The organism is Afipia broomeae ATCC 49717 (assembly GCF_000314675.2).
Taxonomy (GTDB): Bacteria; Pseudomonadota; Alphaproteobacteria; order Rhizobiales; family Xanthobacteraceae; genus Afipia; species Afipia broomeae.
On the sequence record NZ_KB375284.1, the window covers coordinates 454,827 to 509,677 of the forward strand.

General features: G+C 62.2%; 58 protein-coding genes and 1 tRNA gene (2 of these 59 cut by a window edge). 23 read left to right on the plus strand and 36 right to left on the minus strand.

Annotated elements, in window-relative coordinates:
• The 3 genes from HMPREF9695_RS21635 to HMPREF9695_RS21645 all read right to left on the minus strand — a co-directional run.
• On the minus strand, nucleotides 1–383 hold the beginning of the coding sequence (locus HMPREF9695_RS21635; RefSeq protein ID WP_006023042.1) for an acyl-CoA synthetase. 1,138 nt of this gene lie to the left of the window's left edge; 383 of the gene's 1,521 nt are visible here — the first part of the coding sequence; its start codon is at nucleotides 381–383; its stop codon lies beyond the left edge, outside the window.
• Nucleotides 384–448: 65 nt separating this feature from the next.
• A complete protein-coding gene (locus HMPREF9695_RS21640) occupies nucleotides 449–1,639 on the minus strand; it encodes an ABC transporter substrate-binding protein (RefSeq protein WP_006023043.1) in 1,191 nt (396 codons plus the stop codon).
• Nucleotides 1,640–1,709: 70 nt separating this feature from the next.
• Nucleotides 1,710–2,684: an NAD(P)H-dependent flavin oxidoreductase gene (locus HMPREF9695_RS21645; RefSeq protein ID WP_006023044.1), complete on the minus strand. Its 975-nt coding sequence runs from the start codon at nucleotides 2,682–2,684 to the stop codon at nucleotides 1,710–1,712.
• A gap of 94 nt (nucleotides 2,685–2,778) precedes the next feature.
• On the opposite strand from HMPREF9695_RS21645, the gene HMPREF9695_RS21650 reads away from it, so the two are divergent.
• Nucleotides 2,779–3,678 (plus strand): LysR family transcriptional regulator, encoded by a 900-nt coding sequence (locus HMPREF9695_RS21650; RefSeq protein ID WP_006023045.1) that lies wholly within the window; start codon nucleotides 2,779–2,781, stop codon nucleotides 3,676–3,678.
• A 29-nt stretch (nucleotides 3,679–3,707) separates the two neighbouring features.
• Here HMPREF9695_RS21650 and HMPREF9695_RS21655 read toward each other — a convergent pair whose 3' ends face one another.
• The 7 genes from HMPREF9695_RS21655 to HMPREF9695_RS21685 form a co-directional block, all read right to left on the minus strand.
• Nucleotides 3,708–4,505: an ABC transporter ATP-binding protein gene (locus HMPREF9695_RS21655; RefSeq protein WP_006023046.1), complete on the minus strand. Its 798-nt coding sequence runs from the start codon at nucleotides 4,503–4,505 to the stop codon at nucleotides 3,708–3,710.
• The gene (locus tag HMPREF9695_RS21660) at nucleotides 4,505–5,347 is read right to left on the minus strand and encodes an alpha/beta fold hydrolase (protein ID WP_006023047.1); all 843 of its coding nucleotides are present in this window, start codon (nucleotides 5,345–5,347) and stop codon (nucleotides 4,505–4,507) included. Before HMPREF9695_RS21660 ends, HMPREF9695_RS21655 begins: the two co-directional genes overlap by 1 nt.
• A 46-nt stretch (nucleotides 5,348–5,393) precedes the next feature.
• Nucleotides 5,394–6,173, minus strand: coding sequence for an ABC transporter permease (locus tag HMPREF9695_RS21665; protein ID WP_006023048.1), 780 nt, complete (start codon nucleotides 6,171–6,173; stop codon nucleotides 5,394–5,396).
• A 2-nt stretch (nucleotides 6,174–6,175) separates the two neighbouring features.
• Nucleotides 6,176–6,568 (minus strand): pyrimidine utilization protein C, encoded by a 393-nt coding sequence (gene rutC / locus HMPREF9695_RS21670; RefSeq protein WP_006023049.1) that lies wholly within the window; start codon nucleotides 6,566–6,568, stop codon nucleotides 6,176–6,178.
• Between the two features lie 53 nt (nucleotides 6,569–6,621).
• Complete coding sequence (locus HMPREF9695_RS21675; protein ID WP_006023050.1) at nucleotides 6,622–7,329, minus strand: isochorismatase family protein; 708 nt, start codon at nucleotides 7,327–7,329, stop codon at nucleotides 6,622–6,624.
• Nucleotides 7,330–7,349: 20 nt separating this feature from the next.
• The gene (locus tag HMPREF9695_RS21680; protein ID WP_006023051.1) at nucleotides 7,350–8,396 is read right to left on the minus strand and encodes an ABC transporter substrate-binding protein; all 1,047 of its coding nucleotides are present in this window, start codon (nucleotides 8,394–8,396) and stop codon (nucleotides 7,350–7,352) included.
• Between the two features lie 198 nt (nucleotides 8,397–8,594).
• A complete protein-coding gene (locus HMPREF9695_RS21685) occupies nucleotides 8,595–9,506 on the minus strand; it encodes a LysR family transcriptional regulator (protein WP_006023052.1) in 912 nt (303 codons plus the stop codon).
• 159 nt (nucleotides 9,507–9,665) lie between these two features.
• Here HMPREF9695_RS21685 and HMPREF9695_RS21690 point away from each other — a divergent pair, with 159 nt between their 5' ends.
• Nucleotides 9,666–10,796 carry a zinc-binding dehydrogenase gene (locus HMPREF9695_RS21690; protein ID WP_006023053.1) on the plus strand — a complete coding sequence of 377 codons (1,131 nt, stop codon included), beginning with the start codon at nucleotides 9,666–9,668 and terminating at the stop codon, nucleotides 10,794–10,796.
• A 108-nt stretch (nucleotides 10,797–10,904) separates the two neighbouring features.
• Here HMPREF9695_RS21690 and HMPREF9695_RS21695 read toward each other — a convergent pair whose 3' ends face one another.
• Both HMPREF9695_RS21695 and HMPREF9695_RS21700 read right to left on the minus strand, forming a co-directional pair.
• Complete coding sequence (locus tag HMPREF9695_RS21695) at nucleotides 10,905–11,633, minus strand: outer membrane protein (RefSeq protein ID WP_006023054.1); 729 nt, start codon at nucleotides 11,631–11,633, stop codon at nucleotides 10,905–10,907.
• 234 nt (nucleotides 11,634–11,867) lie between these two features.
• Complete coding sequence (locus tag HMPREF9695_RS21700) at nucleotides 11,868–12,122, minus strand: hypothetical protein (protein WP_006023055.1); 255 nt, start codon at nucleotides 12,120–12,122, stop codon at nucleotides 11,868–11,870.
• A 223-nt stretch (nucleotides 12,123–12,345) separates the two neighbouring features.
• Between HMPREF9695_RS21700 and HMPREF9695_RS21705 the strand changes: the two genes are divergently transcribed.
• On the plus strand, nucleotides 12,346–13,368 hold the full coding sequence (locus HMPREF9695_RS21705; RefSeq protein WP_006023056.1) for a YheT family hydrolase: 1,023 nt from the start codon (nucleotides 12,346–12,348) through the stop codon (nucleotides 13,366–13,368).
• Nucleotides 13,369–13,409: 41 nt separating this feature from the next.
• Here the strand turns inward: HMPREF9695_RS21705 and HMPREF9695_RS21710 are convergent, their stop codons facing one another.
• From HMPREF9695_RS21710 to HMPREF9695_RS21735, 6 genes are all read right to left on the minus strand, one after another.
• A complete protein-coding gene (locus HMPREF9695_RS21710; RefSeq protein ID WP_006023057.1) occupies nucleotides 13,410–14,441 on the minus strand; it encodes a sensor domain-containing diguanylate cyclase in 1,032 nt (343 codons plus the stop codon).
• A gap of 485 nt (nucleotides 14,442–14,926) precedes the next feature.
• A tRNA-Ser gene (locus HMPREF9695_RS21715) sits at nucleotides 14,927–15,016 on the minus strand.
• Between the two features lie 89 nt (nucleotides 15,017–15,105).
• Nucleotides 15,106–16,602, minus strand: coding sequence for an alpha,alpha-trehalose-phosphate synthase (UDP-forming) (locus HMPREF9695_RS21720; RefSeq protein WP_006023058.1), 1,497 nt, complete (start codon nucleotides 16,600–16,602; stop codon nucleotides 15,106–15,108).
• A 268-nt stretch (nucleotides 16,603–16,870) separates the two neighbouring features.
• Nucleotides 16,871–18,709 carry a glycoside hydrolase family 15 protein gene (locus HMPREF9695_RS21725; protein WP_006023059.1) on the minus strand — a complete coding sequence of 613 codons (1,839 nt, stop codon included), beginning with the start codon at nucleotides 18,707–18,709 and terminating at the stop codon, nucleotides 16,871–16,873.
• Nucleotides 18,706–19,470 (minus strand): trehalose-phosphatase, encoded by a 765-nt coding sequence (gene otsB / locus HMPREF9695_RS21730; RefSeq protein ID WP_245258812.1) that lies wholly within the window; start codon nucleotides 19,468–19,470, stop codon nucleotides 18,706–18,708. Before otsB ends, HMPREF9695_RS21725 begins: the two co-directional genes overlap by 4 nt.
• 47 nt (nucleotides 19,471–19,517) lie before the next feature.
• Nucleotides 19,518–21,020, minus strand: coding sequence for an MFS transporter (locus HMPREF9695_RS21735; RefSeq protein WP_006023061.1), 1,503 nt, complete (start codon nucleotides 21,018–21,020; stop codon nucleotides 19,518–19,520).
• Nucleotides 21,021–22,401: 1,381 nt separating this feature from the next.
• On the opposite strand from HMPREF9695_RS21735, the gene HMPREF9695_RS21740 reads away from it, so the two are divergent.
• The 3 genes from HMPREF9695_RS21740 (at nucleotide 22,402) to HMPREF9695_RS21750 (ending at nucleotide 26,145) form a co-directional block, all read left to right on the plus strand.
• The gene (locus HMPREF9695_RS21740; RefSeq protein ID WP_006023062.1) at nucleotides 22,402–22,887 is read left to right on the plus strand and encodes a (2Fe-2S)-binding protein; all 486 of its coding nucleotides are present in this window, start codon (nucleotides 22,402–22,404) and stop codon (nucleotides 22,885–22,887) included.
• A gap of 85 nt (nucleotides 22,888–22,972) precedes the next feature.
• Nucleotides 22,973–25,327: a xanthine dehydrogenase family protein molybdopterin-binding subunit gene (locus tag HMPREF9695_RS21745; protein WP_006023063.1), complete on the plus strand. Its 2,355-nt coding sequence runs from the start codon at nucleotides 22,973–22,975 to the stop codon at nucleotides 25,325–25,327.
• Between the two features lie 17 nt (nucleotides 25,328–25,344).
• On the plus strand, nucleotides 25,345–26,145 hold the full coding sequence (locus HMPREF9695_RS21750) for an FAD binding domain-containing protein (protein ID WP_006023064.1): 801 nt from the start codon (nucleotides 25,345–25,347) through the stop codon (nucleotides 26,143–26,145).
• Nucleotides 26,146–26,209: 64 nt separating this feature from the next.
• On the opposite strand, the gene HMPREF9695_RS21755 is transcribed toward HMPREF9695_RS21750, so the two are convergent.
• Nucleotides 26,210–26,626: a DUF1236 domain-containing protein gene (locus HMPREF9695_RS21755; RefSeq protein WP_006023065.1), complete on the minus strand. Its 417-nt coding sequence runs from the start codon at nucleotides 26,624–26,626 to the stop codon at nucleotides 26,210–26,212.
• A gap of 251 nt (nucleotides 26,627–26,877) precedes the next feature.
• On the opposite strand from HMPREF9695_RS21755, the gene HMPREF9695_RS21760 reads away from it, so the two are divergent.
• The gene (locus HMPREF9695_RS21760; protein ID WP_041713299.1) at nucleotides 26,878–28,887 is read left to right on the plus strand and encodes a DEAD/DEAH box helicase; all 2,010 of its coding nucleotides are present in this window, start codon (nucleotides 26,878–26,880) and stop codon (nucleotides 28,885–28,887) included.
• A gap of 92 nt (nucleotides 28,888–28,979) precedes the next feature.
• On the opposite strand, the gene HMPREF9695_RS21765 is transcribed toward HMPREF9695_RS21760, so the two are convergent.
• Together HMPREF9695_RS21765 and HMPREF9695_RS25995 are read right to left on the minus strand one after the other, a co-directional pair.
• On the minus strand, nucleotides 28,980–29,918 hold the full coding sequence (locus HMPREF9695_RS21765) for an NmrA family NAD(P)-binding protein (RefSeq protein ID WP_006023067.1): 939 nt from the start codon (nucleotides 29,916–29,918) through the stop codon (nucleotides 28,980–28,982).
• Between the two features lie 47 nt (nucleotides 29,919–29,965).
• Nucleotides 29,966–30,202, minus strand: a complete 237-nt coding sequence (locus HMPREF9695_RS25995; RefSeq protein WP_006023068.1) for a DUF2798 domain-containing protein — start codon at nucleotides 30,200–30,202, stop codon at nucleotides 29,966–29,968.
• A 111-nt stretch (nucleotides 30,203–30,313) separates the two neighbouring features.
• On the opposite strand from HMPREF9695_RS25995, the gene HMPREF9695_RS21770 reads away from it, so the two are divergent.
• Nucleotides 30,314–30,826, plus strand: a complete 513-nt coding sequence (locus tag HMPREF9695_RS21770) for a TetR family transcriptional regulator (protein ID WP_041713032.1) — start codon at nucleotides 30,314–30,316, stop codon at nucleotides 30,824–30,826.
• A gap of 21 nt (nucleotides 30,827–30,847) precedes the next feature.
• On the opposite strand, the gene chrA is transcribed toward HMPREF9695_RS21770, so the two are convergent.
• From chrA to HMPREF9695_RS21785, 3 genes are all read right to left on the minus strand, one after another.
• On the minus strand, nucleotides 30,848–32,251 hold the full coding sequence (gene chrA, locus HMPREF9695_RS21775; RefSeq protein ID WP_006023070.1) for a chromate efflux transporter: 1,404 nt from the start codon (nucleotides 32,249–32,251) through the stop codon (nucleotides 30,848–30,850).
• Nucleotides 32,248–33,072 (minus strand): chromate resistance protein ChrB domain-containing protein, encoded by an 825-nt coding sequence (locus HMPREF9695_RS21780; RefSeq protein WP_006023071.1) that lies wholly within the window; start codon nucleotides 33,070–33,072, stop codon nucleotides 32,248–32,250. Before HMPREF9695_RS21780 ends, chrA begins: the two co-directional genes overlap by 4 nt.
• A gap of 441 nt (nucleotides 33,073–33,513) precedes the next feature.
• Nucleotides 33,514–34,266 (minus strand): dCTP deaminase domain-containing protein, encoded by a 753-nt coding sequence (locus HMPREF9695_RS21785; RefSeq protein WP_006023072.1) that lies wholly within the window; start codon nucleotides 34,264–34,266, stop codon nucleotides 33,514–33,516.
• Between the two features lie 96 nt (nucleotides 34,267–34,362).
• Here HMPREF9695_RS21785 and acpS point away from each other — a divergent pair, with 96 nt between their 5' ends.
• Nucleotides 34,363–34,782: a holo-ACP synthase gene (gene acpS / locus HMPREF9695_RS21790; protein WP_006023073.1), complete on the plus strand. Its 420-nt coding sequence runs from the start codon at nucleotides 34,363–34,365 to the stop codon at nucleotides 34,780–34,782.
• On the opposite strand, the gene HMPREF9695_RS21795 is transcribed toward acpS, so the two are convergent.
• Genes HMPREF9695_RS21795 through HMPREF9695_RS21820 form a run of 6 tightly spaced genes read right to left on the minus strand, consistent with a single transcriptional unit; the run spans nucleotide 34,749 to nucleotide 39,158 of the window.
• Complete coding sequence (locus tag HMPREF9695_RS21795) at nucleotides 34,749–35,645, minus strand: nucleoside triphosphate pyrophosphohydrolase family protein (RefSeq protein WP_006023074.1); 897 nt, start codon at nucleotides 35,643–35,645, stop codon at nucleotides 34,749–34,751. The genes acpS and HMPREF9695_RS21795 overlap by 34 nt on opposite strands.
• Before the next feature lie 14 nt (nucleotides 35,646–35,659).
• Nucleotides 35,660–36,769, minus strand: coding sequence for a nucleotide kinase domain-containing protein (locus tag HMPREF9695_RS21800; protein WP_006023075.1), 1,110 nt, complete (start codon nucleotides 36,767–36,769; stop codon nucleotides 35,660–35,662).
• Nucleotides 36,766–37,620: a thymidylate synthase family protein gene (locus tag HMPREF9695_RS21805; protein WP_006023076.1), complete on the minus strand. Its 855-nt coding sequence runs from the start codon at nucleotides 37,618–37,620 to the stop codon at nucleotides 36,766–36,768. Before HMPREF9695_RS21805 ends, HMPREF9695_RS21800 begins: the two co-directional genes overlap by 4 nt.
• Entirely contained in the window at nucleotides 37,613–38,494 is an 882-nt protein-coding gene (locus HMPREF9695_RS21810) for an ImmA/IrrE family metallo-endopeptidase (RefSeq protein WP_051055039.1), read from the minus strand. The genes HMPREF9695_RS21805 and HMPREF9695_RS21810 overlap by 8 nt, the downstream gene beginning before the upstream one ends.
• A gap of 2 nt (nucleotides 38,495–38,496) precedes the next feature.
• The gene (locus HMPREF9695_RS21815; protein ID WP_006023078.1) at nucleotides 38,497–38,859 is read right to left on the minus strand and encodes a helix-turn-helix domain-containing protein; all 363 of its coding nucleotides are present in this window, start codon (nucleotides 38,857–38,859) and stop codon (nucleotides 38,497–38,499) included.
• Nucleotides 38,856–39,158, minus strand: a complete 303-nt coding sequence (locus HMPREF9695_RS21820; RefSeq protein ID WP_006023079.1) for a hypothetical protein — start codon at nucleotides 39,156–39,158, stop codon at nucleotides 38,856–38,858. Before HMPREF9695_RS21820 ends, HMPREF9695_RS21815 begins: the two co-directional genes overlap by 4 nt.
• 203 nt (nucleotides 39,159–39,361) lie before the next feature.
• Here HMPREF9695_RS21820 and HMPREF9695_RS21830 point away from each other — a divergent pair, with 203 nt between their 5' ends.
• Together HMPREF9695_RS21830 and HMPREF9695_RS21835 are read left to right on the plus strand one after the other, a co-directional pair.
• A complete protein-coding gene (locus tag HMPREF9695_RS21830) occupies nucleotides 39,362–39,967 on the plus strand; it encodes a DUF6088 family protein (RefSeq protein WP_006023080.1) in 606 nt (201 codons plus the stop codon).
• Between the two features lie 3 nt (nucleotides 39,968–39,970).
• On the plus strand, nucleotides 39,971–41,008 hold the full coding sequence (locus HMPREF9695_RS21835; protein WP_006023081.1) for a nucleotidyl transferase AbiEii/AbiGii toxin family protein: 1,038 nt from the start codon (nucleotides 39,971–39,973) through the stop codon (nucleotides 41,006–41,008).
• Nucleotides 41,009–41,036: 28 nt separating this feature from the next.
• Here the strand turns inward: HMPREF9695_RS21835 and HMPREF9695_RS21840 are convergent, their stop codons facing one another.
• Genes HMPREF9695_RS21840 through HMPREF9695_RS21855 form a run of 4 tightly spaced genes read right to left on the minus strand, consistent with a single transcriptional unit; the run spans nucleotide 41,037 to nucleotide 43,570 of the window.
• On the minus strand, nucleotides 41,037–42,371 hold the full coding sequence (locus HMPREF9695_RS21840; RefSeq protein ID WP_006023082.1) for a ThiF family adenylyltransferase: 1,335 nt from the start codon (nucleotides 42,369–42,371) through the stop codon (nucleotides 41,037–41,039).
• Nucleotides 42,371–42,832 (minus strand): Mov34/MPN/PAD-1 family protein, encoded by a 462-nt coding sequence (locus HMPREF9695_RS21845; protein ID WP_006023084.1) that lies wholly within the window; start codon nucleotides 42,830–42,832, stop codon nucleotides 42,371–42,373. Before HMPREF9695_RS21845 ends, HMPREF9695_RS21840 begins: the two co-directional genes overlap by 1 nt.
• Nucleotides 42,829–43,269 carry a hypothetical protein gene (locus tag HMPREF9695_RS21850; protein ID WP_006023085.1) on the minus strand — a complete coding sequence of 147 codons (441 nt, stop codon included), beginning with the start codon at nucleotides 43,267–43,269 and terminating at the stop codon, nucleotides 42,829–42,831. Before HMPREF9695_RS21850 ends, HMPREF9695_RS21845 begins: the two co-directional genes overlap by 4 nt.
• Nucleotides 43,250–43,570, minus strand: coding sequence for a hypothetical protein (locus tag HMPREF9695_RS21855; protein ID WP_006023086.1), 321 nt, complete (start codon nucleotides 43,568–43,570; stop codon nucleotides 43,250–43,252). Before HMPREF9695_RS21855 ends, HMPREF9695_RS21850 begins: the two co-directional genes overlap by 20 nt.
• Before the next feature lie 147 nt (nucleotides 43,571–43,717).
• Between HMPREF9695_RS21855 and HMPREF9695_RS25330 the strand changes: the two genes are divergently transcribed.
• The 10 genes from HMPREF9695_RS25330 (at nucleotide 43,718) to qatD (ending at nucleotide 52,720) form a co-directional block, all read left to right on the plus strand.
• A complete protein-coding gene (locus HMPREF9695_RS25330; protein ID WP_006023087.1) occupies nucleotides 43,718–44,041 on the plus strand; it encodes a helix-turn-helix domain-containing protein in 324 nt (107 codons plus the stop codon).
• Nucleotides 44,038–44,571 (plus strand): ImmA/IrrE family metallo-endopeptidase, encoded by a 534-nt coding sequence (locus tag HMPREF9695_RS21865; RefSeq protein ID WP_006023088.1) that lies wholly within the window; start codon nucleotides 44,038–44,040, stop codon nucleotides 44,569–44,571. Before HMPREF9695_RS25330 ends, HMPREF9695_RS21865 begins: the two co-directional genes overlap by 4 nt.
• Before the next feature lie 23 nt (nucleotides 44,572–44,594).
• Entirely contained in the window at nucleotides 44,595–44,906 is a 312-nt protein-coding gene (locus HMPREF9695_RS21870; RefSeq protein ID WP_245258803.1) for a hypothetical protein, read from the plus strand.
• A 143-nt stretch (nucleotides 44,907–45,049) separates the two neighbouring features.
• The gene (locus tag HMPREF9695_RS21875) at nucleotides 45,050–45,277 is read left to right on the plus strand and encodes a hypothetical protein (RefSeq protein ID WP_006023090.1); all 228 of its coding nucleotides are present in this window, start codon (nucleotides 45,050–45,052) and stop codon (nucleotides 45,275–45,277) included.
• 408 nt (nucleotides 45,278–45,685) lie between these two features.
• Nucleotides 45,686–46,267 (plus strand): helix-turn-helix domain-containing protein, encoded by a 582-nt coding sequence (locus HMPREF9695_RS26000; protein WP_006023091.1) that lies wholly within the window; start codon nucleotides 45,686–45,688, stop codon nucleotides 46,265–46,267.
• Nucleotides 46,260–47,105, plus strand: a complete 846-nt coding sequence (locus HMPREF9695_RS21895; protein ID WP_006023092.1) for a Fic/DOC family protein — start codon at nucleotides 46,260–46,262, stop codon at nucleotides 47,103–47,105. The genes HMPREF9695_RS26000 and HMPREF9695_RS21895 overlap by 8 nt, the downstream gene beginning before the upstream one ends.
• A 474-nt stretch (nucleotides 47,106–47,579) precedes the next feature.
• The gene (gene qatA, locus HMPREF9695_RS21900) at nucleotides 47,580–49,574 is read left to right on the plus strand and encodes a Qat anti-phage system ATPase QatA (RefSeq protein ID WP_006023093.1); all 1,995 of its coding nucleotides are present in this window, start codon (nucleotides 47,580–47,582) and stop codon (nucleotides 49,572–49,574) included.
• Nucleotides 49,561–50,583 carry a Qat anti-phage system associated protein QatB gene (gene qatB / locus HMPREF9695_RS25335; protein ID WP_006023094.1) on the plus strand — a complete coding sequence of 341 codons (1,023 nt, stop codon included), beginning with the start codon at nucleotides 49,561–49,563 and terminating at the stop codon, nucleotides 50,581–50,583. Before qatA ends, qatB begins: the two co-directional genes overlap by 14 nt.
• A complete protein-coding gene (gene qatC, locus HMPREF9695_RS21910; protein WP_006023095.1) occupies nucleotides 50,583–51,986 on the plus strand; it encodes a Qat anti-phage system QueC-like protein QatC in 1,404 nt (467 codons plus the stop codon). Before qatB ends, qatC begins: the two co-directional genes overlap by 1 nt.
• Nucleotides 51,983–52,720 carry a Qat anti-phage system TatD family nuclease QatD gene (gene qatD / locus HMPREF9695_RS21915; RefSeq protein WP_006023096.1) on the plus strand — a complete coding sequence of 246 codons (738 nt, stop codon included), beginning with the start codon at nucleotides 51,983–51,985 and terminating at the stop codon, nucleotides 52,718–52,720. The genes qatC and qatD overlap by 4 nt, the downstream gene beginning before the upstream one ends.
• Nucleotides 52,721–52,811: 91 nt before the next feature.
• Here qatD and HMPREF9695_RS21920 read toward each other — a convergent pair whose 3' ends face one another.
• Entirely contained in the window at nucleotides 52,812–53,081 is a 270-nt protein-coding gene (locus tag HMPREF9695_RS21920; protein ID WP_006023097.1) for a hypothetical protein, read from the minus strand.
• Between the two features lie 438 nt (nucleotides 53,082–53,519).
• Nucleotides 53,520–53,909: a hypothetical protein gene (locus HMPREF9695_RS21925; protein ID WP_157224009.1), complete on the minus strand. Its 390-nt coding sequence runs from the start codon at nucleotides 53,907–53,909 to the stop codon at nucleotides 53,520–53,522.
• Between the two features lie 76 nt (nucleotides 53,910–53,985).
• On the opposite strand from HMPREF9695_RS21925, the gene HMPREF9695_RS21930 reads away from it, so the two are divergent.
• Both HMPREF9695_RS21930 and HMPREF9695_RS21935 read left to right on the plus strand, forming a co-directional pair.
• On the plus strand, nucleotides 53,986–54,264 hold the full coding sequence (locus tag HMPREF9695_RS21930) for a metal/formaldehyde-sensitive transcriptional repressor (RefSeq protein WP_006023099.1): 279 nt from the start codon (nucleotides 53,986–53,988) through the stop codon (nucleotides 54,262–54,264).
• Nucleotides 54,265–54,269: 5 nt separating this feature from the next.
• Nucleotides 54,270–54,851: the 5' portion of a HoxN/HupN/NixA family nickel/cobalt transporter gene (locus HMPREF9695_RS21935; RefSeq protein WP_006023100.1), read on the plus strand. It continues 480 nt past the right edge of the window; only the first 582 of its 1,062 coding nucleotides appear in the window; the start codon lies at nucleotides 54,270–54,272; the stop codon falls past the right edge of the window.

Below are 54,851 nucleotides of genomic sequence, written 5' to 3' on the forward strand. Positions count from 1 at the left end.
TCGGGCACGCGCGCCAGTTCAGGCGACACACCGAAAGCATCGGCAATCTCCGGCGGCGTTTTCACGACCAGCAGCGGCAAGCGCTTCGGCAGACCGTCCTTGATCTGCGGCAACAGGTCCGCGTGGCACACGAGGCTGTGCGCGCCGCTGTCGGCCAGAATATAGGCGACCTCTTCCGCCTTCAGGTGCCAGTTGATCGGCACCACCGGCGAACTTAGCATCGCCGCAGCCGCCGACGCTTCGAAAAGCGCGAAATCATTTCGCAGCATCAGCCCGACAGGCGCACCGTCACGCAGGCCGATCGCCTTGAAGCCGGTGGCGGCCCGCGCGATGCGCTCTTGGATTTCAGGAGTGCTGATCTGACGGTCGCCGCTGATAATCATGGTGTCGTTCCGGCTGAAGAAAGAGAACAGGCGCGCCGCGGCATCGCAGCGCGCCCTCGTTACGTTTACTGATCGTCGAGAACCTTGCCGAATCCAACCCAGCTCTTGCCGTCGAAGCGGCGCAGCAACAGTTGCTGGAACGGCAGGTAATCGTCGGGCCCGGTGTTGACCGTGATGCCCGGCAACAGCAGCGGCAGCTCGACGTTCTTGAGCGAAGCAGCCTGGCGCTTGATGTTCTCGGCACTGAAGTCGTCCTTGCAGGCCTTGAGCACGGCAACCATCAACTGGGCGTAATGGTAGCCGGCGGAATAGTTCGAGTTGTTCAGGTCGGCATTCGGCATGTACTGCTTCATGAACGCGAAGAACTCTTTCACGCCGGGATCGTTCGCCCATTGCACATCGTTGACGTCCTTCTGGTTGCTGGACGAGATCATGCCGACGGCATTCTCCAGTCCGGCCGGTGCGAGGAACGAAATCGAGGCCGCCGATGTCGGCAGGAACGTCATGTCCGGCTTCCAGCCGAGTTCGGCAATGCCTTTGATCAATTGCGACGTGAACTTGCCGAGCACCACGCCGAACAGGACGTCGGCGCCGGATGCCTTCAAGGTGGCAAGCTGCGAGTTGATGGTCGGCGCAGTCACCTCATAGCTCGCCTCGGCCACGATCATGGTCGCGGCCTTGTCACCGAGCGCGCGCTTGAATCCGCTGACATAGTCGCGGCCGAAGTCGTCGTTCTGCGCGAGAATGGCGATCTTCGCATTCGGTTTTGTCGCCAGGATATGCTTGGCGTAGATCACGCCCTCGGAGGCATAGGCCGCCATGCCCGGCATGGTGTAGGGGAAGCCCTTCGGATCGGCCCACTTGGTCGCGCCGCTGAGAACGAACAACTGCGGAATTTTCTTGCCGTTGAGATAACGATGCACCGCATTGTTGGTCGCGGTGCCGAGCGAGGCGAACATCACCTGCACCTCGTCCTGCTCGACCAGCTTGCGGGTGTGCTCGACGGTCTTCGGCGGCGAGTAGGCGTCGTCCATGCTGATGAACTTGATCTTGCGGCCGTTGATGCCACCTTCGGCATTGATCTTCTCGAAATACGCTTCCTGCACCCGGCCGATCATACCGAAGCCCGACAGCGGGCCGCTGTAAGGCAAGGTCTGCCCGATGCGGATTTCACCTTTGGTATCCGCATGTGCCTGCGCGATTCCGCACGCGGCAAGCGTCAGCATGGCCGTCGCAAGACGTGATAAGGCCTTCATGGTGTCTCCTCCCTGATTTGTTTGTTTTCTTGTGGTGGGCCGCGCTTATACGCGCGTGCCCCATTTTCCGTCAGGCGCTTGCGCGCATCAGGAAATCTCCTCGCGCTTCGGCGAATTCAGTCTTCAGCCGCTCGACCAGTTCCGCGACCGGCGGAATATCGGAAATCTGGCCGATGCCCTGTCCCGAGCCCCAGATGTCACGCCAGGCCTTGACCTTCATGTTCCCGCCGGAGCCGAAGTTCATCTTGGTCTTGTCGGCAACCGGCAGATTGTCTGGATCGAGGCCGGCAGCAGCGATCGAAGGGCCGAGGTAGTTGCCGTGAACGCCGGTGAACAGGTTGGTGTAGACCGTGTCGTGCGCGGCGTAGTCGGTCAGCGCCTTCTTGTAGGCGGGATCGGCGTTGGCCTCGACGGTCGCGATGAAGCGCGTGCCCATGTAGGCCATGTCCGCGCCGAGCGCGAGCGCCGACGCGATACCCCAGCCGTCGGAGATCGCGCCGGAGAGCAGGATGGTGCCCTTGAACCACTGCTTCACTTCCCGCACCAGCGCGAAGGGTGACAGCGTTCCGGCATGCCCGCCCGCGCCTGCGCAGACTAGGATGAGGCCATCGACGCCCTGCTCCGCGGCTTTGCGCGCGTGCTTGACATTGATGACATCGTGAAACACCACGCCGCCATAGGAATGCGCGGCATCGACGATTTCGGACGGCGGACGCAGCGACGTGATGATGACCGGAACCTTGTGCTTCACACAGGTTTCCATGTCCTTCATCAGACGGTCGTTGGAGGCGTGGCAGATCTGGTTGACCGCGTATGGTGCGACCTTCTTTTGCGGGTTCAGCGCCTGATATTCGCCGAGTTCGTCCTCGATCTGGGTCAGCCATTCGCCGAGCTTCTCGACCGGCCGCGCATTCAGCGCCGGGAACGAGCCGACGATGCCGGCCTTGCACTGCGCGATCACCAGCTCAGGACCCGACACGATAAAGAGCGGCGAGCCGAGAACCGGCAGTTCAAGCGTACCATTGAGCGAGGCGGGAAGCGGCATCGGATTTGTCCTGTTTGAATGTGAGCAACGATAACATCTTGACCGGCGCCCCCAATGTCCAATATTGAACAGTCGCAGCTTCAGGATTGAACAGATGGACTGGGATCTTTGCCGGACCTTCATCGCCGTTGCCGAATCCGGCAGCTATCTCGGCGCGGCCCGGCGGCTGCGCTCGAGCCATCCCACGGTCGGCCGCGAGATCGCGGCCCTCGAAGCGCAGCTCGGGACCAAACTGTTCGTCCGCTCCAATGACGGGCTGACGCTGACAGCGCAGGGCCGCCGCTTCCGTGAGCACACCGCGGCGATGGAAGCCGCTGCACTGCGGGCGGAAGCAGCGGTCTCGGCCACCGGCGCAAAAGCACGCGGCCTCGTCAAGTTCTCGATCGGCCCGACGCTGGCGGCCTACTGGCTGATGCCGCACATGGCGTCCTTCATCGAGACCCACCCCGACGTTCAGATCGAATTCGTCACCCACCCGTTCCCCGTCAGCGTCCGCAAGCGCGAGGCCGATATCGTGCTGCGCATTTATCAGAGCGGCGACGAGAACCTGGTCGGCCGCAAGATCGCGCGGCTGGGCGTCGGCTTCTATGCCTCGCGCGACTACGCCGCGCGCCATTCCCTGCCCCAGCATCGCGACGACTGGAAGCGTCACAATATCGTCGGCTTCGCGGACCGTGCCTCAAACGCCGAACTCGGACGCTGGAGCGATCATGTCGCGCGGGAAGCGACCGTGGTGATGCGCTGCTCATCGCAGGCCGACATGCTGGCGGCGGTCCGCGCCGGCGTCGGGATTTGTGCGATGTCCTGCATCGTCGCCGATGCCCACGATGACCTGATCCGCGTCGCGCCGGACAAGCTCGCCGGGATTTCCGACATCTGGCTGCTGGCGCATCCGGACCTGATCGATCTGCCGGCTGTTCGTGCAGTGATTGATTTCGTCACCCAGCGTTCGCGGGCGGATCGTGTGCGGCTCAGCGGCGCGGCAAAGGCATGAGGCGGCCTGGGCATGAAATCCTGCCCAGCTTACACCTCGCGCCTGATCTCGAGCTCCGACCAGATCCGGTTGAAGTACTCGTTGTAGAGCGGGTTGGTGCGAATGGTCACCGGGTCGCGCTCGGCGGCAGACAATTCGATGGTATGCAGGCTGCGCACCGTCGCGGGCCGGTTGGTCATCACAACGATGCGGTCGGCCATGGTGATCGCTTCCCCAATGTCATGCGTCACCAGAATCACGCTCTTGCCGCGCTCGCGGATAATCCGCTGTACCTCGCCTTGCAGCAGCAGCCGGGTCTGAAAATCCAGCGCTGAAAACGGCTCGTCCAGCAGGATCACGTCGGGATCGAACGCCAGCGTTCGCATGAAAGCCACGCGCTGGCGCATGCCACCGGACAACGTCGCGGGCTTGGCTTTCTCGAAACCGCCGAGGCCATAGGATGTGATCAGCCGATGCGCGATTTCCTCGGCCTCGGCGCGCGCCACACCGCGCACTTCCAGACCCAGCGTCACATTGTCCAGCACGCTGCGCCAGGGCAGCAGCATGTCCTTTTGCAGCATGTAGCCGACGTGGCCCTTGGCGCCCGCAACCTGCACGCCGTTGACCGACACGCTGCCCATGGTCGGCGAAATCAGCCCCGCGATAATATTGAACAGGGTGGTCTTGCCGCAGCCCGACGGTCCGACGATGGCGAGCACCTCGCGCTTGCGCAGACCGAAGGAGATGTTGCCCAGCGCGCGAACCGGATTCGCGCTCTCGGCGTTGAAGACCATGCCCACCTCATGGGCGGTCAGGACGTCTCCGGTGGCAGCGGCTGCATCAGCCATCAGGCGATCTCCGGATAGGTCAATTCTGGCGCCTGCCATTTGCGCCCGGCAATTACCGCGTCGAGATACGACAGCACGACGGCGTTGAATTGATCCGGCAGCACCACCGAGACGGCGTGGCCGCCGGTCTCGAAATAGAAGGTGTCGGCCTTGGGCATCAACTTCGCCATCCGCTCCGAATAAAACAGCGGGGTCAGATGATCGTCCTTGGAACAGGTGATCAGGCAGGGGCACGTGATCTTCCGCAGTTCCTCGCCCGGCGAATACGAACAGATCGCCTCGATGCGGCTCAGCATGATGTCCGTCGGCGCCAGCGCCGCAGCCGCCGCGGGCTCCTCCGCTTCAAGGCGCGCGATGTTTGCACTGACCCACCACGGCGGATTGAGAAACAGCGGCGTGGTCTTGACGTAATGCAGCGGACCGCTTGTCTGCAAAACGCGCTTGCGGACCTCGAAGCACCGCCTGAAGTAAGCGTCGGAGGTTGCCCATCCCGCATACAGAACCGCGCTCTTGATACGCGACGGAAAGCGCAGCGCCATGTCGTGCGCCATCGCCGCGCCGGTCGAATGGCCGACGATATGCGCGGCTTCGATTTTCAGTTCGTCCATCAGCGCGACCATGTCGTCGGTCATTTGCGGGACTGAATAAGTGATGCGGTCCTGACGCGAGCCGCCGGTCCCGCGATGATCGTGCAGCACGACCTGATGTTTCGCGGCGATGGCCTCGATGTTCGGCTTGAAATAGCTTCCTGCGCCGCCGATGCCGGCGACCAGCAGGACGGGCTCGCCCTTGCCGATCACCTCGTAAGCGATCTCGGTTCCGTTCACCTGAGCTACCGGCATCAAACTCTCCGTTGTTCTTGCACGTGTCTTGTCGTTGGGAGCGGCATCAGTAGCTGAGCCACCGTTCGAGCAGCGTGACGCTGTAGTCGAGCACCAGCGCCAGCAGCATCAGCGCGAACAGGCCCACCCAGACCGCGTTGAGGTCGTAGAGCGTCCCGGCGTAATAGACGAGATAACCGAGCCCCTGCTTGGCGGCGATGTATTCGCCGACCACCGCGCCGATCAGGGCGAATCCGACATTCAGCCGCAGGCCCGAGATGATCCAGGGCATGGTGGCCGGCGCCACGATCTTCCGAAAGGTCTGCCACCGGGTCGCACCGAGCGACCGCATCAGGCGGATCAGATCCTGATCGACCTCCTGCGCACCGCTATAGGCGGTCATCAGCGACACGATGAATGTGATAATCGCGGCGATGGCGATCTTGGATTCAATCCCGATGCCGAACCAGACGATGATCAGCGGCGCCAGCGCGATCTTGGGCAGGCCGTTGGCTGCCACGATGAACGGCCGCAGCATGAGTGCCAACCGCGGAGTCAGCCACAGTCCGAGACCCGCGACACTGCCGAAAAAGCAACCGATCACGAATCCAATCAGGGATTCGAGACCGGTGACGAGGGTGGACTGCACCAGCGTTCCGTCCGCCAGAAGCGTGACGAACTTCTTCGCGATGCCGCTCGGCTGGCCATAGAGATAGACCGGCAGCCATTCGGCCCGGATGGCGATCTCCCACAAACCAAGGAAGCCGACCGTCAGCGCGATCTGTCCGAGCAGGATCAGCAGCCACGGCGAAATGAGAAGGCCGCGCTGTTGTGCCTGTTCCGCCATGCTCAGCGGGCCTTGGGCAGATGCGCGATGGACGCGATTTCCACGAGGAATTCGGGTTTGACGAGATCCGCGCGAATGCAGTAGCGCGCCGGGAATTCGCTCGGAAAGAACTCCTTATAGACCGCGTTCATGGCGGCGTAATCGCCGAGGTCCTTGAGGAAGATCGAATTCATGGTGACGTCGGCCATCGTGCCGCCGGCGGCCTCGACGATGCTCTTGATCGACTCCAGAACCGCACGGGTCTGCGCCGTTGCGTCGCCGACACCCACGGTCTTGCCGCTGCCATCCATGGCCAGCACGCCGGAGACATAGAGGATGTTGTCCGCAACCACACCCGGCGAATAAGGCGCCATCGGCGGCGGCGAGCCGGCGGGAATAACTGGCTTACGGGGCATATCGGGCTCCTTGGGTTCCTGGCGAATCGTTATGATTGATGGGACAGAAAACGTCAGCGGTTGGTCAAGCTTCGCAGCTCGCTGACCGTGGTGGTCCAGCCGAAAAAAGTTTCGACGTTGTAGACCGTGGCCTCCTGCAGGGAGACCGGACCGGCCTGGAGCGTTGCGTCCTTCACCATGACCGGGAAGTACTCCAGGAAGTACGCATCGCGGATGGTGGATTCCACGCAGACGTTTGTGGCGACGCCCACCACCACCAGATTGCGAATCCGCCGCGCCCGCAGCATGCCGTCGAGCTGGGTGCCGGAGAAACCGCTGTAACGCGGCTTCGGCAGAACGATCTCGCCGGGCAGCGGCTTGATCTTTTCAACCAGCTCGTAGTCCCAGGTCCCGCGCGTGATGAGCTTGCCGTCGAGTTCCGGCCGCGCACGCATCGTTTTCAGCGCGTTCGACTTCCACCAGTTCGGAGAGTCCGGTGTACCGGCCTCCTGTTTTTCCGCATCCCAGCCGTTCTGGAAAAAGACAATCGTAAAGCCGAGCTTGCGCGAGATTTCGATGGTCTCCGCCACGGCAGCGATCACCGGCTTGGCGCCTGTCACATCGAACCCGGCAAGGTCGAGATAGCCGCCTGGCGACGCGTAGGCGTTCTGCATGTCGACAACGATGAGCGCGGTCTCATCAGGCGAGAGAGGGAATTCGTCCGGCTTGGCGCCCAGCACAAGGCTGTTGTCGTGACGCGGCAACGTCTGAGGCAGAGTCATGGTTATGTTCGCTTTTGAGGTCAGCTTTTCAGGCCAAAGTCGGACGCCGCCTTGGTGGCGAACGTCGTATCGACCATGTCTTCGTAGGGAAGTGTCTTCTTGAGCGTGCCCGCGCCGCTTTCGTGCTTCATGATCGCATCCCAGTCTTCCCTGGTGATGACCGGGTTGCGTGGCACCACGTTTTTGGTGGTCATGAAGTTCTTCGCGCCGAGCTTCACGACTTCCGGCGCAACGGTCGGAAATTCCTGCCGGCTGACCTCCTCGAAAGCGTTCGGGTCGGAGTGCAGCAGCTTCATCGCCTCCGCGAGCGCATTGGAGAACTTCTGAACCGTTTCGCCGTTGCTCTTGAGATACGGCTCGGTGACGAAGACGGACGAGAAGGCGATCGGCCCGAGAATGTCAGCGAATGAGTAGACCACCTCCAGCCCGAACTGGGTGACGCCGATGCTGGCGTCCCAGTCGAATGCGATCGCCAGATCGGCGCGGCCGTCCTTGACGGCGGCGGCCTGTGCACCGGGCGGCAGTTCGAGGAAATTCACGCCTGCTTCCTTCGGATCGAACCCGCCGACGCTGCGCATCAGATAAGTCGGTGTGGAGATTGTGTTGGACGGGAAGCGCAGGGTCGCAATGGTCTTGCCCTTCAGATCAGCCAGCGAATTGATCTTGAGGCCGGGCTTCGCGATCGCGAAGAGTGAAATACCGCCCGCGACCTTGGCGATGCATTTCATCTTGCCGCCTTCGAGGGTCGAGTTGACCGACATGCCGGTGCCGGTCAGCGCGAACTGCGCCCGGTTGGCGAGCAGCACGGAAACAGGCACCGCAATACCGCCCGCGGTGGAAAGCTCAACGTCCAGGCCCTGTTTTGCGAACATCTCTTTGCGCATCGCGACATAGAGCGGGGTATAGAGGGCGATATGGATGGCCTCGGACACAACCACCTTGGTCCGGCCCTGCGCGATGCCCGGCATCGGAAATGCCGCAGCCATGCCGAGCGCACCGGTTCCTATCAGCAAGCTCCGGCGGGTCGGCGTCGCAAGCGATGTCGCTTCAGGTTTAGGCGAAGTCATGTTCCATGGTCTCCTTGTGGGATGGCCGCGCCGGCAACCGCGACGGGAAGATGAAGCCTCTCCGGAGATGGATTTTCCAGTTCATCGCGACAGAACCGTATCTTCTGCTCCGAAAGCTCGCTTATGCAGGCTAGGGAGCATTTATCGTTGTTAAAAGTCGAGAATCTGTCATGCGATCCTGCAAAAAAGGCAACACCCCTATTTCCGGGTTTTCGCCTTTGACGCCCTGATCGTCGTGGTCAGAAGCTTGAGAAATTCCTGCGCCGCGCGAGAGAGCGGCCTGTCCCGGTGCACGCTGATGCTGGATCGCGCGGATGCGAGTTCAGTGTCCGCCACAGGGATCGCGCGAAGCTGGCCTGATCCGAGTTGCGTAATCACCGCCATCGCCGGCTTGAAAGCAATGAACTGGCCGGTCACGGCCATCGTATTGGTCAGTTCCAGCGAATTCGTCGTGACCAGCACCCGTGGATTCAGCTTGTGTTTTGCGACGGTCCGCTCAAACGACTGCCGGATACCGAAGCTATGATCGGGGAGCGCCAGAGGCTCCTTGCAGATTTCGTCCAGACTGAGGCTCTTGCGATTTGCATACTTGTGATCACGCGCGACCAGACAGGAAACCGGTTCCGGAAACTCCGCGATGGTTTCGATCTCGGCGCGCGGTGACGCATTGAAGGTGATGCCGATGTCGGCCTCGTCTTCCAGCAAGGCCTCGGTGATCCGATCGGTCGATGCGGTTTGAACCTTGAACGCAACAGCCGGATAACGGCGCTGGAAGTCGGCGAGGATATTGGGCAGCAAGCCGGTGACGAAACCTTCGATCACCCAGAGGCTGACGTCGCCACGGCGCAGGCCGCGAAGATCATCGATCCCAGCACGTGCCCGGTCGAGGTCGCGGAAGATGCGATGACTTTGCCGGGCCAGAACTTCGCCGGCCGCGGTGAGCCGCACACCGCTTTTGGAACGTTCGAAAAGCACCGCATCGAGCTCATGCTCGAGCTGCGCGATCTGCCTGCTGACCGCTGACGGCGCGACATGAAGCCGGTCCGCTGCCTTGCGGATCGAACCAAGCTTTGCAACTGCGTTGAAGTATTTCAGCGTCAGAAAACGCATCGCGCCCCCGCAAGACGCGGCCGGAAAGCGCTCATGTAGCTGCGGCCGCCAAACATTTTATATTTGAATCCCCTCATTGCCTGCGGGCTTCAATCCAGCGCAAAGTGCAGCCGTAACTGAAGCTTTTCAACAAGAACGTAATTGTCACGGGAGATCAACATGGGTTTCGAGGGACTTGAGCTTCGCTCTTTGATCAAGAAGAGCGGTGAACTCGAACTGTCGCTGGTCAAGGTCAAGATTCCGGAGCCGGCGGCCGACGAAGTCATCGTCCGGGTCGAAGGCTCGCCGATCAACCCTTCCGACCTTGGCCTCCTTGTCGGTACCGCGGACATGACGACGGCCAAATCATCCGGTGCCGGCGATAGTGTCGTCGTGACTGCATCCGTCCCCGAACCGCTGATGAAAGCCATGGCGGGGCGGCTCGATGAATCGATGCCCGTCGGCAACGAAGGCGCCGGTGTCGTCGTCGCGGCTGGAAGCTCCAGCAGGGCGCAGGCGATGATGGGCAAGATGGTCGCAATGATCGGCGGCGCGATGTATGCGCAATACCGCTGCATCAAGGCCGCCGACTGCATGGTGCTTCCCGACGGAACGACAGCAGCAGAAGGCGCGTCGAGTTTCGTCAATCCGCTGACGGCGCTCGGCATGACCGAGACCATGCGGCGGGAAGGACACAAGGCGCTCGTGCATACCGCTGCGGCGTCAAATCTCGGCCAGATGCTCAACAAGATTTGCCTCGCGGACGGTATCGGCCTTGTCAACATCGTGCGCAGCGCCGAACAGGAAGAGATTCTCCGCAAGCTCGGCGCGACTCACGTTTGCAATTCCACCGCCGCGACTTTCATGGACGATCTGACCCAGGCGCTGGTGGAAACCGGCGCGACGCTCGCATTCGATGCGATCGGCGGCGGCAAGCTGGCGGGCCAGATCCTGAGCTGCATGGAAGTTGCCGCCAACAAGACCGCGAAAGTGTACAGCCGCTACGGATCGACCGTGCACAAGCAGGTCTATATTTACGGCGGCCTCGACATGCGCCCGACCGAGATCAACCGGAATTTCGGAATGACCTGGGGCATCGGCGGCTGGCTGCTGTTTCCGTTCCTGCAAAAAATCGGACCAGCCGAAGCGCAGAAGCTGCGCGAACGCGTTGCCGCCGAACTCAAGACCACATTTGCCAGTCACTACACGCAAGTCGTGTCGCTTCAGGAAGCGCTGCAGCTCTCGAATATTGCAGCTTATGCGAAGCGGGCGACGGGCGAGAAGTTTCTCATCAATCCGAACAAGGCCTGATCGCTCCGGCCTCCAGGCAGCGGATGCGTTCGATACCTTTCGACGTCCAACAAAAAAGGCCCCGGGAAACCGGGGCCTTAAGTTGTCTGGAGAAATTATTGGTATCTCTTAGTACTTCGCGACGACCGGGCCACCCCAGTTGAAGCGGTAGTTCAGACCAACCTTCACAGTGTGAATGTCGTCCGTGTAGGAGAGGGCGCGAGCACCAGCGTTGGTGTAGGCAACGTTGGTGGTGTCGAAGTTGTAGTACTGGTACTCAACCTTCGCCGACCAGGCCGGAGCGAACATGTATTCGAGACCGCCGCCGACGGTGTAGCCGGTGGATTTGCGATCGGTCACAGCCGGCAGGAAGCCAGCGGTCGCGGCGAGGCCGTTGTCGTCACGGAATGCGACACCGCCCTTGGCGTAGATCAGGCCCGGACCCCAGGTGTAGCCGAGGCGGCCGGTGACCGAAGCGAGCCAGTCGGAACGGTCACGGAACGAGTTCACGCCGCTGGTGAAAGTACGGTCGCTGTTCGAGAGGCCGGAAATCTGGCCTTCGATACCAACCAGCCAGTTCGGAGCGAACTGGTAGTCAGCGCCGATCTGACCGCCGCCGAGGAAGGCTGCGTCGCGGTTGCTGCCGACGAGGGTCGGGTCGGTGGTGGTGAAGCCGTTGTCGCCGCCGAAAGCAGCGCCGATGTGCACACCAGCGTAGAAGCCGGTCCAGTTGTAGATCGGCGCAGGCGCGTAAACAGGCGCCTTGGTGTAGGTGCGCGGACCCATGTCAGCGGCGAATGAAGCAGTTGAAGCAAGCAAAGCAGCCGAAAAAGCTGCCAGTGCGAAACGATGACCCATCTCTCTTCTCCCCATGTTGAGTTGGGCGAACCCTATTGGCCCCCCAGTTAATGAGAAATGTACAGAGGGCCGGATCGGTTCCGGCACAGGGAGCCCGCCGTTGCTTTGTCTTTCGACGTGACAAAAAAGACACGGCGGGGGCCGATTCCGAAAGGAAAGGTTAAGCATAACGGGGAGCACGGCGCGTCCTGGGGAGTTTCCGGGACGATCATCCAGCCCGCAACCCAGCCGCCTTCAGCATCCCCGGCAGATGCTCTTCAGCCGGCGAGACAGCATTTCGTCCTCCGCCTTCATTTCCTGTAACGAATCCACCGGCTTTGGTTTCGCCTCAGCTTCCGCCCTTTTGGCGGCGAGCGCCCTGGCCTGACGGTCGTAGCAGGCTTCCCGGTCCGGCTTCGAATCGATGAAGCGGCATTGCTCCACCTTTGCGAAGCCCGGGGAAATTCCGGCCAGCACAAACACAGTGATTGAGATCTGGAAAAGTTTCATCGGGTGCTCGCCATGGCCGATACCGAATTCTTTATGACGCAATAGACGGTGCGAAGTCCACGTTTGTCCGACAATAGACGTCCGCAGAACGTCAGAACAGCATTCAGGCTGTGGGCCAATTCCGCGGATCACCGGACAGGACGATATTGCGGATTGTTCAGACGCGGGCGATAACTTGCGGACTATAAGCCGTGACAGCACGCACCGCATCCGGGGGCATCACATGACGCTCAGTTCGATGACACGCGAGGCTTCAACGCAACCCGATTTTCCAGGATTTGAAGCGGGCGCCCCCTGGTGGGGCGGTTACCTTCAGACCATCGCCGGCGCACTCCCCACGGTAAGTCCGCGTGACCTCGACCGGTATCCAAGCGAGCAACTGTTCGCACCCGTTCTGGACGGCACCGGGGACACCCTGGTTGCAATGCTCCATCGTCCGGAGCGCCCGACCATCGACCGATGCGTCGTCCTGCTGATTCATGGCGTGAGCGGCAGCGAAGACAGCAGCTACATTCTACGCTCGGCGGCTTACTTCCTGAATCTCGGCTATCCCGTCCTGCGCGCCAACCTGCGGGGCGCCGGTCCGTCGCGTCCGCTCTGCAAGCTTCAGTACAATGCCGGCACGACCGACGATCTCGTCCATCTGGTCTCGATGGTGCCGGCCGATCTGCGATCCAACGGAATCGCAGCGATGGGCTTTTCCCTCGGCGCGAATGTGCTGCTGAAATTTCTGGGCGAGCGCGGCTCATCAGCGCCTCTCAGAGCAGCCATTGCCGTCTCTTCCCCTCTCGATCTGGCGGCCGTGTCGCGCCGGTTCATGCGGTGGGACAACGCGCTGTTTCAGTTCGCGATCCTTTCCCAATTGAGAACGGAAAGCGTCAAGCCCGCCGCGGAGCTTTCAAAGCAGGAGCGCAATGCGGCTCTCGCGGCGCGCACCATCTGGGACTTCGATCAGACTTTCACCGCACCCCGTAACGGCTTTAGCGGTGCGGAGGACTATTACACACGCTCATCGTGCGCTTCATTTCTGGAGCACATCGCTGTCCCTACGCTCGTGATCTACGCGGCTAACGATCCGATCGTCCCAAGCGAGGCCTATCTTCAATACAAGTGGGACAGGAATCCAAAACTGGTTCGGCTGCTATCGCAATCCGGGGGTCATTGCGGATTTCGGGGGGCCGATTCTCATGCGCGCTGGAATGATGTTTGCGCCGCCCGGTTCTTGAAAGGCATCGAGCAAACTTGAGCGGGGCGTGTCGCACGCCTGGCCGCAGACGACCTCGGTGTTCATCCGACGAGGCTGCGTGAGGGGGTGAAGAAGCCCGCCGACGATCCGCAACATAAAGTTTCCGAGTCACATTCGGTGATAATGCGATTTCGTCCCGTCCGCTTGGCCTTGAGCAAGGCTGTATCCGCTCTGTGGAGCAGGCCGAGAATGTCCTCGCCCGTCGCCGCCGCTTCGGCAGCACCGATGCTGACGGTGACCGACAAATTTGCCGTGGTGATCTCAAGGCTTTCCACCATACCACGCAGTCGTTCGGCGACTTCGACGCATCCGGCCAGGTCGGTGCTGGGCAGGAATATGCCGAACTCTTCTCCACCTAGGCGACCGACGATGTCGGTGGCGCGTAACCCGGCTTTAAAGGTATCCACCAAGGCCTTGAGCACCTGATCGCCGACGTCGTGGCCGTACTGATCGTTGATCGCCTTGAAGTGGTCGGCATCGATCATGAGACAACTGCTCGGCGTCTTGCCCCGGCGACCCAGCAGTAGCTCGCGCTCGCACATGTTAAGGAATGTCTTGCGCCTTAGTGCGCCTGTCAGGCCATCGATCGAGGCCAGGAGCCGTAGTTCCAATTGCTCGTTGACGAGAGCGGCCAGGTCTTTCAACAGCCCCAGTTCCTGAGGGCTAATGTCCCGCGGCGACGTGTCGATGGCGCAGACCGCGCCGAGCGGCACCCCGTCTGAGGAAACCACCGGATAGCCGGCATAAAATCTGATATGGGGATCGCCCAGGACCAGCGGATTGCCGTTGAAACGTAAATCCTGCGTCGTATCGGTCACGACCATGGCGCCGTTTGCCAAGATCGTGTGGGCACAAAAGGAAGAGCTTCGGGGAGTCTCTGTGGCTGCCAGCCCTATTCGCGACTTGAACCACTGCCTGTGGTCATCGACCAGTGACACCGCAGCCATCGGAACCCGCAGGGCCGCCGCGACGATCCGGGTGATTCGGTCAAAGGTTTCCTCTGGTGCGGTATCGAGAATATCGTATCGGCGGAGGGCCTGCAGACGCAGGTCCTCATTCGTATCGCTGGACAAGTGCACCTCCCCTGAATCTGACGGGACGGTAATCTGCACAGCTTAACGAATGATAGTTCCTCCAAGCAGTTCTGGTCGTCCTGACGGAAGTGGCGACGCCAAACCGTTATAGGAAATGTCCGAAATTCATTTGCCGAACGCCAAAAGCCGCCAGTCCGCGCTGCCTGGCATGTTCGGCGATGCTACGAAACATGGTATCGAGAGAGTTATCCTCATCGGTCTCATTGCCAATACCTGCATCGAATCCACCGGCCGGTACGTAATGGAGCTGGTTATCACGTCACGTTGGTGACTGACGGCTCCATTCTGCTGAAGAACGTAAGGCGCGTGTTGGCCGGGAGTATAGCCGCGAACTCCCGGTCAAAGTGTTTGCTGACAATGCCGTTTGATTGAACACGGGTTTCGCCAGGGTGGCCCGGTTGGTTATGGTCTCAGGCGAATGCTCGTTGACGAGAGCAAAGCGCCAAAAGGCGAACTCTCGGAGCTGGCGGAGAGAGCGGGATTCGAACCCGCGATACGGTTTCCCGTATACACACTTTCCAGGCGTGCGCCTTCAACCACTCGGCCACCTCTCCACGCGCCTGTCATGAAGGGGCCCGCGCCGTTTTGCAAGAGAGCGCGGGCGCTCACCGGAAATATTCCGTAAATATTTGAAGTTCTGAGGCTAATTGACCATAGGCCGGGGCTGAAAACGCGTCGATTCGCGGATACAGCCATCTCCCATAGGCGGCGCGCCGGCGACCCGCAACGGACGAACGACCGACGGCAATATGCTCGGCCCCGCCCCCACATGCGCGTTTTCGAGCGCCTCGATGAAGTCGGAGAACCAGCGATGGATGGTGCCGGCACGCAGCTTGGTCATCATCGCCTCCCACCGCATCCGGCGCTCGGATGCCGGCATCGACAACGCCACGGCAATGGTCCGCGCCATGCCGTCGATGTCGTGCGGATTGACCAGCAGCGCGGTGTCGAGTTCATTCGCGGCGCCGGCGAATTTTGACAGAACGAGCACGCCGGGGTCGATCGGATTCTGGGCCGCGACATATTCCTTGGCGACGAGATTCATGCCGTCGTGCAGCGGCGTCACCACGCCGACCTGTGCGGCGCGATAGAACCCCGCAAGCACGGTCTGGCTGAAACCCTTGTTGAGATAGCGGATCGGCGTCCAGTCCACCTCGCCATGGCGCCCGTTGACGTCCGTCACCTGCTTCGACAGCTCGTCCTGCAAATTGCTGTAAGCCTGGATGCCGCCGCGCGACGGGGTCGCGATCTGCAGCAATGAGACCGACCGCTTCAGCGAGGGCTGGATTTCAAACAGGCGATCGAACGCGCTGATGCGATTGACCAAGCCCTTGGAGTAATCGACGCGGTCAACACCGATCGCGAGCCGTTCGCCGTGAAGGCTCTTGCGCAGCCGCGACACGTCCGGATGCGACGCCGCGCGCTGGGCTTGCGCTGCGAAACCGTCAACATCGATGCCGATCGGAAATACCGCGAGGCGTGAGGTCCCGAACCGCGACGTGACGATGCCGTCCTCGACGTCGAGGCCGATCTCCGCGCGCAGATAGGCGGTGAAATTTTCGCAATCGTCCTCGGTCTGAAAGCCGATCAGATCATAGGCGAGCATGGCCTCGACCAGATCGCGGTGATGCGGAACGCCGGCAAAGACGCGGCGCGCCGGCCACGGCGTATGGAGAAAAAAGCCCAGCGGACTGCGGACGCCAAGCTCGCGCATCTCCGCGCCCAGCGTGAGGAAATGATAGTCCTGAATCCAGAACGCGGCCGTCGGCTTGTTGAAGCGCATCAGCGCGCGCGCCATGAAGGCGTTCACTTCTCGATAGGACTGATAGTCATCCTGCGAGACACGGATCAGATCGTTGCGGGAATGAAGTGCGGGCCATAACGCGGAATTCGCGAAACCTTCGTAATATCCGCCGTAATGCGCAGCAGGAAGATCGAGCAGCGCCAGCGCGCCTGCGCCAAGCGATTCGATTTCAGCGAAAGAATCCTTGGATAGATTATCACGAACGCGGCCGGACGAACCGACCCAGATTGCACCTGATTTTTCCACCACAGGCAGCAACGCTGCTGCCAGTCCACCGGTCATTGGCTCATTTGCTTTTGCGCGTGCGACCCGATTGGAGACGACGACGAGATCCACAGGGTGCCCTCCCTAGTTCTGCAAACGCAAAAACAACGCTTGTTCATCAATATGGTTCCTCGCCATCCTTCAGACCGATTGACGTCGAATTTGTTGGCAAGAAATGGAACCGAGTTCCATTGCGTGAAGCGTGGCCGATTAAAAACGATTTGCCTAGTCTTGACACATTCGGAATCGCGCGACGCGTATCCATGCAAAATACCGTCGCGTATTTCATATTTCCTCGCGATGAAAAAGAATCTGATTCAGCTTTCCAATAGCAGCAACACTAACTGCGCCAGTAGCGATCTTCCCAGTTCCGCGACAGTTTCATGCCGGTGAGAATCAATCCCGCCATCGAATAGGTCTGCGGGAAATTTCCAAACAGCGCGCCGGTTTTCGGATCGATATCTTCTGACAACAACCCGTAGCGATTGCGATGCGACAGCGCATCAGCAAATGCCTCGCGCGCCTCCTCGCGTCGTCCCTGCTGCCACCATGCATCGATCAGCCAGAACCGGCAGATCAGAAACGCCGTCGCCGGCAATCCGAAATCGTCTTCTGCCGCGTAGCGCATCATGTGCTTCTCGCGCAGAAGCTCACGCTCCATCGCCGCGACCGTCTTGATGAAACGCGGATCGTCGACCTCACACACACCGAGATCCGGCAGGAGCAAGACGCTGGCGTCGAGATCGTCCGATCCGAAGGCTGCGGTGAACGCTTCCCGTTTCGGATTCCACGCCTTGTCGAGCAGCTCCTTGTGAATCGGATCGGCAACCGAATTCCAGTACGCCGCGCGATCATGCAGACCGAGACGTGTGGCGATGGAGGCGAGGCGGTTGACGCCCGCCCAGCACATCGCCGCCGAATGGGTATGAACGCGCTGGCGGCCGCGGTATTCCCAGATGCCGGCGTCCGGCTGCAGCGCGACGCTTGCGGCCTTCTCTCCGAGATCCTCGAGCAGACGAAACAGCTTCTCGCCACCCGGCGTCGGCAGACGGCGGTCGAAGAACAGCGGCAAGGCGGCGAGGATCACGCTGCCATAGGTGTCATGCTGGCTCTGTTCGACGGCTGCGTTGCCGATGCGCACCGGACCGTCACCGCGGTACCCTTTGAGATCGGTCGCGATCCATTCGTCGAGCGGCAGGTTCGGCACCACGCTGTAAACCGGCTTCAGCGGCCCGTCCGCGTTGGCCGCGATCGACAACGTGAAGCCGATGAAGTCCTCCATCGTCTGGGTCGCGCCGACGCGGTTGAGCGCCTTCACCACGAAATAGGCGTCGCGCAGCCAGCAGAACCGGTAGTCCCAGGTGCGACCCGAACCCGGCGCTTCCGGGATCGATGTGGTGTGCGCAGCGATGATTCCGCCAGTCTCCTCGAAGTTCGACAGCTTCAGCGTGATCGCAGCGCGAATGATCGCTTCCTGATAGTCGTAGGAAATATAGAGGCGCCGCACCCAGTGCAGCCAGTAAGCCCTCGTCTGCTCGGCGAAGGAGGTCGCGGTCGCCGCAAGATCACCGGGATACGGCTCGTCGTGGCCGAACACCATATGCACCGGCCGCGTCAGCACGAACGGCGTTTCATGCTCAATCATCGCGATCGGCGCATCGGTGGTGACGCGAACCGTGGATTCTTCCTCGACATAGCGGATGTGATTGCTGCCGAGCGAGCTTCGCTTCAGCGGTTTGCCGTAGGAATGCGTGGGACGGACACGGATGGTGATGCGCGGCAATCCGGCAATCGGCTCGATGATCCGGAACAACTGCGGCGGCCGGAACATGCGGCCGTACTGCCGGAAGCGCGGCGCGAAATCCGTGATCCGGACCGCGTTGCCTTTGGCATCTGTCAGAATGGTCTCAACCAGGGCGGTGTTGCGGACGTAGTCGGACTTGTATTCCACCATGCCGTCCAGCACGACGTCGCTGAAACCTTTCTCCTCGTCGCCTGCAACCAGGCGCGAGAACACCGGATCGGCATCGAAGCGCGGGAAACACCACCACACCAGCCGCGATGTCGGATCGACCAGCGCGGCGGTCTTGCAGTTGCCGATCACCGCCAGATCGAGGCCATGGTCGATCTTCGCGCCTGCTTCAATCTGGGACTTCGTCATTGCCTTGGGAATATTCATTGCGCCGCCATCGCCTCGTCATCAAGCAAGTGTGTCAACCATGCGCGGACGTCCTTCGGAGCCCTGAACTGCCCGTCGACCCCGTGAGCGCGGCGGCCCACCGAGAATGATACGCCGCGGAACGCCGGCATGATGGCGAACACGGATTCGTCGGTGACATCATCACCAATGAAGATGGGATTGCGGCCGGAGAACGGCGCATGACTCATCAGTTCGCGGACACCGGTCGCCTTGGTGAAACCCGCGGGCTTGATCTCGCACACGAACTTTCCCGGCAACACCTCGATCGGCGCCTGCGGAAGATCGGCCCGGATTGCGGATACGGCTTCGTAGATCGTTCGCTCGAACTGCGGCGCCAGCCGGTAATGCAATGCGATCGAGTAACCCTTGTCCTCGTAAAGAATACCGGGACTGAGATGCGAGATCGCGATGAACCGTTTTTTCAGATCGTTGTCCATCGGCGGCGCATGCGACGCCACCGCCTCGTTCTCGATCGACAGCCGCATTTCGGCGCCATGACCGCCGACTGCGGGAAACTGCAGCGGCGCGAAGATGACATCGATATCGGTCAGCGAGCGGCCGCTGACCAGCGCCAGCGCACCATCCAGCCGATCATGCAGCGCCTGAAGCGTGCTTGCCAGATTTGGCGGCACCACGACATCACGCGGCGTCGGCGCCAGCTCCAGCAAGGTGCCGTCGATGTCGAGTAACAGGGCCGTCTGGTCGAGGTCCGGCACAATTCCCGCCGGAGCAGACAACATGTCGCCCGCGCCCGTTGCCGGGATTTTTTCAATCACGCGATGATCCATCAGTTGTTCTGCGCAGCAAGCGGCCGCGCAACCTCCTCAAGTGATTTGCGCTCGGCATCGATGCAGTAGCGCCACGCGATGAGCGCAGCGGCAACCATCAGAACCGATCCGAGCAGGTAACCGGCGAACACGCTGCCGCGCGAGCCGGTATCGATCAGAACTCCAAACAGCGCCGGCCCCGCGACGCCTCCGATGCCGGTGCCGATCGCATAGAACAGCGCGATGGCCAGAGCGCGGACCTCGAGCGGAAAGGTTTCGCTCACGGTCAGATACGCGGCGCTGGCCGCCGGCGACGCAAAGAAGAAGATCACCATCCAGGCGATCGTCTGGGTTTGCGCAGTGAGCACGCCGATCGAGAACAGGTAGCCCGACACGGCAAGCAGAATACCGGACACGCTGTAGGTCAGCGCGATCATGGTGCGCCGTCCCACGGTATCGAACAACGATCCGAGCAGCAGCGGCCCGAGAAAGTTTCCGGCGGCGAACGGCAGAATGTACCAGCCGATGTTCGCGGCGGGGATAGCGAAGAAATCTGTCAAAACCAAAGCATAGGTGAAGAAAATCGCGTTGTAGAAGAACGCCTGGGCCACCATCAGGGACAGTCCGACCAGCGAGCGGCTACGATAGGTATGGAACAGGGTGTCGGCAACTTCGCGCAGCGGTGTATGCGTCCGCATCGTCAGCCTGATCTTCGGCAACGGATGATCGGGTTTGCCGCCGCCGGGCACCGCACGTTCGATATCCGCGACGATTTTCAGGGCACGCTCGGGCTGACCGTGAATCATCAGCCAGCGCGGGCTTTCGGGAATCCATAACCGCATCACGAATACGACCAGACCAAGGCCCGCGCCGGTCAGAAATGCCAGCCGCCAACCCAGTTCAGGATCGATCACGGCGGGATCGAGCAGCACAATCGCGCTCACCGCGCCGATGGCTGCGCCGATCCAGAAGCTGCCGTTGACGATCAGATCGGTACGGCCGCGATAGCGCGCAGGCACCAGTTCCTGAATCGTTGAATTGATCGCTGTGTACTCGCCGCCGATCCCCGCGCCGGTGATGAACCGAAACAGCGCGAAGCTCGCAAGATTCCACGAGAAGGCTGTTGCCGCTGTCGCCGTGAGATAAACGGCCAGCGTGACGAAAAACAGTTTCTTGCGCCCGATGCGATCGGTCAGCCAGCCGAAGCCGATGGCGCCGAGCACTGCGCCGGCAAGATAGGCGCTGGTCGCAATACCGATGTCGGTGTTGCTGAATTTCAGAACCGGGCTGCTTTTAAATGCACCCGACAATGCCCCGGCAAGAGTGACCTCGAGCCCGTCGAGAATCCATGTGATGCCGAGTGCCGCGATGACGCGGGTATGAAAGCCGCCCCATGGCAGCGAATCCAGCCGCGCGGGAATATCGGTCTCAACGGCACCCTTTGCGAGCGCGGCGGAAACGGGAGCGCTTCCTTGCTGCGAGACTTGTGCCGGGGACATCTGGATGTTTGTCAAAACTGACATCCCGCCGTCCTTTTCACCGGTTTCACTCTCGACCTTTCGATTGGACGCCGTAACCGGCGATGGCAGGCGGCAGCCGCTGCGGGATGGCTCTGGAACCTTGCAATCCCGCCTCCCCGAAACGGCAACAATTTCAACGGCAAGGCCTGAACCGCCCGTCCACACCTGACCGCCGGATGGCGGGTAAACCCGCCGCCGCCCATCCAGACAACACCGACATGGGAAGGAGGTTCCAATTGGAACCGCCGGCCGATCACGCGACAGGGCCGTTCATCATTCCGGGCGTTTCGCGAATAATCTCACCAGTCATTCCAGGGTGAGGCGCCTGGTGCAGGCCTGCAATCCATGATTGCGGAATTCTGTGTCGTGACCGTGGATTCCGGGGTGGTGCGAAAGGGGGACCCATAACCACCGCACGCCGTGGCAATGCAGGGACACGATCAAGCAGAGCGATACAACTGTTGTTTCTGTCATTCCGGGGCGCGCCTCTTCGCGCGAACCCGGAATCCATTTCTCCAACACCGCGATGGATTCCGGGCTCGCGCAACGCGCGCCCCGGAATGACAAGTGGGGAAATCCGACCTCGAAACATTTCGTGATGGGGATACGCGTCCCCGCGCTCTCAACCTCTCTTAAGTTCGCCATGTCCTGTTCGTGAGGGGCGCTTCTCGAGGGCGCTTTGAAGCGGAGCAGGATGCGGCGCCTGCGCGCGTGTCTCGCAAACACGCGTCCGGGAGGCTGGGGTCACCGTCCGGGCCAACTATGTGGCTCTGCCGTTCGCCGGCTGGACGCGGAGCGGACGAAGGCGGCGAAAGCCGTCCGGATCAGGGGTCGAGTAACCTCCCCCGTCCGCACCCGGAAGTACGGTCCCCTCACCCAAAATCGCCGCAATGGAGCGCCGCAAGGCGATGCGCTTCCGGAAGACCATCGCCTCGCACGCGATGCCGGAAGCGAAACAACACAAAGGTGCGCCTCGCGGCGCTCCATGCCCCTCATATTGAGGGCGCGAACGAGGCAGGCCTCGCGCGATGCGCGAGAACGAATGTGCACGCCTTTCGTTGGCGCGAATGGAGCAACCCCCACGCGCATGCTGTTTGAAAATTGAATCTGGCAAATGACGATGAGCCGCTGAGGACTGGTGAGAGATTGGGCATGCCATCGCAATCCAAAGTTAGCCGTCACCGGACAATTCCTTTCGCATCTGCGAGATCAACACCGAGAGACATCGCGCATCGAACACGCGACGCGTTTCACGCTCAGATGATCGTGCAATGACATCCTCGACGAAAATCGGCGTTGCAAAGTTTTGCGCGCCGGTTGTTAATTAGAACAATTACAAAAACCGTTTTCTGAAAATCACTTCGGAATAACCTGGGAGGTGCTTGTGTCTACAGTCAAACTGACCGTCAACGGCAAGGCGGTGTCTGCCGACGTCGAGGATCGAACGCTGCTGGTCCACCTGCTGCGCGACCATCTTGGGCTTACCGGCACGCATGTCGGATGCGACACCAGCCAGTGCGGCGCCTGCATCGTTCACATCGACGGGCGCGCGGTTAAATCCTGCACAACCCTGGTCGGCCAAGCCAACGGCGCCAACGTCACCACCATCGAGGGCATTTCCAAGGGCGATACCCTGCATCCGATGCAGGCTGCCTTTCGTGACAATCATGGCCTTCAGTGCGGGTATTGCACGCCGGGCATGATCATGAGCGCCATCGACATCGTGCAGCGCCATCCCGCCGGCCTCGACGAGGAAACCGTTCGTCACGAGCTGGAAGGTAACATCTGCCGCTGCACCGGCTACCACAACATCGTCAAATCGGTGCTCGACGCCGCCGGACGCATGAAGGTTGCCGCCGCCGCGGAATGATCCGCAGCGACGACCCAATAATCAGATGTGCAACTGCCCGCGCTGCTCGCGCGATCAAGGCAGCCCTTATGGAAAGGTCGGGATTATGAGTGTTGAAGGTATTGGCGCACGGGTCACGCGCAAGGAAGACAAGCGTTTCATCACGGGCAAGGGCAAATACACCGATGACGTCCGCCTCCACGGCATGACCTACGCGTCGTTCGTCCGCAGCCCGCACGCCCACGCGAAGATCAAAAGCATCAATGTCGACGCCGCCAAGGCCATGCCGGGTGTTGTCGACGTGTTGACCGGCCAGCAGCTTGTCGATGACAAGATCGGCAATCTGATCTGCGGCTGGATGATCCATTCCAAGGACGGCTCGCCGATGAAAATGGGTGCGTGGCCGGCGATGGCGCCGGAAACGGTACGCTTCGTCGGAAACGCCGTCGCAGTCGTCATCGCAGAAACCCGCAATCAGGCGCGCGACGCGGCGGAAGCCGTCGAGGTCACTTACCAGGAACTGCCGGCGGTCGCAGATATCCGCTCAGCCATCGCACCCGGCGCGCCGCAACTTCATCCCGAAGCGCCGGGCAACGTGATCTATGACTGGAGCATCGGCGACGAAGCCGCCACCGGCGAGGCCTTCAAGAAGGCCGCCAATGTTGTGGCGATGGACATCACCAACAACCGGCTGGTGCCGAATGCGATGGAGCCGCGCGCGGCGGTTGCAGAATACGATTCCGCGGAAGAGCATTTCACTCTTTATACAACATCGCAGAATCCGCATGTCGCGCGCCTCGTGCTGTCGGCGTTCTATAATGTCGCGGCGGAAAACAAGCTGCGCGTGATCGCGCCCGATGTCGGCGGCGGCTTCGGCTCAAAGATCTTCATCTATCCTGAGGAAATGGTGGCGCTGTGGGCCTCCAAGCGCACCGGCCGGCCGGTGAAATGGACATCAGACCGCACCGAGGCGTTCCTCACCGACGCACACGGCCGCGATCACATCACCAGGGCCGAGATGGCTTTCGACAAGGACAACAAGATCATCGGCCTGCGGGTGAAGACCCACGCCAATCTCGGCGCTTACATGTCGCTGTTCTCGTCGTCGGTGCCGACCTATCTCTACGCCACGCTGCTGTCGGGCCAGTACAACATCCCGAACATCTATGCCGAGGTGGTCAGCGTCTACACCAACACCACGCCGGTCGATGCCTATCGCGGCGCGGGCCGTCCCGAAGCTTCTTTCGTGATGGAGCGGATGATGGAAACCGCGGCGCGGCAGCTCAAGGTCGATCCGGCCGAACTGCGGCGCAAGAACTTCATCACCAGCTTCCCGCATCAGACGCCGGTCATCATGGCCTATGACGCCGGCGACTTTAACGCCTCGCTCGACGCAGCCTTGAAAGCCATCGACTATGCCGGCTTCCCTGCCCGCAAGGCGAAGGCGAAGGCAGAAGGCAAGCTGCGCGGCATCGGCTTCTCCTGTTACATCGAAGCCTGCGGCATCGCGCCGTCAAAAGCCGTCGGCAGCCTCGGTGCTGGCGTCGGCCTGTGGGAATCCTGCGAGGTACGGGTCAATCCCGTTGGCACCATCGAGATCCTGACCGGATCGCACAGCCACGGACAGGGCCATGAGACGACGTTTGCCCAGGTCGTCGCGGACCGTCTCGGCATTCCGATCGGTCAGGTGTCGATCGTTCACGGCGACACCGACAAGGTGCAGTTCGGCATGGGCACTTACGGCTCACGCTCTGGCGCGGTCGGCATGTCGGCCATCGTCAAGGCGATGGAGAAGGTCGAAGCCAAGGCGAAGAAGATCGTCGCGCATCAACTGGAGGCCTCCGAGAACGATATCGTCATCGAGAACGGCGAATTCAAAGTCACCGGCACCGACAAGGCGATCGCGCTGCCGATGGTCGCACTCGCCGCCTACACCGCGCACAACCTGCCGGACGGCATGGAGCCCGGGCTGAAAGAAACCGCGTTCTACGATCCGACCAATTTCACGTTCCCCGCCGGCGCCTATGTCTGCGAGGTCGACGTCGATCCCGGCACCGGCAAGACCGACATCGTCAACTTCGTCGCGGCGGACGACTTTGGACGCCTGATCAACCCGATGATCGTCGAAGGCCAGGTTCACGGCGGCCTCGCCCAGGGCATCGGGCAGGCAATGCTCGAAGGCGCGGTCTACGACAAGAGCGGCCAGCTCGTGACGGCATCGTTCATGGACTACGCCATGCCGCGCGCCGATGACCTGCCCTCGTTCAAGGTGTCGCACACCATGACCCCGTGCCCGAGCAATCCGCTCGGCATCAAGGGATGCGGCGAAGCCGGCGCCATCGGCTCAACACCCGCGGTGATCAACGCGATCACCGACGCTATCGGAAACAACAAGCTCGAAATGCCGGCCTCGCCCGACCGGGTGTGGCACGCCATTCATCAGCAACAGGCCGCAGAGTAAGGACGGGGAGACGCATCATGTACGAGACAACCTATCACCGTCCTTCAAGCGTCGATGACGCCGTGGCCCTTTTCAAGAAAGGCTCCGATTCGAAGTATCTCGCCGGCGGCCACACCTTGCTGCCGGTGATGAAGCAGCGCCTTGCCCAGCCGTCGGATGTGATCGACCTCGCCCGCATCCCTGCGCTGGTCGGCGTATCGGCCACCGCCGACGCGCTCGTCATCAAGGCGGCGACGACCTACTACGACATCCTCACCAGCGCGGATGCGAAGAAGGCAATCCCCGCCATCGTGCATCTGACCTCGGTGCTCGGTGATCCCGCGGTTCGTTATCGCGGAACCATCGGCGGCTCGATCGCCAACAACGATCCGGCAGCGGACTATCCCGCAGCCGTGGTGGCGCTCGATGCCACGGTGAAAACCAACAAGCGCAGCATCAAGGCCGACGATTTCTTCCAGGGCCTGTTCACCACGGCGCTGGAGGACGGCGAGATCATCACCGAAGTCTCTTTCCCCATTCCGGCAAAGGCGGCCTATTCGAAGATGCGCCATCCGGCGTCGCGCTTCGCGCTCACCGGCGTTTTCGTCGCCAAGACCAAATCGGGAGACGTGCGCGTTGCCGCGACCGGAGCGTCACAGAACGGTGTGATGCGCGTCCCGGCCATCGAGGCAGCACTGAAAGCCAACTGGTCCCCTGGCGCGATCGACAGCGTGACGATTTCGGCTGACGGGCTGATGGAAGACATCCACGGTTCGGCCACTTACCGCGCCAACCTCATCAAGGTGATGGCGCAGCGCGCAGTTGCCGCGGCGGGCTGACAAGTCCGTCTGCAAAATAAAGGCCGCCCTGAGGGGCGGCCTTTGTGTTCTACGAGGGTCTAAATTAGTCGACGATCTGAACCACGCGACGGGTCCGCGGATCGACCAGCACCGTGCGGTCGTTCACCACCGTGTAGCGATAATCGCGGACGCCATACTCCTCTGGGACGTCGTAGTAGGTCACGCCTTCCTCTGGAAGAACGACACCGACCGCGAGGTCGTTCTGATACCGATAGGATGGGCGACGCTGCTCGACCACGTAACTGCGGAAGCGCGGGCGCTGATCGACGCCGAGAACGCCGGCCACGCCGCCGACAACACCACCAACGGTCCCGCCGACAATCGCCCCGACCGGCCCGCCCACGCGTTCGCCCTCGCGAGCCCCGCGTTCGACGCCGCCCGGAACACCCTGAGCCGATGCTGCGGCCGGAATGAGCGCGCTCGCAGAAATCATCGCCAAAGCAACTATGGTTCTCTTCATATCTAAATCTCCCGGTTAAGAATTCTCGGGGAGCACAAGTAGCCCACGGCCGAATAGTTCCTCCCGGCGCAGCGAGATCGCGGAATGGCCTTATTCCGATGGCAGACACCGCACTTATTGATGGCTCTTTGACCAAAACTGGCCTAAAGCACCCCCAATTCATCGATTTCTTTGAAACTGCCGGATGCGCGCGTCGTGCGTGCATTGAGGCGTTTCTCATTCATGGCGGCAACGCCAGCCAAGGTCTCAACGTGAAATCCCTGTCCGCAAGCCCCCCGCTCGCCCGCGCCCTGGCCGAGCGCAATTACAACGATGCAACTCCGGTACAGACCGCCGTCCTCGCGCCCGATGCCATCGGCCGCGATCTTCTGGTGTCGGCCCAGACCGGCTCGGGCAAGACCGTCGCCTACGGGCTCGCGATCGCAAGCGACCTGATGGGCGATGCCGACCGCCTGCCGAGAGCTAGTGCGCCGCTCGCATTGATCGTTGCGCCGACACGAGAACTGGCCTTGCAGGTTCATCGCGAACTGGAATGGCTTTACGCCTATGCCGGTGCGCGCGTCGTGTCCTGTGTCGGCGGCATGGACCCGCAGCGCGAGAAGCGCGAACTCGAGGCCGGCGCCCACATCGTGGTCGGTACGCCGGGACGGCTGTGCGATCACATCCGCCGCAAGCGCCTCGACGTCTCCGAACTGAAAGCCGTCGTGCTCGACGAAGCCGACGAGATGCTCGATCTCGGCTTCCGCGAGGATATGGAATTCATCCTCGAGACCACGCCGGACACCCGCCGCACGCTGCTGTTCTCCGCGACCCTGCCGCGCACGATTCTCTCCATCACCAAGCAATATCAGAACAACCCCTTCCGCATCGAAGTGGCTGGCGGCGACGGCGGCCATGCCGATATTGAGTATCGCGCGATCCGTATCGCGCCGGGCGACGTCGAACATGCCGTCGTCAATGTGCTTCGGTTTTTCGAGTCCGCCAGCGCGATCGTGTTCTGCAATACCCGCAACGCGGTAAACCATTTGCAGGCCGCGCTGCTTGAGCGCGGTTTCTCCGTGGTCGCGCTGTCCGGTGAACTGACACAGAACGAGCGAACCAAGGCGCTGCAATCCCTGCGCGACGGACGCGCGCGGGTCTGCGTCGCCACGGACGTTGCGGCGCGCGGCCTCGACCTGCCCAGTTTGGGCCTCGTCATTCATGCCGACCTGCCGAACGATCCCGAAGTGCTTCAGCATCGATCCGGCCGCACCGGACGCGCAGGCAAGAAGGGCATCAGCGTGATGCTCGTGATCCCCGCACGCAAACGACGCGCCGAATTGCTGCTGAACATGGCGGGCATCGATGCGGTATGGGGCACGTCTCCCACCGTAGAGGAAATCCGCGCGCTCGATCAGCAGCGTATGCTGCAGGACGCGCTGTTTGGTGAAGCGACCACCGAAGACGATCTCGTTCTGGCGCGCGCACTGCTCGCCGAGCGTTCGGCTGAGGACATCGCAGCGGCGCTGGCGCGGCTCTATCGCTCGCGCCTGCCCTCGCCTGAAGACATTCTCGATCCCGGCCAGGGTGGCCGATCACGCGATGACCGAGGGTCGCGCGAGGATCGCGGGGCAAAACGCGACAGCCGCGAGCCGCGCGGCGACGACCGCGCACCGCGCGCGAAGTCGAAATCACGGGGCGAGATGCCGGAAGGCAGCGTCTGGTTCCGCGCTGCCATTGGCCGCAACAAGAACGCCGAAGCGCGCTGGCTGCTGCCGATGATCTGCCGCCGCGGCGGAATCGGCAAACAGGACATCGGCGCCATTCGTATCTTCGACGGCAGCACCGAATTCGAGATTTCGGCAACCGCCGCCGATGAATTCGCTGCGAAGATCAAGCGCCCCGATAAGGAAGACAATATCCGCATCGAGGCGCTGCCGAACGGACCACAGGGCGACAGCGGCACGTTTGAAAAACGTCCGCGCAAGCCGCCGCACAAGGACAAGGATCTCGGCGCCAAGTCGCGCCGTAATGACGAGCCGCGTTACGACGCGAAACCTCGTTACGACGACAAGCCGCGCTTTGAGGACAAACCACGCTACGACAAACCCAGCCACAGCGGAAAACCTCAGCGGGACGATGCCCGCCGCTTCGAGGGTCCGCCTCCGCGCAGCAAAGGCCCGAAGCCCGGCAAGAAAGCCGACCGCCAGACTTGGCCCGATGTCGAGAGGCCGACGTTCAACAAGAAGCCGAAGAAAAAGAAGCACCGCAAAGGCGCGTAAAACTTAACGCCTGGCGATCATCCGCCTCGCGCATCACTGACGGGCTCGTCCGGGAAGCCCGTCAGGTTAAAGCGTCACGCTCGCTGAGAGTTTCACGAATGCGCAGGTTCCCGCGGCTTGAACTCAGCCGCATGGAGCTTCACGAAGTCGCGCATGTTCGTTGGTGGTTTGCCGGTGAGCTTGCGCATGGTGTCCGTCATGCGATCGTAACGTCCCTGCCGGGTCAACTCGACCATCGCCGAAAGATGGCTGACGACGTGCTCAGGAAACCGCGCCTGCCGAAGACCCTCGCTCCACGCCGGGAGCGGGACATCGCGATATCGGATGGGCCTGCCGAGCGCCTCTGAGAAAATGCGCGCATAATAGTCCAGATCGGCAGATTCCGGCCCGGTCAGATCGTAGATCTGTCCGATATGCGGTGCGGGGTCGTCGAGGATCGCTGCCACCGCGCTTGCCACATCGACTGCAGAGATCGGCGAAATCTTGCCGCCTCCCATCGGCAGCATCAACGCGTCCGAGGCCCGCACGCTGACGCCGGCAAGGACAAGAAAGAAGCCTTCGAAAAAGACTGTCGGCCGCACCGTGACAACCGGCAGTCCCGACCAGGACAGAGCCTGCTCCGCGAGCCAATGCAGCTTGTGCTGAGGACTCTCGGTGCTCTCGTTGATACTCATTTGCGAGACCGTCATCTGCGACATGTTCACGAAAGCCTCGACGCCGTGGTGGCGCGCCACCGCAGCGGTGTTGATCGTGGCTTCCAGGTAAGCCGCCGAGACAGACATTCCGAAATAGATCCGCCCGCAACCTTCGATGGCGCGGTGCATCGAGTCGAGGTTTGTCAGGTCGCCTTTTACGACCTCTGCACCGAGCCGCCGCAGGACGTCGGCGCGTTCGTCCTCACGCCGAACCAGGGCGCGCACCTTGTGCCCCTTTGCGAGCAGGAATTCGGTGACGTTGCGGCCGACGCCGCCTATGGCGCCGGCTGCGCCGGTCACGAGGATCGGTTTGTCGAGTTTGTATTTCGTCGTCATGATGCTGACCTTGGATTACGTTCAACGATGCGAACTGGGGCGATACGTTAGCGCGTCGGCACTCCGGCCTGCCGCATGACGAAGCGCTGGATCGGCGGGATAAGGATCATCAACATCGGTACGATTACGACGTAGCTCGTTGCCGCGGCCTTCAGCCAACGGGCCGCGAAATCGGGCTGGAAGCCATAGTTCAAGGCGAGACCGATGAACGACATGCTGGTCGAGGTAATGAGGCCGGTGATCAGGGAGATCGTGGGTCCGATCAGTTTGGGGGGAAGGGCCATTTGCCTGCTCCTGGGGATGGGTTATTATTTAGACGACGTATAACTTATACAATGTAAAAGCAATAGGACCCGATGCCACGAACTGCCGATCCGGAGCTACCTCACAAAATCTTGAAGGCCGCCGACGCCCTGTGGCAGTCAGGCGGCGAGGAAGCGGTAACGATCCGCGGCGTTGCGGCGAAAGCGGCGACCACGACGCCGACGGTCTATAGCTATTTCGCCGACCGGGAGGCGCTGCTGAAGGCATTGCGCACGCTCGCCTTTCAGCGCTTCTCGGCCTATCTCGGAAAATCGCGCGACTTCCGGGACGCGTGCGTGCGGCATCTCGAATTCGGCACCAGCCACCCTCGCGATTATGAATTGCTCTACGGGCGCGGCTGGATGGAGCGTGTCACAACAGATGCACAGGGGGCCGAGATCAAACGATACACCGCCCATCTCGTGCGCGCCGGTGTGGACGAAAGCAGGGCCGCGAACGTCGCGTATCCTGTTATGATGATGCTGCACGGCGTGGTGATGCATCGGCTCCTGAACAAGAAGCCGAGCCCCTTGGGCCGGACGATTGCTGCGGCTTGTCTAGAAGCCTGCATGACGCTGCTCGAAAGCGCGCGGCAGCGGAAATAATCGAGGGCTTCTTCACCGGGTTTATCCAAGCAACCCGGCGAAGTGAAGCGCAACGCCTGCCGCCGCGCAGGCTGCAAGGGTCTGCAACATTCCGGCATTGAAGCGGAATATTGCAACCGCCGCGGCGACGGAAAGCGCAAGCGCCCATGGGTCGACGCTGGTGAGCACCGGCGCATCGAACGACAGCCCGAAGCGCTGCACCGGAAACGTTGCGCGGAAGACCGTGTGGACGGCGAACCAGATCGCCAGATTCAAAATCACGCCAACCACCGCCGCCGTGATGGCCGACAGTGCGCCTGCAAGCGCCTTGTTGCCACGCATGGTTTCGATGAACGGCGCGCCAAGGAATATCCAGAGGAAGCATGGCGTGAACGTCACCCAGGTCGCCAGCAGGCCGCCAAGCGTTCCTGCGATCATCGGCGGCAGCGTGCCGGGATCACGGAAGGCGGCCATGAAGCCCACGAATTGAAGCACCATGATCAACGGGCCCGGCGTTGTTTCCGCCATGCCGAGGCCGTCCAGCATTTCGTGCGGTTTTAGCCAGTGATAATTCTCAACCGCCTGCTGTGCGACGTAGGCCAGCACGGCATAGGCCCCGCCGAACGTGACCATGGCCATCTTGCTGAAAAACACCGCGATCTGCGTAAAGACATTGCCATGTCCGAGTAGCAGAAAGAGTAACGCCACCGGGATCAGCCAGAGCAGCAGCCAGACCGCCGCGACACGCAGGGAACTCGCCACGCTCGGGCGCGCGTGTAGCGGCAACTCATCGCCAAGCAGACTATCCACGAGCGCGGTGGACTTATCGCTGCCGTGCCCGCCACCCGCTGCGAACGCGGCAAGACCTGCGCGGCCGCCGAAAAACCCGATCAGCCCCGCCGCCAGAATAATCACGGGAAACGCCACATTGAAAAAGAAGATCGCCACGAACGCGGCGGCCGCCAGCCACTGCATCACACGGTTTTTCAGCGCCCGCTTGCCGACGCGGAAGACGGCCTGAATCACGATCGCCAGAACAGCCGCCTTAAGGCCAAAGAACAGCGCAGCGACAAACGCCACATTGCCGAACGCAGCATAGATGTAGCTCAGCGCCATGATGGCGATGACGCCCGGCACAATGAACAACCCGCCGGCCATAATGCCGCCGCGCGTACGATGCATCAGCCAGCCGATATAGGTCGCAAGCTGCTGCGCTTCAGGACCCGGCAACAGCATGCAGTAGTTCAGCGCATGCAGAAACCGGCTCTCCGAAACCCAGTGCTTCTCTTCGACGAGGATGCGATGCATGACCGCGATCTGCCCGGCGGGGCCGCCGAAGCTGAGCAAGGCGATCCGCAGCCAGACCCAGAAAGCCTCCCCCAGGGTGGGGAAGCTGGGTGTGCTTCGTTCCGTGGAGATTGAAGACGTTGCGGCAGCGTCGGTCATGACTTCACTTTTGCCTTATGCGATGGCCAGTTGTGGGTTTCGTCGGTTGCGTCCCGGCACCAGCGATAGAATGCATCGTACAGTGCCATGCCGGCTTCAAGCTGTTTCAGGTCATCGGAGTACATTCGCGACAGGCCCAGCGACGCCGCAAGCAGACCGGGAGCCTCGGGCGAGAGATCGAGCCGGGCCGTGTCCGCAGCCCGAACCATCGTCGCCAGACGCTTGAGCGGCGCGGTCTCGAGTCCGAATTCCTCGATCATCACGTCAAACGTGCACAGTTCGCCGCGATGACTCCAGAACACGTTCTCAATGTCGAATGAAACAGCTCCGAAGCGCGCTCCGACGGCTTCAACTTCCGAAGCGGCCACGAACAGAAACACCGCCGATGGATCGATGAAGCGGCGGATCAGCCACGGGCAGGCGATCCGGTCGATCTTGGGGCGCGAGCGGGTTACCCAGACCGTCCGGCCTTGCGGATCTCGATCAGGGAGCTTTGAAGCAGGGACCAACGGAAGACCTTCTTTTGCCCAGGCTTCGATGCCGCCTTCAAGAATATTGGCGGAAGCGCCAGCATGACGAAGCCATGCTGCAACACCCTCACTGAGTTTCTGCCCTCTCTTGCAAATTGCCACGACGGCCTGGCCGGACAATGCCGATGCCCACGCGGCGGCTTGCGCATAATCGCTCCGCCTCGCGCCGGGTATCAGATGCGGATCAGCCTTGAAGTCCTCGTCAGTCCTGACGTCGACGAGAATGGGGCACGCGGGCGTGCCGATCAAACGGGAGAGCTTTTCGGGGGGAATTGCATTGATAGCTGACATGATGCGTCCTTGTTGAAAAACTGGACGCGATTCTTGGGCATGTCGCCTTGTGGGGAGATCGCTTTCCCCATGGCCTCAAGTACAGCCAAAGAGCGACATTTTGTCAATTGCGAACGGGGTCGGGCTGATGCCCCGGGAGGTTGTTGGCGGAGAGGGAGGGATTCCCGCCTATCACATCGACTGACGCCGAAAACCCTGAAAATTAAGGCTTCGCGAAAACCCGGTTTCGGTTGTGCGGCCACTTTTGTGTACCACTTTCCGGGGGTTTGCAACCCTTCCGAAAGCACAGGTCTCGCGGGCGCGGGTTGAGAATGGTCCGCATCCGCGCCGAGAGGCAAGGTGAAACGACCAAGCCACCCAATACGAATTCCGCTTGGCGCGCAGGTCCGACTCATCTCGGTTTGAAAACCGATCGCACGCTCAGCGACGCATTTGCTTCCCTCATTTTGGGGGCGGGGACACCGGTGCGGCGACGGAAGGCTGGCCCTGCGGCTTGGCGGCAATCGCATCCTTGAGCCAATTGACGCTGAAACCAATGACAATCGCGAGAACGAGCGCACCGATGCCGCGGTAATAGGTCTGCTCGCGCTCGATGGCATGGATCCGGTCGCCGAGGGACTTGTCCTGATCCTTCAGCTTCTTCGACAAGCCCGCGAAGGATTGCAGTTCGCCGGCCACCGAGGTCACGGCTTCGATGTCGATGCCCTTGTGAACCGGACCGTCCTTCTTGTAAGCGGTCTCCCGATCGAGGCGGGCGAACCAGATAAGGAAAATCGGCTGGCCGCGTCTGATGTGGATCGGGACCGGCCCGGCATTGAAGACTGCGAAGGTCAACTGGCCACGGTAGCCGGGATCGACGTGGAATCCCGACACATTCACCAAGCCCTTGAACTTGATCCTGGCCCGGATCGAGATGAACGCGATCGCGGCCGCCGGCACCGACACTATCTCCTCCGACAGAAGGAATGCGAACTGTCCGGGCGGAATGGTGAAGGCTTCGCCCTCGGCGAGTTTGCGCACGGTCACAGTGGTCGGATCGACGGACTGATCGTTTGGAGACACGTACACTTCGGGTCCGACCGCCAAGGTGTACGCCGCGCAATCGATCCGATCCGGAGAGAACGGCGCGATCAGGTCGGGCAGGCGCTCGGTCAGCGTTTCACCGCTCCAGAATGGTCCCGCTTCGCTCGTCATGGCCGATTTCCCCGCGTGATTTTATGGTTATTGTCACGTCCAGCCGCCATCCGGTGGCCCCGTCTCCGACGATGGTGACCCAAGCGGACTCTGAAGATGATCATACTCGGACATGGAATTGATCTCGTCGAGGTCGCAGCGCTGCGCCGATGGATCGAAGATCCTCGCGATCCCCTCCTTCCGCGCTGCTTCACAGCCGAGGAGATCGCCGAGATCGGAGACGGGCCGGAGCGGGTCGAACGGCTGGCCGGCCGCTTCGCCGCCAAGGAAGCGGTGCTGAAGGCTCTCGGCACAGGTTTCGGCGCCGGCGTAGCGTTCAAGGATGTCGTGGTTCGACGCCGACCCGGCGGGCCTCCGGAAGCGGTTTTGGACGGAGGGGCCGCCTTGGCCGCGCGAGATCTCGGCGTCACCGGTTGGCGGCTGAGCATCAGCCACGCCGGCGGCATGGCCATCGCCAGCGCCATAGCGCTGGGCGACGGGGCTCAAGCCGCGCTCCCTTCGGCGGGGCCGAGATAGTCGATGCGGCGAGCGTCGAGATCGACCGCGATCCGCCCGCCCCGGCCGGCGTGGACGGCGCGCCAGACCTCGAAGCCCACAAGGATCGCTTGCTCCCATTCGCCGGTCGTGCGCCGGTTGACTTCCAGATGCGAGGTCATGTCCTTGATGGTCCGCAAGAGCTGAAAATCCAGCCGCCCCACCCCTTCGAGCATCCGATGCCGGCGGGCGTAGTCGAAAGCCAGCGCGGCGACCCCCTCCTCGATCACGGCAGCCCGGCCACCGTCCTCGACCTCGTCGAGCAGCGGCCTGCTTTTTCGTTTCCGACGGATCAACGCCCGCGTGACTGGCGACCATGCGAGCACGGCGGCATACGCGAAGTGGAAAACGTCGTGAAAGCGGTAACCGTCCGGGTCGTAGGCATTGTCCGTCATTTCCGAGCCGAAAGGCTCTCCGTCGATGACGACGCGGACGCGCTGCCGTCCGGCGCCGTCACTGTCGATGAGATGGACCTCGAATCTGCGGGGCAGACGTTCGACGTCCGGAAGATCGGCATCGAAACTATCAAGTACGGCATCGTCGGAAAGGAAACGGCCGCGGGTCTTCTCCAGGTTGGCCACGGCCACGTCGTCCAGCGCCAGCCCGAACTTGCTGGCGACGTTCGCGACGTACCACATGAGGTCGCCGAGCTCCTCGGAAACGCGCTCCTTGAAAAGCCGGTGGGCTTCGCCATCGCGTAAGTGCTTCTTGTATTCGCTCAGCAGTTGCCCGGTCTCGCCGGCGAGACCCAGCATCGGCACGATGAGGGAAGCCACGTCGTCGTCGCCGTGTGCCGGCACGCGATCGGTGCGCAGCGCTTCCTTCTGATACGTCTCGAAGTCCATGCTACGCTCCTTCGCTATCCGGTCGCCCGCACCTTCGATGCGATCGTCCGGATCTTGTCGTTGATCTTCCATTTCGGCGGATAGAACGGATCAATCCGCTCGGAGATCGGCTGGAATTTCTGTTTGATCCGTGTCCGGCCGGTCTTCCCGATGACCTGCGGGTGAACGACGCGCGCATACTTGTCGACCTCGCAGAAAAGGTTCTGGCAATCGATCAGTTGAAGCCGGCGACCCCATAAGGTTTCGAAGTCCAGTCCGTACCGCTCGAACTCACGCTCCTGAACATCGGCCATCACGCGGATGAGCTCGGGCTCGTTCAAGCCTCCCGGGTCGACGAAGCACTTGCGCAGGCCGTCGCGGGCACCCGGGCCTGGAACGACGAAATCCATCTCGCTGAAGTCGGTGATCTCGCTGTAGTTCACGTCGATGACGAACTGATAGGCCAGGAAGTCGCCGATCGTCGGATACGACCTCAACTTCTCGAACCCGTCCTGCATCGAGCGAGCCTGTGCGAGACGATCGGGAAGGCGATCTTCCATCATCCGCTCCAGCATCAGCAGATTGTTCTGATGCTTGGCCGGCCGGCCAAACGCGGCGCTTCCCGGCGGCATAATGTATGCGGCGGAATAGATCCGGTCGCCGGCGGCTTTCGCGCGCGTCAGGACCTCGTCGAAGCGGTCGAAACGATAGCTTTCGAAGGTGATCGGACCGAGCGCGCTTTCCAGAAGCTCCCAGGTTTCGATCTTGTTGAACAGCTTGAACAGCAGGATTCGGAAGAAAACCTCGGAAGGGGTCTTCGGCAGATCCTCGCGGTAGATGACGTTCCGGATCAGATACTGGCTGACGCGGTCGGAGGCTCGGTAGGCGTTGGTGAACTTGTAGGTCGAGATGACGGCATCCTGCGTCCACGGACTCGCCTCGGCGCGGGTTCTGCGAAAGAACACCGCCTGTCGTTCCGCGGCAAAGCGCCAGTAGCTCTCATAGACCTCGGAAACCTTCGCGGGAGCCAGGTGTCGGAAGACGAGCGGCGATGGCGGCGGCTTGCTCGGCGATGGCGGCACCTTCGGTTTCGTCGTTCCGCCGCGCAGTTCCGCCGCCGGCGATTTACGCGCCCTACCCCTCAAGCCGAAGCTCCCCTCGCGCTTACGCTCGGACGCGGGGACTTCGAAGGAACCGGCGGCGGCTCGACCGCGGCGCGCGCGACGGCGATCAGGGGCGCCAGCGACGCGTCCGTCTTCCTGACGCCATCGAGCTTGGCGACGCCGACGGTGACGTTGAGACGCGCGAGTGGAAGATCCATCTCATGAGCCATGAACGCGCCGAGCCGGGCGAGACCGAGGTAGTTGCCGTAGGCTTTGTCGAACACATACTGCGTGGCGTAGAAGGCGTTGACGACGAGTCCCTCCTTGGTGGGCACGAAGGAGAGGTGCTGGAGGCACGGAAAGCCAAGACGGGCCGTCTTGATGTGATCGCGGGCGGGATCGAAGATGGCCACCTGCAGCATCGTGTCGCGGACGCCCGCTCTCTCGTTGTAGCGGGACAAGATGAATTCCAATTGATTGCCGTCGCACGGCACCGCCTTGCTGAAATTTGTCATGCGCTCGAAGTAGAGTCCCCGTCCGTTGGCCGCGCGATTCATCGCCACGTAGCGCGGAAAGGCTCCGGTATACAGCGAAAAGAGCCGACTTCGATCGCCTCGAGCGATCTTCCACAACCTGTCGGGAAAGATCGTGAAGGCGACGGTGTCGACGGAAATCTTGTTCTTGAGCTTGAGGGTCTGGTCGAGGGCTCCGCGGACGCTCGTCGTCTCGGCGGCGCCACCGTCGGCGTCGAAGCCAGTAAGACTCAAGGTCAGCGGCGACAGCTCGGTCCGACGGCTGTCAAAAATCTGAAGGAACAGACGCGCCCATGCGCGGGAAAGGTTGGTGTCGGCGATGATCGTCGGTTCGTCGGCGTGCGAATTTGACTTACTCATCAGGATCATCCTCCAAATGGCGGTATTGGGCCAGTCCCACGTATTCCTTGGACGCGATTCGAACGAAGGTGGCCCAATCGCCGGCGGTCGCCCGGACGATGCCGGGCCGCACCGTGCGGAAGACGCGGCCGTGCTCGATGTCGCGTTCGCGGACGAGCGCATCGCCACCGACCTCGGCATGCTGCGGCAGCAGCAGCAGCGAGCCGACCTCCGCGTCGAGCGTCGGCGAGACGCGATGAACGTCGGCGAGAAAAAGCGGATCCGGAGTGAGTGCGCCCAGCAGCCCGGCGCGTATCGCGTTGGGCGTCGTTCGCTTGAGGATCTTGGCCCGCCCGAGCGCCAGCATGTTCACACCGACCGAGAGGTGCGTGAGAAGCGTGTTGTAGCCGACGCCGAATTCGCAGGCGATCATGAACATCTGCGCGGGAGTGGCCGTCGCCGGCGCCCAGCCGCGGGCTTTGAAGGCGCGCCGTAGCCCGATGGTCGGCATCAGCATGAAGCCCGCGAACGTGTCCGCGAGAAACTCCTTGGGGTCCTCCCACGGCTTCGCTTTCGCGTCCTCGCGGAGTTCGTCGATCGACGTGCCATGGTGGAACACGTGGTGCGCGAGTTCGTGCGCGCAGTTGAACGCGCGCCGCGGCAGCGGCCGTCGCGCCGATAGATGGATGCGCGGCTGGGCGCCGCGCTGATACATCCCTTCCATGTTGATGTAGTTGAAGCGCACGTTCACGCCGAGCGTCTCGCAGATGCCGTAGATGCACACCGGTCCCGACTGACCGACGCCCGCCTTGGCGCGCGTGGCGGCAGCGGCCTGCATCGCCTGGATCGCCAACGCCCGCCGATCCACGTTCGGCTTGTTCGTCCGCTGCATCATGATCAACTGTCGCCCCCCTCGTCTTTATCGTTCCGCATGACCGCGAGCAGTTTGAGCAGCCGCTGGAGATCTTCCGGCTTGAGCTTGGAGAGTTCGCGGGCGGCAAGTTCGAGGCGCGGGTCTTCCGCATCGACGGAGTCGGGGACTTCCCGCAGGAGCCAGGCGACGCTCACGTCGTAGAGGCCGGCCAACTTCGCCAGTTCGTCGGCCGAGACCCGCCGGTTGCCCGCCTCGATCTCGGAAACGGAAGGCCGATGTAGCCCGAGGATGCGGGCGACATGCCCCTGCGACAGGCCGGCGAGCTTCCGCGCTTCCTTGAGACGTTCGGCGATCTGACCGCGTTTGTTCGAATCCTGATCGGTCATGCTGCTGCTTGCTTTTCGCCCTGCTTCTTTTGGAGCTCGCACACGAACACCGCGATTTCCTCGATCGAACGCGGCGCCTTCGTCGTCTCGTCGATGAAGATGTTGACGTCATCGGGAATCGGAACGTTGATCTCGGTGGCCAGGATCGTCGTCGCGACGGGCCACACTTTGCTGTCGAATTCCGGGACGGCTCCGACGGGTTTGGTCGCTCCGGTGAGCGGAGGGCATTCCAGTTCGCTGTCGGTTTGGATTTGCCCGATGATCGCGATGAGCGCGTCGACGAGTTGTTTGGGTTCCATTTGACCTTTCCCTATCTGACGAATGGTAAGATAATCTTACATTCGATTTCGTCAAGGGGCCTGATGCGGGTCTTTTTCATCTGCAACCATCTGTACGGAAAGGCGTTGTTTACCTGGTTGATTTTGTTGATGTACGTCTCTGTACGGAAATACTTGCATGTCAGAAAAACTTACCATATTTTCTGACGCAGAGGAGCGGAACCATGAATTCGGTAGCGGACAGGATCTTGCGACACGTTCGAGCCAGAGGCCCGGGCAGCGTCTTCACGCCTTCGGATTTCATACGCTTCGGCAACCGCGCTGCGGTGGATCAGGCCCTTTCCCGGTTGTGCAAGGACAAGCGGCTTCGCCGTATTGCTCATGGTCTCTACGATTATCCCCGCGTCCATGCGCGATTGGGCGACTTGGCGCCGGCTCCCGATGCGGTCGCCAAAGCTTTCGCGCGCGAGACCGGATCGAATCTGCAGATGACGGGCGCTCAGGCTGCCAACGCGCTCGGGCTGTCCACGCAGGTGCCGGCGCGCAGCGTGTATCTGACGGACGGTCCGTCGCGCCGCGTCGTGCTCGGCAAGCGGACCGTGGACGTCCGCCACGCTTCGCCGAAGCATCTGATCGCGCCGGGCAGCATGGCCGGCACCGTCGTTCAGGCATTGCGCCATCTGGGGCCCGACTCTGCCGCAGCCGTGGTCGATGCCGCGGCCACGCGTTTGAAGGATTCCGACCGGCGTGCGCTGGCCAACGGCATCAAGCAGGCGCCGGCCTGGATGCGGCCCGCGATCGACCAGATCCTGCAGCGGACGGCCGCTTGATCCGTGGACAAGGTCGCCAAAACGCAGGCGGCGGACCGCGCCGCCCTCTTCAACGAGGCGGGCGCGGCCCGCGGCCTGGCGAACGCCATCATCGAAAAGGATTTCTGGGTGTGCTGGACGCTGAAGCGCCTGTTCGGCATCCAAGGCGAAGACTCGCCCGGTCTCGTCTTCAAAGGCGGCACCTCGCTCTCGAAGGCCTACGGCGCGATCCGCCGTTTTTCGGAGGATATCGACCTTTCCTTCGACCGGGCCGATCTCGGCTATGAGGGCGAACGGAATCCGGAAGAGGCGTCGTCCAGAAAGAAGGCCGATCGGCTGATCGACGACCTGGTCGCCGACGTCGAAAAACATATCGCGACCGTGGTGCTGCCGGACCTGACCGCGGCCGTCGCAGGCGAGTTGGGCCCGGCCGACGAGGCCGGCTGGAGCCTCGATATCGAGCCGGGCAATTCGCAGAACCTGATCTTCGAGTATCCGGCGAGCCTTTCGGAAAAGGACTACGCGGGCTTCGCGTACATGAGCCGGAGGGTGAAGCTCGAGTTCGGCGCCCGAGGTGATCCCTGGCCGACCGAAAAGCGGCAAATCGAGTCGTACGCCGCCCAAGAGTTTCCCGACCTCTTCGAAGAGCCCGCATGCACCGTCGACGTCCTGGCCCTGCGGCGCACCTTCTGGGAGAAGGCGACCGCCCTTCACGCCGAACACCACCGCGACCTCGGATCGGCGACGCCGCAGTATTTTTCGCGGCACTACTACGACCTCGCGACCTTGGCGGAAACCGACGAGGGCAAGGAAGCGATGAAGGATGCGGATCTGCTGAAGCAGGTCGCCGACCACAAATCGGTGTTCTTCCGCTCGGCCTGGGCGAGCTACGACACCGCCCGGGCCGGTACCGTGCGGCTCTCGCCGCATCCGGACCGGATCGCCGATCTACGCGCCGACTATCGCAAGATGGCGCCGATGATGTTCGACGATCCGCCGCCGACCTTCGACTATGTTCTCAAGCGGATCGCCGACCTGGAGAAGACCATCAACAGCGCATGATGGCGGAACCGCCGCCCCGCGAGGCCGGTCACGGAACGACCGGAAGGTCCCACAACGCGGCGAACACGGCCTTCAGTTCGGTATCGCCGCAGAACTCGCAGCGATCGCGTCGTGCCTTGAGCCTGCGCACCGGTGTCGGCGGCCGCCAGGGATCGAGTTGCAGATAGTTGGACGGCGGCGCCTCGTCCGGAGACTGGCTTCTCATCAGATCCAGCACCATGAGGCATCCCGCCAGACTGGACACGAAGGCGAAGGGTGCCAGCGCCTGCCTGCCTCCCCCCGTGGTCACCGGCGCGGAGCCGCAGCGCGCCTTGGCCAGACTGTCCATCGACTTGCCGAGGAAGGTCTCGGCAGGCGCGCCGAAATTGCGGGACAGCGCGGCGGCGGTGTCGACATCCACGATCCGCCGCCTGACCTGGTCGAGCGTCAGGCCAAGCAGAGCGGCGACGTCGCGGTCGCGCGCGTCCTCTTCGGGTATGTGCGGGTAGATGCACGAAAGGCACGCATATCCGGTGGGCTGCCTGTGATGATGAGCGACCACCGCGGTGACGTCGGTGGTCGAGGCATCGAAGACCTCGAACGGCATGTCGGCCTGAATCGAACGCCGCCCGGGGCGGCTGTCGACCGTGACGAAGACGCGGCGGATGCGGCCGCGCTTGCGCAGCAGATCGTGGAACGTGCCGACGAACGGTTCAAGGACGGTGTCGCCGATCGCGGCCCGCGCGACCAGTCGTCGGGCCTTCGGGTCGCCGACATCCTCCGCCTCATAGAAGAAGCACCGGTTGAGATTGCCGTCCGAGACGTTCTTGCCGTCGACGACGGTGAGGCGCCCGGAAGTCCGCACGGCCTGGAGCGCCCACAGAAAAGCCGTCCCGACGCCGCCGCATCCGGCCAGAACATCGTCGTCGAATACGATCGGCGAGTGGCGCGACGGAATGCCGAGCGCGCGAAATCCGACGCCGAACGGATCGGGGGACGCCCTCCCGATCGCGCGGGCGACAACCACGCCGGCGGCGTAGCACGCGCAGATCCGCTCGTTGAACCGCGGGACCGCGGACCATTCGGGCCGCTCGACCGCGGCGCCGACGGTCAGCCCGTCGTCGCGCATCGAGGCGACCAGCCTGACGGGCGCGCCGGTGGAGGCAGGGCCGCCGACCGCGATCTCGATATCCGGAGACGCCCCGCCATCCGCGATCTGAAGCGTCTTTCCGATCAGTTGCGACAGATCGGCGGCGAAGGCAGCCGCTCCGGGGTGGGCGACGGTGACGGCGACCTTCGACTGCAGCTTCTCCGAGGCTTCCTCCTCGTCGATGCCGAGCAGGCTGGCCAAGGCTTTGCGATTTTCCTCGGCGGCGTTCAGCATTATGCGACCTCCACGACGTCAGGCACGTCCTCGTCCGGAACCGCGATCCACATGTCGTCGTCGGAAAGGCGGTACATCGCGGTCTGGTCCATGAAGTTCGCAACGGTGGCGCCGGCGCCGAAGCGGGGAACCACCAGCGACAAGGCGCCGCGATTGCGGACGATGGCCCATTCGTCGTCGGCTTCGGAATGGAAGGCCCTGCCGGGGTGGGAATGCACCTGCGCCACTACCTGCAGCCGGGTGCGCCGCAAGTGGGCCATGAGATCCTTCATCGCCGCCGGAGGAATGCGGAAGAAATCCTTTTCGGCGATCTGGTCCGGACGGTACGCCTCCTCGATGCGCTCCGCGCCGCGGGGCCCGCGGCCCAGCCACAGCACGACGGCTTCGCATTCGACGGCGCCACCGCGTCGCAGGACGTCGATCGTGCGCGCGACGATCTCCTTGGGGACACGGACCGTCATGCGCCGACGATCTTGCGCAGCGCGCGCGTGATCTGACTGACGATGCCGAGAATGTTGTTTCCCTCTTCGGCGCGGTAGGTGTCCCAGACTTCGTGACGATGGCTCGAATGAGTGTGGAATTCGCGCACGCCGCGCATGCAGACGAACGGCCGGCCGGTCTGTTCATGCGCCGAGTGATTGAAGATCGAGCCGGCCAGCGGCTGGACCTCCGCTTCCGTCAGGAAGGCCCCTTCCGGCGAAAGAAGCGCCACCGAGGGAGGCGCCTCGTTCCAGTTGTCGCAGTCGACGCGAAGGCGCAGCGGCCGCTTGGCCTCGATCGTGAGATCGAGCAACGGATACGCCGCCGACCAGAGCGTCCACCGCTTCACCCGCAGATAGTCCGGCGTCAACAGCGCGATCTCGGCGTCGAACTTGGCCTTAGAGGCTGCCGGATGCACCTCCGCCCCCCTCGGGCTTGTGCCACTCGATCTCGACGATGCCGTGCAGGCCGTTCTCGCCGAAGGTCTTGGAGGGATCGATCGGCCGGTTCTCGACCTCGGCCACCCAGTCGGCGGTGTTCGTGAGTTCGAGCTTGACCTTCGCGCGCTCGAGGACGTGCGCGACGATCTCGTCGCGATGCGAGCGGTTGTAGTCGTCCGCATCCGGATAGAATCCGCTCGGCGTGATGACGGCCACCGCGACCGGCTTGTCGGCATGATGATGGCCGGGATGTTCGACTGCATGTTCGAGAACCGTCATGGCTTTCTCCAGACGAGGGTTGATTCCCGGGACATTAATACTAACTGCAAACTATGTCAACGTCGTACCCCTACGCGATGTCAACCTGGTTGACTTCGGCCTGCGAATGCGGGACGATTCGGCGCCATCCGCCACCGCGACCATGAGATGATCACACCCAACGATTTCTACACGAAGCTCGGCGATTCGATCCGACGTCGCCGCGAGGAGCTGCGGCTGACCCAGGCCGAGCTCGGAGAGAGTCTCGGTCTGTCCCGCACGTCCGTCACGAACATCGAGCGCGGGCGCCAGCGCCTGCTGATCGATCAGTTTCAGGGCTTGTGCAAGGCGCTCGGCGTGTCCATGGAGACGCTTCTCGCGGACATCGACGCGGAGACGCGGCCCGTAGTCCGTCAGCCGAGCGAGCTCAGGCGGATGCCGACCGTGACGGCCTACCTGCAGCGCACCCTGGTCAAGGCAGGTGAGCGGTGAGGCCGCTGCGCCCGCGCTACAGCCGCATCCGCCGCTGTGCGGCCGACCTTCTCGCCGAGAACGGCATCGAACGTCCGGCGGTCCCCGTCGAGCGCCTGGCCAAGGCCGCCGGCGCAGTGATGGAGTATCGCGACTTCAACAACGAAATTTCCGGTTTGCTGATCCGGAAGCACCAGATGGTGGTCATCGCCGTCGCCAAGGAGCAGCCGGAGCAACGGCAGAGGTTCACGATCGCCCACGAACTGGGCCATCTCCTGCTTCACGACGGCATCGAGGTCCGCGTGGACAAGCATTTCCGCGTCAACCTTCGATCGGGGGCGTCGTCGAAGGCCGAGGATGTCGAGGAAATCGAGGCCAATGCCTTCGCCGCCGAACTTCTGATGCCGCGCGAATTCCTGCTGCGCGACGCCAGAAAGCTGACGCTCGATATCGAAGACGAAGAGCAGGTCGCAACTCTTGCGCGGCGTTACGAAGTCAGTCGACAGGCGATGACGTTTCGGCTGATGAACCTATTCGGAGAGCGAGCCTGATGCTGCAATGGCTGCGATCGCTCTTGTCGCTGATCTTCGGGAAGCAGACCCCGCCTTCTCAGCCTGAGGCCGACCGCTGGCGGCGGCCCAGACTGAACGTTCCGCGCTACGCCGGCGCCGGGGAGGTCCCGCCGATGCACTGGAAGGCTTGCCACCCAACGACGATCCGCCGTTTCAAGGCCGAATTCTCCTGTCCGAACGGGCACGGCATCGTTCTGAAAGGCCATTCGGTCGATGCCGACGGCACTGTGCATCCCAGCGTCGTCTGCCCCGAGCAGTCTTGCGATTTTCACGATTTCGTTCGACTGGCGCGCTGGGACGCCGGTCCAGTCTGACGTCTGCGTCCAAGCACCCCAAAAACGTTGGCGTGCGCCCCTCCCCGGGCTTGCAGGGGCGTCTCTTTTGCCAAGGCGTGCCGAGCAACATGCAGGCCACCGGAAACTAAACGGAGGCAAAAGGGGTCAGAGGTGACCTATAAGTGGCGCTGCCGGTCGTTCTGGCCGACGACGGGGTCGCGGCCGGCGAGGCAGTCGAGTACCTGAGCGCCAATACCGCCGTGATGCGAGCCGAAGCGCTCTGGCGGAAACCCGGCTGCGCCGGCGCGGTCGCGGCCAGCCGCACCGGAGATCCGGCCACCGGCGATTTAGGCGACGCCAAACTGATCCGGAAGTTCGGCGACCTACCGGACGATCTGAGCGAGCTGTGATGCCCTACCCGCTCGGGCGCACGAAGCGCTGCAAGCCTCGCGGGACGGCGAGATCACCCACCACCGCTGCCTGAATCTGCTCGGCGTCGATACCGCACCGGCACGCTCTGTCCCACGGTCAACGTGACCACCGCGGAGGTCCAGTGGTTCGAAGCCGAATTCGCTCCCCCGTTCGTGCTCGCCAGGCAACAGAGATGTCATCACCTGGTGGTCGAGAAGGAACTCGATGCGGCCGGCGTGAAGCCGGCTCGGAAGCAGGAGGGGCTCTGGGCGACCTTCTATCGGAAGGTTGGGTTAACTATACGGACCTGAAGGGGAAAACCCACCCGGACTTCGGATTCAGGGTCGAGATTTTGGCTTGACAAAAAGCACCGTCTTTCAGATATTTCAGATGAGAAGGGTGAACCCATGGTCGCTACGGCATTGAAGACGCACGTCGTCGCTCCCGAAGAGCGGTCTTCGGCAAAAGGCTTGTTGGATCTTCTCGCCGAAGCTGGTGGCGGGGGAATCGGCCAAGTCAAGCTCGTATTCGAACCCACTCTCGGCCGAAAGTCGGCAGTCGTAGTGCCTGACGGGCTGGTGGATGTCATCAGAGACCTGGCAGGCCTCATTGAAGGGAGCCGACAAGTCAGCTTGTTCGCCGACGATCCGGAAGTGACGCCGGAACAGGCGTCCGACCTGCTCGGCATCTCGCGCCCTACCGTCGTTCAGCGTATCAAGCAGGGTGACCTGAACGCTCGCATGGTCGGAGCACATCATCGCATTCGTATGTCGGATCTGATCGCCTTCCGGCAGCAACAGACGAAGAAGGCCGAGGCCGAATTCGAAGCTCGTTCCAAAGCCGCTCGGTTCGCGGTGGCCAACACCGTCATCGAGGGCGGCCACGTACTGCCTGAAACCGAAGAATTGATGAATGAGTGGGCGCGCGGGGAGATCGACGATGACGAATTGATCGAGCAGGGCCTGAAAAGGTTCGGCCCGGGTGCTTGATCCGTACCTGCTCCCGAACGGAACTCTTCAAAACAGGCTTGGCACCGACGATCCTTCGGAGCTTCTGCGCAGAGAAGACCAGCTGGTTTCTCTCCGGCAGACCGTTCTGGCCCGCACACGACCGAGCGCTCCCTTCGACTTCAACAAGCTCAGCGAGATCCATCGCTATCTTTTCCAAGATGTCTATGAATGGGCCGGAAAGCCCAGAAGTTGCGACTTGCGTAAGGCGGCATACTCGGACTCGGACGAAAGCCCAAAGCAGTTCACGCCTAGCTCAAAGATCAAGGCTGAAGCCGACCGGATTTTCGGTACGTTAATCCGGAAGAACGAATTGCGTGGATTGAACCCGGGCGATTTCACCGACTCCGCAGCCGAGCTCTTCGTCGAAATCAACAATCTCCATCCCTTCAGGGAAGGCAACGGGAGAGCGCAACGCTTCTTTCTTAGCGCCCTCGCCGAAAACGCCGGCCATGAACTGGCATTCGACGTCGTTACAAAAGAGCGCATGATCGAAGTCAGCGTCGCCGGAATCGACGGCGACGTGGCCGGAGCCAAGCGCCTGTTCAAGGAGATATCCGATCCGAGAAGGGTGAGGGCGCTCAGAAAAGCGTTAAACTTCCTCAAGAAGTCGAATTCGGTCCCTTGGAACGACCTCTACATTGCTACAACGACCGCAGGGCAGGCCTACGCCGGCGTGCTCGTCGGGATGGCGGGCAACGACTACATGATGCGCGTATCCGGAGACCCGCAAGATTGGATCGCGGTCGGAGAGATCGACGACCTTCCGGAAAATTCGTCCGGAGGCGACGACCTCATCCTGACCGCCAAGCGGTTCTGAGTCCGGCGAGCAGCAGCAGCATTCCCAACAAGATCCTCCAGACTCGCGATGCCGATCGCGACAGGTCTAAGTATCTCAGCGGGAATCATCGAGTTTATTCGCTCAACTTCCTGCAAAGAGTCCCCGAAGCGGAATTGAAGAAGCAAGGGATCGATCGCCCTGCCGTCGTCCAAGACGTCTGAGTGGCGGGAGCATGCGGACAGAGAGGTTCTGGATGCCTGATGCGACTCTGAGCGCCGTCCGACCTCATGTGCCATACCCGATGAATGCCAACAAACGTCGCGCGATCCTAGGCTCGAACTCGGATAGCGTCGCCCTATCGATACAAAATTCAGTGTGGAAAACGATGCGGACGTTGCCCCGCCTACGACAATACTTATCGCCAACTTGCGCAATGCTACCGAAAACCTTAGTTGACGCGTTACAACCAACGGTTTTTGGCGGCGTCCGCTGCACTGCGAGAGGGAGGGCTTCGTGACCACCGGTAAAGTCACGCCGCTCGGCTATCTGAGCGATCAGGAGACCAAGGTCGATTTCCTCAACAACGAGGCTATCGCGCGAACCATCGTCCGGCTGATCGGCGAAACGACGGATTCCGCGGTCACGATCGGCGTCCACGGCGACTGGGGCGCCGGAAAATCCAGCGTGCTGGAGATGGTCGAGGCCGCCTTCCCAGAAGGTGGCGACGTCCTATGCCTGAAGTTCAGCGGCTGGCAATTTCAGGGGTTTGAAGATGCCAAGATCGCACTGATCGAAGGCGTCGTGAACGGTCTCATCGAGAAGCGCTCTCTGGCGACGAAAGCCGCCGACGAGGTCAAACGGGTGCTGAAGAGCGTCGACTGGCTGAAGGTCGCCAAGAAAGGTGGCGGTCTGGCTGTGACGGCCGTCACCGGCATCCCGGTTCTCGGACTCGACGACCTCGTCGGCTCCGCGGTCGAATACGTGAAGAACGTCGTGACCGACAAGGACGCGCGCGAAGCAGCCGTCAAGCAGATCGAGGAATTCAAGAAAGAGAAGGGCGACGAAGCGAGCGGACGCAGCGTGCCCACCGAGATCAGGGAATTTAGGGAGGCGTACAAGGAGCTGATCAAGAAGGCGGGCATCAAGCGTCTTGTCGTCCTGATCGACGACCTCGACCGCTGCCTGCCGCAGACTGCGATCGAAACGCTCGAGGCGATCCGGCTGTTTGTGCTGTGGGACAAGACCGCCTTCATCGTCGGCGCCGACGAAGGCATGATCGAGATCGCGGTCCGCGATCACTTCAAGAACCTGCCGGAGATCGACGTCGCAGCGAACAACGCTCGCGACTCCGGACCGAATTACACGCGGTCCTACCTGGAAAAGCTGTTGCAGGTGCCGTTCCGCATTCCGGCGCTCGGCGAGACCGAGACCGGAATCTACGTGACGCTGCTCCTGCTCGGCCGGGCTCTCGGCGAGGAATCGCCGGAGTTCGTGAAACTGCTGGCCCTCGGCAGGGCTGCCTTGGGCAAGCCATGGGAGGGCAAGGGGATCGATCACGACGCGATCAAGGTTGCGGTCGGAGAACGGTTCGACGAGATCGTCGACGCTCTGAATTTGGCCGATCGCGTGAGCCCCGTGCTGGCGGCCGGCACGAAAGGCAATCCGCGGCAGATCAAACGCTTCCTGAACGCGCTCGCGCTCAGGCTTGCGGTCGCGCAAGAGCGAGGCTTCGGCGACGCTATCGAACAACCTCGCCTGGCGAAGGTGATGCTGGCCGAGATGTTTCTCCATCCCACCGTGTTCGATCACATGGCCACGACGGCGGCGAGTTCGGAGGACGGCATCTGTCCTGAGATCGCGCTGATCGAAAAGATCGCCACCGGCGGCACCGACCCGACGCGGGCGAGCGGAGAAGAAGCTGCGGCGTCCGAAGGGGGCAACTCTGTGATCGACGAGTGGAAGACGCGCCCCGACGTCATGCGTTGGGCGGCGGTCAAGCCGGATCTCGGCGCGGCTTCGCTCAAGCCGTACCTCTTCGTGATCAAGGACAGGAAAAACTATCTCGGCGCCGCCGCTCCCCTGCCACACAAGCTGGTGGCGCTTCTGGAAAAGCTGCTCGGCGGCGAGATGTCGGCCAAGGGCGCCCTCGGCGACGTCAAGAATCTCAATCTCACCGAAGCGGTCCTGCTCTTCGATGCCCTGCGCACGAAAGTGCGAGAGGCGTCGAATTTCGAAGTGCGACCGGCGGCTATTCCGGGCGTCGCCGTGGTCGTGGAGGCTCACCCACCCCTGCAGGGCCGGTACGTCGACATCCTTGAAGCCCTGCCGCCCGACCGCGTCGGTCTGTGGGTCGCAGCCGGACATGCCTTCGTTACGGAAACGGCGCCGAAGGCCCGCATCGAGACCCTCCGCGAGAAGTGGAGGAAAGCCACCAAGAACCCGTTGTTGCGGACCGAACTGGAGCCGAAGAAGCCAGCGAGAGGGGGCCGCGCCCATGGGAACGTCTAATCCCTTCAACGGCGGCAACAATCGGAATCCGCTCGTGCCTGACTGGGTCGGTGGGGCCGGACCGGGCCCCGCCCCGCCCCGCCCTCCTGCGCCCAGTGCCGCCGCCCCCGGTGGCCCGGGTGCGCCGGGCGCTCCCGGCGGTGCCAACTCCGGAAACGGGAATCCCAGCGGCGCGAACCCGGCCGGCGGTAACCTGGGCAACGCAAACCCCGGCAACGGAAATCCCGGGGGCTCGGACGACGGCGACGCGCCTGCGCCGAATCGCTTCCAGAGCGCCCGCAGCAACTTCTTCAAATTCGCCAAGTCCGGCGGGGGCACTGGCGGCGGCGGAGGACGCGGCGGCGGCACCAATCGGAATCTGCGTCGCGCGGTCCGGTCGTTCGTCGGCAAGTCGAGCGGAGGCGCGCGTCGGGCGACGCAGCGCATGGCGGCGGAACGCAGCGCTACCGGAAGCTTGGGACGGATCCTCTCCACCGCCGGTACCGCGGGCATCCAGGAAACAGTTCGCCGTCTCGGCTTCGCGCAGTTGGCGACACTGCCGGTTCAGGACATCTATGCCGCGCTGGTCGATGTCATTTGCGAACCCGGCGGCGAACTCGACGAGTCGTTCGCCAGAGAGGCCTACATCAAGGCACTGGCCGAGATCAGCGAGGCACAGGCGGATCTAGAACGTCCCTCTCCCGAGACCACCGTATCGTTCCTGGCCTCCTTCATCACCAACGCGATCCAGAACCGACTGCTCAACGCGGTCGGAAACAAGGTCGTCGCGATTCCGCGCGACGTCGCGTCCGTCCAGAGCGTCGAACAGCAGATCAACGACTACATCCGCGGCAAGGTGAACGACGCAATGACGGAGGCCGGCGAAAACTTTCCCGTCGACCGCATCGTTTCGACCATCGACGACATCTATGAACGCTCGATTGTCCTGTTGGAGGGTCCGGACGTGGACGACCGCGATTCCGGAGCAGACGACGACTTCGCGGCGGAAGCCCAAGAGGAGATCGCCTGATGACGGCATATGCTTTGATCGGTCATATGGGGCCGGCAGACCAGGCGCCGGATCTCACAGGCCGCTGGCAAGCCCAGTTCCGTGTCGACCTCCTGAGCGGCAATCGGACTCTGGGGTACGGGATAGGCGGCGTCATCCGAAGCCTCGGACGGCTCGGCGTCTACCCGCGCGAAGTCGGCGTCGATGTCCTCGTTCTCGCGGCGATGGTGCATGCCGCCGACACGCGGATCAATCGCGTGCAGACGTCGCAGGACGCGTGGACGCGCGAACTCGGTATCTGCGTGCCGGTGTCCGATCCCGAACTATGGAGCGGGCAGCGCGCGCTTCTCGAAAAAATGCTCAGATTTCTGACCGGCGACCATTGGACGGTCTCGTTCAGGCCTCGCCCGGAAGGATTAGCCGACTTCGTCAGACGCCCGGTCGAGGGTCTCCAGGAACACGGGTTCGACGGGGTCGCCCTCTTCTCGGGCGGACTGGACAGTCTGATCGGCGCGATCGATCGTCTGCAAGAAGGCTCCTTTCCTCTGTTCGTGAGCCATGGAGGCGACGGAGCGATCAGCAAGCCTCAAAAGGACCTGTTTCTGGACGTTGTTTCCGCGTACCGGAACGACAATGGCGAACCGAGGCGCGTCCGCTTGGGAATGACATTCACCGACAAGGTTTTACCAGACGTCGGCCGAGAGGAAAGTACCCGTGGCCGATCCTTCCTGTTCATCGCCCTCGCCGCGATGGCCGGTTCAGGACTGGCGCGGCACTTCTCGCTCCATGTTCCGGAGAACGGTCTGATCGCCCTGAACGTCCCACTCGATTCCGTCAGGCTGGGATCCTTGAGCACCCGTACGACCCACCCCTACTACATGCGGCGCTGGAACGAATTGCTCTCGCAAGTCGGAATCGACGGCGTGATCGTCAACAGGTACTGGGACAAGACCAAAGGCGAGATGATGGAAAACTGCCTCAATCCGGATCTCCTACGCGAGCTCGCCGGCGGGTCCCTCTCCTGCGCCCACCCTGCCGCTGGCCGTTGGGTGAAGTCGGCGGCCGGCCGGCATACCCATTGCGGCCATTGCGTTCCGTGCATCATCCGCCAAGCCGCGTTCGATTACGCATGGGGTCGAGGCAACGATCCCACCGGGTACCGGGTCGATATCCACCAGCACCAGCTGAGTACGCAGGCGGCGGAAGGCAAGCAGGTGCGGGCATTCCAATACGCCGTCTCGCGCCTCGCCGGACGCCCCGAACTCGCCCGCGTATTGATCCACAAGCCGGGACCGCTGCTCGAGGATATCGCCCACCTCGACGGGCTCGCCGAAGTTTATTCGCGGGGTATCGCGGAAGTCGGCGAATTGCTACGCGATGTAGCGACGTTTTCACCGGCGGCGGAGTCCGAGATGACGGCATGAGGCTCGTCGATTTTCACTGCCACCTCGACCTGTATCCGGAGTTCGAAGAGCTGGTCGCCGAGAGCGACCGGCTCGGGATCTTCACGCTGGCGGTCACTACGACACCGAAGGCCTGGCCGCGAAATAGCAAATTGGCCTCATCGACGAAATACGTCAGAGCCGCGCTCGGACTGCATCCGCAGTTGGTGGCCGAGCGTTGGCGGGAAATCGATCTTTGGGAGAGGCTTCTCGGCGAAACGAGATACGTCGGCGAGGTCGGGCTCGACGCGGGTCCTCGCCACTTTTCGTCGTTGCCCCGTCAGACGGAAATTTTTCGACGCGTTCTGCGCTCCTGCGCCCAAGTGGGCGGCAAGATACTGTCGATTCACAGCGTGCGGGCAGCTGCCAAAGTTCTCGATTTGATCGAGGAAGAGGTTCCGGAGGGGCGCGCGAAATTCGTCTTTCATTGGTTCACGGGATCGGCCGCCGACGCAAGGCGGGCCGCGGACCTCGGCTGTTACTTCTCGATCAACAGTCAGATGCTGATGACGGATCGTGGGCGGGCGCTGGTCTCCGGTCTGCCGATCGATCGCCTCCTAACGGAAACCGACGGCCCGTTCACATCTCAGGGTGACGGTCCTGCCCGCCCGCGGGATGTCGGGCAAACTGTGAGGCATTTGGCGACGGCGAAAAGCCTGTCGCGCGAGGAAAGCGCGGCCGTAGTGCTACGCAATTTAAAGACCCTGACGGCATAGCGCTTCGGCTGGCTGCAAACTTGCCACCAGTCGGCCCGGCTTGCCAGCCACTAACCGAGGTCGCCCGCAGCGACCCGCCGCCGTCCCCCGGCTAATGCCGTCTGTCGGAAACAACGGCTGCCTTCAGAGGTTCGCGGGAAACCTGGAACTCGCCTTCGCCGTCGAATTTCTTTCCCATCATGCGGAGAAGCGCCCGCCCGGGTCCAACCGGCACTGGGTAGGCGGCCATCAGCTCCGGATTTTCCGGAAAACTCGGCCCAACCACTTCTTGGACTGCTCGAATGCTCAAACTCGCGCTCGCGCCTTCGAAGAGAAGCTCATCGGTCTCGGGATGCCAGACGCAAACGACTATCGCAAACATTGTCAGTGCTCTCTTCTGGACGCTCGCTTGCCGGCAATCGCACATTTGCGGTAGCGAAGCCGCCGAAAAATCATCCTCGGGCGCCAGTTCTCTTAGCGTTTTTGAAAGCGGTTGAAAGTGGCGCAAAAGATCGTCCGGGGGACCGAAAGATACCTTGACGACGTCTGGCCCCCTACCCCGCGGCAGGTCCCCTGGTCACATCGTCGGGCCGCTTACATCCCTTGAGCGTCGGCCAGACAAAGGCAAGCGCCTTCGGTCTGACGATACCGGTCTTCCCTTGCAGGTCGGCGGTGGGCGCCCCACCTCGCCGTAACGGTCACACCGACCGTCGCGCCAAGGAAGGTCGAAATAGTGCGCTTCGCGAACGCCGCGACTGGTCTCTGCCGGCACGGGAGGGGAAGGTCGGGTCACCCCGATACGGGTCTCTGACAGACGCCTTCAGAAACCGCAGTCTCTGTATCGCTTGCTGGCAATACGAAAGCGCGAGCCCGCTTCGACGAAATCGACGTCCAAGCATTGACCACCCCGGCGATAGCTGCTCAGCCCATCGCACCGAAGGTATTCGAGGTTGATACGCCATCGCTTCTCCTGCGGGGCGTAGGTCGCGAAATCATGTTGGGCGGCGGGCGGCCCCTTGCAGATCGTCGCGATGTACCGACGTATTTCGGCTGGCAGCCCGTCGATGTGATGGGGATTCCATGGATCGTCCCTGACAACGCCGCTGCTCCGGGAATTGGCCTCGAGGGCCGAACAAAGCAGAAGGAAGCTGCCCAGCAGAGCACCAAGTGCCGCCATCCAAAAAGCCGGTACGCGTTGCAGCTCGTTCAAGGTCCCGCCTCCGTCCGCCCGCCGGCGACTTCCTCGGCTTGACGCCTTATAGGGTACCCCCCTATATTATTAGCCGATGGGACATACGATCAAGCAGAAGTCGAAGCTCCTGGCGCGGGTAAAGCGCATCAAAGGACAGTTGGAGGCCGTCGAACGCGCGCTGGAGGCCGAACTCGGGTGCGCGGACGTCCTGATGCTGGTCGCCTCCGTCCGCGGCGCGGTCGGCGGGCTGACCACCGAACTGCTCGAGGACCACATCCGTCATCACGTCGTGGATCCGGATCGCGAAAAGGATCCTAATAAGGCCAAGGGCGCCGCCGACCTCATCGACGTCGTCCGAACCTACCTAAAGTGAACCGCATGACCGACCTGGCCTCCCTGCTGCAGCAGAGCAGCGCACAAGCATGGCTGTTCGTCCCCAGCGCGATCCTGCTCGGCGCGCTGCACGGGCTCGAGCCCGGCCATTCGAAGACCATGATGGCCGCCTTCATCGTCGCGATACGCGGCACCGTCTTCCAGGCCGTACTCCTCGGGCTGTCCGCGACGGTCTCACACACCGCCGTCGTCTGGGCCATCGCTCTCGCCGGTCTTCAATTCGGCCAGAAATGGTCCGGGGAACGAAGTGAGGCCTACCTGCAACTGGCTTCGGCCTTCATCATCGTCGGGATCGCCGCCTGGATGACTTGGCGCACATGGCGGGAGCAGAACGTGGCGACCGGCCATCATCACCACGTCGAGCCCCAGTTCGTCTCGCTGGCTGAACGATCGGTGTCGATCGAGATTTTCGAAGATGGCACCCCGCCTCGCTGGCGGATCCGGAGCGAAGCTGGTCAGTTCCTCCCGACAAGCGAGATCCGCGTGACGACGGTCCGCGCGGACGGCACCGAGCAGACTTTCGCGTTCGCAGACCATGGCGACCATCTGGAGAGCATCGAGGAGATC

Excerpts from the sequence above, each read along its gene's own strand:
- HMPREF9695_RS21930 (WP_006023099.1), top strand. The coding sequence starts at position 53,986 with ATGGGACATACGATCAAGCAGAAGTCGAAGCTCCTGGCGCGGGTAAAG.
- HMPREF9695_RS21745 (WP_006023063.1), top strand. The coding sequence starts at position 22,973 with ATGAGTGTTGAAGGTATTGGCGCACGGGTCACGCGCAAGGAAGACAAG.
- HMPREF9695_RS21820 (WP_006023079.1), bottom strand. The coding sequence starts at position 39,158 with ATGGAACCCAAACAACTCGTCGACGCGCTCATCGCGATCATCGGGCAA.
- HMPREF9695_RS25995 (WP_006023068.1), bottom strand. The coding sequence starts at position 30,202 with ATGGCCCTTCCCCCCAAACTGATCGGACCCACGATCTCCCTGATCACC.
- HMPREF9695_RS21705 (WP_006023056.1), top strand. The coding sequence starts at position 12,346 with ATGACGCTCAGTTCGATGACACGCGAGGCTTCAACGCAACCCGATTTT.
- HMPREF9695_RS21700 (WP_006023055.1), bottom strand. The coding sequence starts at position 12,122 with ATGAAACTTTTCCAGATCTCAATCACTGTGTTTGTGCTGGCCGGAATT.
- HMPREF9695_RS21765 (WP_006023067.1), bottom strand. The coding sequence starts at position 29,918 with ATGACGACGAAATACAAACTCGACAAACCGATCCTCGTGACCGGCGCA.
- HMPREF9695_RS21795 (WP_006023074.1), bottom strand. The coding sequence starts at position 35,645 with ATGGACTTCGAGACGTATCAGAAGGAAGCGCTGCGCACCGATCGCGTG.
- HMPREF9695_RS21920 (WP_006023097.1), bottom strand. The coding sequence starts at position 53,081 with ATGTTTGCGATAGTCGTTTGCGTCTGGCATCCCGAGACCGATGAGCTT.
- HMPREF9695_RS21855 (WP_006023086.1), bottom strand. The coding sequence starts at position 43,570 with ATGACGGTTCTCGAACATGCAGTCGAACATCCCGGCCATCATCATGCC.
- HMPREF9695_RS21685 (WP_006023052.1), bottom strand. The coding sequence starts at position 9,506 with ATGCGTTTTCTGACGCTGAAATACTTCAACGCAGTTGCAAAGCTTGGT.
- HMPREF9695_RS21735 (WP_006023061.1), bottom strand. The coding sequence starts at position 21,020 with ATGTCAGTTTTGACAAACATCCAGATGTCCCCGGCACAAGTCTCGCAG.
- HMPREF9695_RS21780 (WP_006023071.1), bottom strand. The coding sequence starts at position 33,072 with ATGTCAGCTATCAATGCAATTCCCCCCGAAAAGCTCTCCCGTTTGATC.
- HMPREF9695_RS25330 (WP_006023087.1), top strand. The coding sequence starts at position 43,718 with ATGATCACACCCAACGATTTCTACACGAAGCTCGGCGATTCGATCCGA.
- acpS (WP_006023073.1), top strand. The coding sequence starts at position 34,363 with ATGATCATACTCGGACATGGAATTGATCTCGTCGAGGTCGCAGCGCTG.
- HMPREF9695_RS26000 (WP_006023091.1), top strand. The coding sequence starts at position 45,686 with ATGGTCGCTACGGCATTGAAGACGCACGTCGTCGCTCCCGAAGAGCGG.
- chrA (WP_006023070.1), bottom strand. The coding sequence starts at position 32,251 with ATGACCGACGCTGCCGCAACGTCTTCAATCTCCACGGAACGAAGCACA.
- HMPREF9695_RS21665 (WP_006023048.1), bottom strand. The coding sequence starts at position 6,173 with ATGGCGGAACAGGCACAACAGCGCGGCCTTCTCATTTCGCCGTGGCTG.
- qatD (WP_006023096.1), top strand. The coding sequence starts at position 51,983 with ATGAGGCTCGTCGATTTTCACTGCCACCTCGACCTGTATCCGGAGTTC.
- HMPREF9695_RS21805 (WP_006023076.1), bottom strand. The coding sequence starts at position 37,620 with ATGAGTAAGTCAAATTCGCACGCCGACGAACCGACGATCATCGCCGAC.
- HMPREF9695_RS21650 (WP_006023045.1), top strand. The coding sequence starts at position 2,779 with ATGGACTGGGATCTTTGCCGGACCTTCATCGCCGTTGCCGAATCCGGC.
- HMPREF9695_RS21750 (WP_006023064.1), top strand. The coding sequence starts at position 25,345 with ATGTACGAGACAACCTATCACCGTCCTTCAAGCGTCGATGACGCCGTG.
- qatB (WP_006023094.1), top strand. The coding sequence starts at position 49,561 with ATGGGAACGTCTAATCCCTTCAACGGCGGCAACAATCGGAATCCGCTC.
- HMPREF9695_RS21695 (WP_006023054.1), bottom strand. The coding sequence starts at position 11,633 with ATGGGTCATCGTTTCGCACTGGCAGCTTTTTCGGCTGCTTTGCTTGCT.
- HMPREF9695_RS21815 (WP_006023078.1), bottom strand. The coding sequence starts at position 38,859 with ATGACCGATCAGGATTCGAACAAACGCGGTCAGATCGCCGAACGTCTC.
- HMPREF9695_RS21725 (WP_006023059.1), bottom strand. The coding sequence starts at position 18,709 with ATGAATATTCCCAAGGCAATGACGAAGTCCCAGATTGAAGCAGGCGCG.
- HMPREF9695_RS21675 (WP_006023050.1), bottom strand. The coding sequence starts at position 7,329 with ATGACTCTGCCTCAGACGTTGCCGCGTCACGACAACAGCCTTGTGCTG.
- HMPREF9695_RS21640 (WP_006023043.1), bottom strand. The coding sequence starts at position 1,639 with ATGAAGGCCTTATCACGTCTTGCGACGGCCATGCTGACGCTTGCCGCG.
- HMPREF9695_RS21655 (WP_006023046.1), bottom strand. The coding sequence starts at position 4,505 with ATGGCTGATGCAGCCGCTGCCACCGGAGACGTCCTGACCGCCCATGAG.
- HMPREF9695_RS21810 (WP_051055039.1), bottom strand. The coding sequence starts at position 38,494 with ATGATGCAGCGGACGAACAAGCCGAACGTGGATCGGCGGGCGTTGGCG.
- HMPREF9695_RS21645 (WP_006023044.1), bottom strand. The coding sequence starts at position 2,684 with ATGCCGCTTCCCGCCTCGCTCAATGGTACGCTTGAACTGCCGGTTCTC.
- HMPREF9695_RS21840 (WP_006023082.1), bottom strand. The coding sequence starts at position 42,371 with ATGCTGAACGCCGCCGAGGAAAATCGCAAAGCCTTGGCCAGCCTGCTC.
- HMPREF9695_RS21845 (WP_006023084.1), bottom strand. The coding sequence starts at position 42,832 with ATGACGGTCCGTGTCCCCAAGGAGATCGTCGCGCGCACGATCGACGTC.
- HMPREF9695_RS21660 (WP_006023047.1), bottom strand. The coding sequence starts at position 5,347 with ATGCCGGTAGCTCAGGTGAACGGAACCGAGATCGCTTACGAGGTGATC.
- HMPREF9695_RS21690 (WP_006023053.1), top strand. The coding sequence starts at position 9,666 with ATGGGTTTCGAGGGACTTGAGCTTCGCTCTTTGATCAAGAAGAGCGGT.
- HMPREF9695_RS21785 (WP_006023072.1), bottom strand. The coding sequence starts at position 34,266 with ATGACGAGCGAAGCGGGACCATTCTGGAGCGGTGAAACGCTGACCGAG.
- HMPREF9695_RS21755 (WP_006023065.1), bottom strand. The coding sequence starts at position 26,626 with ATGAAGAGAACCATAGTTGCTTTGGCGATGATTTCTGCGAGCGCGCTC.
- otsB (WP_245258812.1), bottom strand. The coding sequence starts at position 19,470 with ATGTTGTCTGCTCCGGCGGGAATTGTGCCGGACCTCGACCAGACGGCC.
- HMPREF9695_RS21680 (WP_006023051.1), bottom strand. The coding sequence starts at position 8,396 with ATGACTTCGCCTAAACCTGAAGCGACATCGCTTGCGACGCCGACCCGC.
- HMPREF9695_RS21830 (WP_006023080.1), top strand. The coding sequence starts at position 39,362 with ATGAATTCGGTAGCGGACAGGATCTTGCGACACGTTCGAGCCAGAGGC.
- qatC (WP_006023095.1), top strand. The coding sequence starts at position 50,583 with ATGACGGCATATGCTTTGATCGGTCATATGGGGCCGGCAGACCAGGCG.
- rutC (WP_006023049.1), bottom strand. The coding sequence starts at position 6,568 with ATGCCCCGTAAGCCAGTTATTCCCGCCGGCTCGCCGCCGCCGATGGCG.